This window comes from Janthinobacterium sp. C22 (assembly GCF_057919405.1).
Genome location: NZ_CP193659.1, coordinates 1491906 through 1549576 on the forward strand (window position 1 = coordinate 1491906; position 57671 = coordinate 1549576).

The following is a 57671-nucleotide window of genomic DNA, read 5'->3' on the forward strand; positions in this document are numbered from 1 at the left end:
GCCGAGCGCCTGGGCTGCACGGTCATCCCCATGTCCGGCGGCCAGACGGAAAAGCAGGTGCAGCTGATCCAGGATTTCAAGCCGTCCATCATCATGGTCACGCCGTCGTACATGCTCAACATCATCGAGGAATTCACGCGCCAGGGCCTGGACCCGGCCGAATCGTCGCTGAAGGTGGGCATCTTCGGCGCCGAGCCGTGGACGGACGCCATGCGTTCGGAAATCGAGGCGCGCGCGGGTATCGACGCCGTCGACATCTACGGTCTGTCCGAAGTGATGGGCCCTGGCGTGGCGTCCGAATGCATCGAGAGCAAGGACGGCCCCGTTATCTGGGAAGACCATTTTTATCCGGAGATCATCGATCCGGAAACGGGCGAAGTGCTGCCGGACGGCGAAGAGGGCGAGCTGGTCTTTACCTCCTTGTCGAAAGAGGCGCTGCCCATCATCCGCTACCGCACGCGCGACCTGACCCGCTTGCTGCCGCCGACCTCGCGGGCGATGCGCCGCATCGGCAAGATCACGGGCCGCTCGGACGACATGCTGATCATCCGCGGCGTGAACGTCTTCCCCACGCAGATCGAAGAATTGATTTTGAAAATGCCGAAGCTGGCGCCGCAATACCAGCTGGTGGTCACGCGCGACGGCCACCTCGACAAGCTCGAAGTCATCGCCGAGCTGCGCATCGACCTGACGGCCACCATCTCGGCCAGCGAAACGGACGCCCTGGCGCGCGAGCTGGAACACCGCATCAAGACGCACGTGGGCGTGAGCACGCGCGTGCGCCTGGTGGCCGCCGCCGGCATCGAACGCACGCTGACGGGCAAGGCCCGCCGCGTGGTCGACCAGCGCCCGAAGATTTTCTCCTGATAGCCCGAACAAGGAAACAAACATGAACGAAGCCTTTATCTGTGACGCCGTGCGCACCCCTTTGGCCGTTATGGCGGCGCGCTGTCCAGCGTGCGCGCCGACGACCTGGGCGCGCTGCCGATCGCCGCGCTGATCGCCCGCAACCCGTCCGTCGACTGGTCCGCCATCGACGACGTGTTCTATGGCTGCGCCAACCAGGCGGGCGAAGACAACCGCAACGTGGGCCGCATGGCCGCGCTGCTGGCCGGCTTGCCGGCGGCAGTCCCGGCCAATACCATCAACCGCCTGTGCGGCTCCAGCCTGGACGCCGTCGGCATGGCTGCCCGCTCGATCAAGGCGGGCGAGGCGGAACTGATCATCGCCGGCGGCGTGGAAAGCATGACGCGCGCACCGTTCGTGATGGGCAAGGCCGACAGCGCCTTTTCGCGCGCGGCGAAAATCGAGGATACGACCCTGGGCTGGCGCTTCGTCAACGGCAAGATGAAGGCGCAGTACGGCATCGACACCATGCCGGAAACGGCGGAAAACGTGGCCGTGGAATTTGGCGTCAGCCGCGCCGACCAGGACGCGCTGGCCTTGCGCAGCCAGCAGCGCTGGGCCGCCGCCAACGCGGCCGGCGTGTTCGAGCGCGAAATCGTGCCCGTCGCCGTGCCGCAAAAGAAGGGCGAGCCGAAGATGGTGACGATGGATGAGCATCCGCGTCCGGACACCTCGCTGGAAATGCTGGCGAAACTGAAAGGCGTGGTGAAAGCGGACGGCACGGTCACGGCCGGCAATGCCTCGGGCTTGAACGATGGCGCCTGCGCGATTTTGCTGGCGTCCGCCGCCGCCGTGGATAAATACAAGCTGACGCCGCGCGCAAAAGTGCTGGGCATGGCCACGGCCGGCCTGGCGCCGCGCATCATGGGCTTTGGCCCCTCGCCGGCGTCGCGCAAGGTGCTGGCGCAGACGGGATTGAGCATCGAACAGATGGATGTCATCGAACTCAATGAAGCGTTTGCGGCGCAGGCGCTGGCCGTCACGCGCGACCTGGGCCTGGCCGACGATGCGGCCCACGTGAACCCGAATGGCGGGGCGATTGCCATCGGCCATCCGCTGGGGGCATCGGGCGCGCGCCTGGTGATGGCCGCGCTGAACCAGCTGGAACGCACGGGCGGGCGCTATGCGCTGTGCACCATGTGCATCGGCGTGGGGCAGGGTATTGCCGTGGTGATTGAACGCGTATAAAAAAGTAGAAAAACAAAAAAGGCGCAGGCTTGCAAAAAAGCGCCAATATTAATTGACCGTAGTGCCAACCTGGTGGAGACCACAATGATTGCCAATATCTTCAAGAAAACCCTGATCGCCGGCGTGCTGGCCATGACTGCCGCGGGTGCGTACGCGGCCGACAACATCAAGATCGGTTCCGTGCTGTCCGTTACGGGACCGGCCGCCTTCCTGGGCGATCCTGAACTGAAAACCCTGCAGCTGTATATCGAGAAAATCAATGCGGCAGGCGGCGTGCTGGGACGCAAGCTGGAACTGGTGCACTACGACGATGGCAGCGACGCGGCCAAGGCCAACGGTTTTACCAAGCGCCTGATCGAGTCGGACAAGGTCGACGTGCTGATCGGCGGCACCACCACCGGCGCGACGATGGCGATGGCGCCGCTGGTGGAGCGCGCCGGCATGCCGTTCATTTCGCTGGCGGGCGCCGTGGTGATCATCGATCCGGTCAAGAAGTGGGTCTTCAAGACGCCGCATACGGACCGCATGGCGGCCGAGAAGGTGTTCGAGGACATGAAGAAGCGCGGCATCAGCAAGGTGGGCCTGCTGTCGGAAACGAGCGGCTTCGGCGCCTCGGGCCGCAAGGAATCGCAGATCGTCGCCTCGAAATACGGCATCACGCTGGTGGCCGACGAAACCTACGGCCCGAAAGATACGGACATCACGGCGCAGCTCACGCGCATCAAGAACACGGCCGGGGTGCAAGCCGTATTCGTCTTTGGCCTGGGCCAGGGCCCGGCCGTGGTGACCAAGAACTACGGCCAGCTGGGCATGGCCGCGCTGCCGTTGTACCAGTCGCATGGCGTGGCGTCGGACGAATACCTGAAGCTGTCGGGCAAGGCTGCCGAAGGCGTGCGTCTGCCAACGCCGGCCCTCCTGATCGGCGCCATGCTGCCCGACAGCGACGCGCAGAAGGCCATCGTCGTCGGCTACGACAAGACGTATAAAGAGCGCTACAAGATCGATCCATCGACCTTTGGCGGCTATGCGCTCGATGCCCTGAACCTGTCGGTGGACGCCATCAAGCGCGCCGGCGGCACGGACCGCGAAAAAGTGCGCACGGCGCTGGAACAGACGAAGGGTTTTGTCGGCACCACCGGCGTGTTCAACATGTCGGCCAAGGACCACATGGGCCTGGACCTGTCGGCTTTCCGCATGGTGCAAGTGAAGAACGGCGAATGGCAATTGTCGAAGTAATGTTCGAAATAAAGTAAGCCAGAAGTACCTGCGCGTGGCCGCCCTCGAAGGCGGCCCGCGCACAGCCGAACATAATGGAGACACCATGGAAGTCGCTCAATTTCTACAATTTCTGTATTCCGGGATGACGGTCGGTTCCGCCTACGCGCTGGCGGCGCTGGGCTTTACCATCATCTACAACACCAGCGGCGTGATCAATTTCGCCCAGGGCGAATTCATCATGCTGGGCGGGATGCTGGCCGCCGTGATGTCGGCCGCCGGCGTGCCGCTGCCGCTGGCCATCATCCTGGCCGTCATCGCCACCGGCATCGTTGGCCTGCTGATGGAAAAAACCGTGATCGAGCCGGCGCAGAACGCGCAGGTCATCACCCTCTTGATCATCACCATCGGCGCCTCGCTGGTGCTGCGCGGCCTCGTGCAAATCTGGCTGGGCAAGGATACGCACTCGCTGCCGGCCTTTTCCGGCGACGCGCCGATCGAATTTCTGGGCGCCAGCCTGCTGCCGCAAAGCCTGTGGGTGCTGGGCGTGACCGTCGTCATCGTGCTGGTGCTGGGCTGGTTCTTCGGCCGCACGCTGATGGGCAAGGCCATGCTGGCTACCTCGCACAACAAGCTGGCCGCGCAACTGGTGGGCATCAACACGCGCAAGGTGCTGCTGTTCTCGTTCGGCCTGTCAGCCCTGCTGGGCGCGGCGGGCGGCATCCTCGTCGCACCGATCACGTATACCTCGTATGACGCGGGCATCATGCTGGGCCTGAAAGGCTTTGTCGCCGCCGTATTGGGTGGCCTGGGCGGCGGCGCGGGCGCGATTGCCGGCGGCCTGATCCTCGGCATCGCCGAAGCCATGACGGCCGGCTATATCTCGTCGGCCTACAAGGACGCGGTGCCGTTCGTGCTGATCTTATTGATCCTGTTCTTCCTGCCGCAAGGCTTGTTTGGCGCTAAAAATTCGGAGCGTGTATGAAGAATTTCCTCACCCGCTCGCGCCATGGCGGCCTGCTCTTGCTGGCGCTGGTGCTGGCCATCCTGCCGCTGTTCCTCAGCAATGCGTTCTACTATGACGTGGCGATCCGCATCGCGCTGAACGCCATCGTCGTCATCGGCCTGAACCTCTTGATGGGCTATACGGGCCAGATCAGTCTCGGCCACGCGGGTTTCTACGGCCTGGGCGCGTATGCCTCGGCCGTGCTGACCACGCACTACGGCTGGCCGCCGCTGGCCGCCTTGGCCGCCGGCGCCGTCGCCACGGGTCTGCTGGCGCTGCTGCTGGCGCGTCCCGTGTTGAAACTCAAGGGCCATACCCTGGCCATGGCGACCCTGGGACTGGGCATCATCATTTCCATCGTCATCAACAACGAGACGCAATGGACGGGCGGCCCGGACGGCATCGGCGTGTCCGCCTTCACCTTGGGCGGCCTGGAAATCGCCGGTGAAAAATCGTGGTACCTGGTGTGCGCCGTGCTGCTGTTGCTGGTGACGTGGCTGGCCCTGAACCTGATCGATTCGCCCGTCGGCCGCGCGCTGCAGGCCATCCACGGTTCGGAAGTGGCGGCCCGCGTGGTCGGCGTCGATACGACACGCTTCAAGGTGCGCGTGTTCGTGCTGTCGGCGGTGATTGCCAGCATCGCGGGCAGCATCAGCGCCCATTACATCGGTTTCATCACGCCCAACCTGGCCGGTTTCTTCCACTCGATCGAGCTGGTGACGATGGTGGTGGTGGGCGGCATGGCCTCGATCTTCGGTTCCATCATCGGCGCGGCGCTGCTGACGATCCTGCCGCAATTGCTGTCCAGTTTTGAAGGCTGGGAAACGGTGGTGTTCGGCGTGATCCTGATGGCCACCATGATCTTCATGCCCAAGGGCCTGGTGCCCAGCCTGGCCAGCCGTTCGCGCAAGCGTTCTGCTACGCCGAAAGCACCGCCTCAATCTGCACGGGAGGTGTGAGATGCTGACGATTAACAACCTGAGCAAGAGTTTCGGCGGCGTGCACGCGGTGCAGGACGTAAGCTTTACGGTCAAGGAGGGCAATATCCACTCCGTGATCGGGCCGAACGGCGCCGGCAAGACGACCCTGTTCAACCTGATCACCGGTGTCTACACGCCGACCAAGGGCGAGATCCTGCTCAATGGCGAGAACGTGGCCGCCATGTCGCCCGATGCATTGGCGCGGCGCGGCATGAGCCGCACCTTCCAGAACCTGCAGGTGTGCATGAACATGACGGCCATCGACAATGTGATGGTGGGCGCGCACCTGCGCCTGAACCAGAACCTGTTCGCTTCCATGCTGCGTTTGCCGTCCGTGCGCCGCGCCGATGCGGCCTGCCGCGACGAGGCGGCGGGCCTGATGGAATTCGTCGGCGTGGGCCGGCATATCGGTGACGAGGCGGGGCAGATGTCGTATGGCGCCTTGAAGCGCCTGGAAATCGCCCGCGCGCTGGCGGCCAAGCCGAAGGTGCTGCTGCTCGATGAACCGGCGGCGGGCCTGAACCACACGGAGACGGGCGAGATCGAAGCCCTGATCCGCAAGGTGGCGCAATCGGGCGTGACGGTGGTGCTGGTCGAGCATGACATGAAACTGGTGATGAATTTGTCGGACCATATCCTGGTGCTCGACTATGGCAAGAAGCTGGCCGAAGGGACCGCCGCCGAAGTGCGCGCCAATCCCGACGTGGTGGCGGCATACCTGGGAGTGGCGGCATGATGAAGATGGAAAAACCTCAGACACCGCTGGTGCTCGATATCGCCGGCCTGACCAGCCATTACGGCCGCATCCAGGCCCTGCACGGCATCGACCTGCAGGTGCGCCAGGGCCAGCTGGTGGCGCTGGTGGGCGCGAACGGCGCCGGCAAGACGACCCTGTTGCGGGCGATTTCCGGCGTGCAGCCGATCAGCGCCGGCAGCATCGCCTTCGCCGGCCAGGACGTCAGCCGCATGAGCGCCGACAAGCGTGTGCGCGCCGGCATTTGCCAGGTGCCGGAAGGGCGGCAAGTGTTCGGCCCCATGACGGTGGAAGACAATCTGCGTCTGGGCGCCTTCACACGCCCCGCACAGGACGTGGCGGGCGACATGGAGCGCATGTACGGCCTGTTCCCGATCCTGAAGGAAAAGCGCCTGCTGCTGGCCGGCACGCTCTCCGGCGGACAGCAGCAGATGCTGGCCATGGCGCGCGCGCTGATGGGCCGCCCGCAACTGCTGCTGCTCGATGAACCGAGCATGGGCCTGGCGCCGCTCCTGATCGCGGAAATCTTCCGTATCGTGGCCGAGCTGCGCGACCAGGGCATCACCATCTTCCTCGTCGAGCAGAACGCGCACGCCGCCCTGTCGATCGCCGACGTGGGCTATGTGATCGAGACGGGCGCGATTACCCTGTCCGGTCCCGGGCCTGAATTACTGCACAACGAGCAGGTACAAAGCGCGTACCTGGGTATGTGAAGACGTAGGTCGGATTAGCGGGGGCGCCGAGCCGCTTGCGCGTAATCCGACATCAGCCGCTACGGCTGGCAATAATGTTTTGGAGAGCAACATGGTCAAAGTCTACGAAATCAACGGCGTTACCCCCGTCGTCCACCCCAGCGCCTATGTGCACCCGTCGGCCGTGCTGATCGGCGACGTGATCGTCGGCCCGCGCTGCTATATCGGCCCGCTGGCCTCGATCCGCGGCGACTTCGGCCGATTGATCCTGGAAGAGGGGGCGAACCTGCAGGACACCTGCGTCATGCACGGTTTTCCCGGTTGCGACACGGTGGTCGAAGTCGACGGCCATGTCGGCCATGGCGCCGTGCTGCATGGCTGCCGCATCGGCCGCAACGCGCTCGTCGGCATGAATGCCGTGGTGATGGACAACGCCGTCATCGGCGAGGAATCCATCGTTGCCGCCATGAGTTTCGTCAAGGCGGGCATGCTCGTCGCGCCGCGCAGCATGGTGGTGGGCACGCCCGCCAGGGTGACCCGCGCGCTGACCGACGATGAAATCCAATGGAAAAGCTCGGGCACGGGCCAGTACCACGAACTGGCCGTGCGCTCGATGCAGACGATGCGCGAGGTGGAAGCCCTGACGCAAGTCGAGGCGAACCGCCAGCGCCTCAATTTCGAATCGGCCTTGCCGCTGCACTTGCACAAGAACGCTGCTGCGCAATAAACAGTATGGGCGTAGGTCGGATCAGCGGGGCAGCGTCCCGCGTCATCCGACACCACCACCAACGTCACCAACACCCTCGTTTTACGGAGAAACCACATGGCTCACATATCCACCCTGCAAAGCCTGATCGCCGGCCGCTGGCTGGGCGACAGCGCCGCCGTGCCCCTGCACAGCGCCTTGAACAACCGCGTCATCTATCATACGCATGCGGAAAAAATCGATTTCGACGAAGCCGTCACGTATGCGCGCAGGACGGGCGTGCCGGGCCTGATGGCGCTGGACTTCCAGCAGCGCGCCGCGCGCCTGAAGGCGCTGGCCCTGTACCTCGTCGAGCGCAAGGAAGAACTGTATGCGATCTCGCACCTGTCGGGCGCCACGCGCGCCGACAGCTGGGTCGACATCGAAGGCGGCACGGGCACCCTGTTCGCCTACGCCAGCATGGGCAGCCACGAGCTGCCGTCGTCGAACGTGCTGCACGAAGGCCCTGCCATCGCGCTCGGTAAAAAAGGCGGCTTCGCCGGCACGCACATCCTGGTGCCGCGCGGCGGCCTGGCCGTGCACATCAACGCCTTCAACTTCCCCATCTGGGGTCTGCTGGAAAAATTTGCGCCAAGCTTCCTGGCGGCCATGCCCTGCATCGCCAAGCCGGCCACGGCGACGAGCTATCTGACGCAGGCCGTCGTGCGCATGATGCATGAATCGGGTCTGCTGCCGGCCGGCAGCCTGCAACTGGTGATCGGCTCCACGGGCGACTTGCTGGACCGCCTGAATGGCCAGGATTTCGTCACGTTTACAGGGTCGGCCGCCACGGCCGCCAAGCTGCGCACGAATTCCAACCTGATCGCCCAGTCCGTGCCCTTCAACGGCGAAGCCGATTCGCTCAATTGCGCCATCCTGGCGCCGGACGTCACGCCCGACGACGTGGAGTTCGACCTGTTCGTCAAGGAGGTCGTGCGCGAAATGACGGGCAAGTCGGGCCAGAAGTGCACGGCGATCCGCCGCATCATCGTGCCCGAGCACCTGATGGACGCCGTCGGCACGCGCCTGCGCGAGCGCCTGGCCAAGGTGGTGGTGGGCGACCCGTCCATCGAAGGCGTGCGCATGGGCGCGCTGGCGTCGAAAGAGCAGCAGAACGACGTGGCTGAACGTGTCGCCACCCTGTCGCAGGGTAACGAGGTGGTATTCGGCGCGGCCGACGGTTTTAATCCGCTCGGTGATGGCGCGCAGGACGGCAGCTTCTTCTCGCCGACCTTGCTGATGTGCCGCGACGCCTTCGGCAACGACGCTGTGCATGACGTGGAAGCGTTTGGCCCCGTCAGCACCATGATGGGCTACAAGGACATCGACGAAGCGCTGGCCCTGGCCGCGCGCGGCAAGGGCAGCCTGGTGAGCACCCTGGTGACGCGCGATCCGAAGATCGCCGCGCGCGTGGTGCCGCAAGTGGCGGCCACGCATGGCCGCGTGCACGTGCTCGAGCGCGTGGCCTCCGTCGATTCGACTGGCCACGGCTCGCCCTTGCCGCAACTGAAGCACGGCGGCCCTGGCCGCGCGGGCGGCGGCGAGGAACTGGGCGGCGTGCGCGCCGTGCGCCATTACCTGCAACGCGCGGCCGTGCAAGGCTCGCCGACCATGCTGGCGGCGATCACCGGCGAATACGTGCGCGGCGCGGACGTCAATGAAAGCCCGATCCACCCGTTCCGCAAGCATTTCGAGGACTTGAAGACGGGCGACTCGCTGCTGACGCATCGCCGCACGGTCAGCGAAGCGGATATCGTCGCCTTCGGCGGCATCTCGGGCGACTTCTTCTACATGCACTTCGATGAAATCGCCGCGAAGGAATCGCAGTTCGGCAAGCGCATCGCCCACGGCTACTTCGTGCTGTCGGCCGCCGCCGGCCTGTTCGTCTCGCCCGGCATCGGTCCCGTGCTGGCCAACTACGGCCTGGACAACCTGCGCTTCGTCGCTCCCGTCGCCATCGGCGACACCATCCGCGCGCGCCTGACGTGCAAGCGCAAGGTCGACCGTAACCGCAAGGACGTCTTTGGCGTGGGCCAGGGCGTGGTCGCATGGGACGTGCAGGTGACCAACCAGAACGAGGAACTGGTGGCCAGCTACGACATCCTGACCCTGGTCTCCAAGCGCGAGTAAGTCCGAGAGTAAGCGTCTCCGGCAGGACTGGTGTGAATGGCGCCGCCCGCGATCTTCGCGCGGGTGGCGCTTTTTTTATGCGGGTTCTTTTCGTCTTGAATTATCCATAAGTGTATGAAAAATATAGGCTAAGTGTGGTTTTGCACGGCGTGCTATTTAGATAAACCCCTCTAGAACGCGTGCTTTTTTCATGAAAATGGGCGAATTGGCTCATTGCCTCAAGAAAACTTTCCAACGTAAAACCTTTTCTATGTAGCATGGTTTTACTCACTGGTCACGCCGCCAAGGACGCCCAAGGCGATGGCGGCGCGAAAAAATGGACCCGGCCTGTTACGGCCGGTGAACCATCGATCGGGAGTCCCATTCCACGTTCACCGCTACGGGTATTTAATTACTATGAATAAACACGTCCTGATTTTCCTGCTGGCCATGCCCCTGGCCATCAGCCATGCTTATGCCGAAGAGGCCGTTGGCCCCGCCGTCAAGATCAGCGGTTACGGCACGGCCGCCCTGACCATGGCCGATACCGACAAGGCGCAGTTCGCGCGCCCGAACCAGGCTGCCGGCGCCGGCCGCACCGCCCGCACGGGCGTCGATTCCAACCTGGGACTGCAGGCCAATGTCACCGTCACCCCGTGGCTGTCGGCCACCGTGCAGGGCCTGGCGCGCAAGGATGGCGAAGATGATGTCGGCGCCGAACTGGCGTGGGCCTTTGCCAAGGCCAAGGTGTCGGACAGCTTCAGCGTGCGCGTCGGCCGCATGGGCCTGCCCGTCTTCATGATTTCCGATTACCGCAACGTCGGCTATGCCAACACCATGCTGCGCCCGCCGGGCGAAATGTATTCGCAGGTACCCCTGAACAGCATCGACGGCATCGACGGCACCTACCAGTTCAGCGCGGGCGACACCAGCATCACCACGCAGCTGGCGCTGGGCCGCACCAAGGCCACCCTGGCCACGGGTCCCGCTTCGACCGTGCAGGTGGAAGGCAAGTCCATCGTCGCCCTGAACGTGGTGGCTGAACATGGCCCCGTCACCGTGCGCTTCGGCCGTGCCGAGACCAAGCTGACGATCAACGATTCGCCGAGCCTGAACACGCTGATGGGCAGCTTGCGCGCGGCCGGCAGCGGTTACAGGATCGCCCAGCTGGGCGCCCTGGCCGATGCGCTGGAAGTCAAGGACAAGAAGGCGTCGTTCACCTCCGTGGGCCTGGGCCTGGACTGGAACAACGTGCTGCTGCAGTCCGAATATGCGAAGCGCAAGACGGACAGCTATGTCAGCGACAGCACCTCGTGGTACGTGATGGGCGGCTACCGCATCGGCGCCTTCCTGCCCTACTACAGCCACGCCAGCCTGAAGGCCGATGGCCGCGTGAACAACACCGTGCCCGCATCCTGCCCTGCCGGCTATCCGGCCGCCTGCACGCCGACCCTGCGCGCGCTGTCGGCCGGCGTCGAGACCCTGGCCACCATGCGCAACCAGCTCGAACAATCGACGGACAGCATCGGCGTGCGCTGGGACTTCCACCGTTCGGCCGCCTTGAAGGTGCAGATCGACCGCATCAAGCCGAAGAATGGCCCGGGCCTGTTCGTGCAAGCCAAGCCGGGCTTCCATGGTCCCGTCACGGTGGCTGCCGCCGCCATCGATTTCGTTTTCTGAGGAGCGCCGCATGAAACCATTGATCTTGAATGTGGCCGCCTTGCTGGCGCTGTCGACCGCCGTTCCCGCCATGGCCGAAGTGGTCGTGGTGGTCAATGCCAAGAGCGCCGCCGGCGCCATGACGAATGAACAGGTGGCGCAGTTTTTCCTCGGTAAATCGACGGCCATGACGCCGATCGACCAGCCGGAAAGCGCCCCCGTGCGCGCCGAGTTCTACAAGAAGGTGACGGACAAGGAGCCGTCGCAGGCGAAGGCCCTGTGGTCCAAGCTGGTCTTCACGGGCAAGGCCACCCTGCCGAAGGAAGTGGCCAATAGCGCCGACGTGAAGAAGGCCGTGGCGGCCGATCCGAAAGCCATCGGCTATATCGAAAAGAGCGCCGTCGACGCCAGCGTCAAAGTGGTGCTGACGGCGCCATAAAGCCGGCCCGGGCCGCGCGCCATGCGGCGGCCCGGTACACATACCATCAGGAGACAGCAATGAGCATCAAACGCAAGATATGGGCACTGCCTGTCGTCTCGGCCGTGATTTTCGGGCTGGGACTGGCCGTCAGCGCCTACCTGTCCACGGCCACGCTCAATTCCATCCACGCCACGGAAAGCGCCGACTATCCCGTGCTCGACCTGGCCAAGTCGCTGACCCTGGACATGGCCGCCGTCGGCGACGCCCTGCGCGATGCCGTCAGCGAAGGCGACAAGGAGCGCATCGGGCAAGTCGGCGGCCAGGCCGTCAAGCTGCGCGAAAAACTGGCCGCCTTTGCGGCGATTCCCGGCCAGCGCGAGCAGGGCCAGCGCCTGACCAGGGAATTCGATGCCTACTATGCGCCGGCCCTGAGCGCGGCGCGCATCATGCTGGAAATGGAAGAGGGCGACCCGCAGGCGACCGTGGCGCGCATGCAGGGCGCGCTGGCGGTGCTCAATGCCGACCTGGCAAAGACCAATGAGCAGGCGCAAGCGCAGTTCAGGCAGGGCATCGAGCGCAGCGCGGCCAACGTGCGTAATGCGCTCAATACCAGCATCGCCGTGGCGCTGGCCGTCATCGTCTGCCTGGTGGCCGTCTCGCATTTCGTCGTGCGCGCCATCTGGCAGCAGCTGGGCGGTGAACCCGAGTACGCGCGCCAGATCGCGCGCGCCGTGGCCGATGGCGACCTCTCGATGCATATCGTGATCGAGGCGGGCGACCAGGCCAGCCTGCTGGCGGCGCTGAAGGAGATGCGTGGCCGGCTGGCCGGCATGGTGTCCGGTATCAAGGCGTCGGCCGAAACCATCCAGGTGGCCAGCGCGGAAATCGCCCAGGGCAATGCGGATCTGGCCGCGCGCACGGAATCGCAGGCGGGCAGCCTGGATCAGACGGCGCGCAGCATGGACAGCCTGACTTCCACCGTGCGCGACAACGCCGCCAACGCGGGCCAGGCGCACGAACTGGTGGTGTCGGCATCGTCGGTGGCCGTGAAGGGCGGGCAGGTGGTCAGCCAGGTGGTGACCACCATGGGCGAGATCAACGATGCATCGAAGCGCATCGTCGACATCATCGGCGTCATTGACGGCATCGCCTTTCAGACGAACATCCTTGCCTTGAACGCGGCCGTGGAGGCGGCGCGCGCCGGCGAACAGGGGCGCGGCTTTGCCGTGGTGGCGTCCGAAGTGCGCAACCTGGCGCAGCGCAGCGCGGCAGCGGCGCGCGAGATCAAGCAACTGATCGGCGATTCGGTGGCCAGGGTGAATGTCGGCTCGAAGCTGGTCGACGAGGCGGGGCTGACCATGGGCCAGATCGTCGATTCCGTGAAAAAGGTGGCCGACATCATGGCCGAGATCAGCGCCGCGAGCCAGGCGCAAAGCGCCGGCATCGGCGACATCGGCGTGGCCATCGGCAGCATGGACCAGATGACGCAGCAGAACTCCGCGCTGGTGGAAGAAGCGTCGGCGGCGGCCGAATCGCTGCAGGAACAGGCCGTGCAGCTGGGTACGGCGCTGGCCGTGTTCAAGCTGGCGCAGGGGGCGTGTCGGATTACGCGCTGCACGCTAATCCGACCTACCTGGCGTTGCGGTGATGTCGGATGACGCGCCATGCGCCTCGGCGGCCCCGCGAATCCGACCTGCCAGGTATTGGCGTATGCGTAGGTTGGATTAGCGCAGCGTAATCCAACACAGGAGTACCGGCTTACGCGCGCAGGCCGAACGGATCGTCGATGCTGTGCGCCGGTTGCGTGAACCAGCGCGGACCGTTTTCCGTCATGTAGAAATGGTCTTCGTGGCGGATGCCGAATTCGCCGGGGATGCAGATCATCGGCTCGTTCGAGAAGCACATGCCCACGTCGAGCGGCGTCGTGTCGCTGCCCACCAGGTAAGGCCACTCGTGGATATCGAGGCCGATGCCGTGGCCCGTGCGGTGCGGCAGTCCGGGCAGTTTGTAGCCGGGGCCGTAGCCGTCCGCTTCCAGCGAGACGCGGGCGGCGCGGTCCACATCGCCGCAGGGTACGCCCAGCCGGGCGGCCGCGAATGCGGCGGCCTGCGCGGCCTTTTCGCTGTTCCATACGCTGCGCTGGCGTTCGCTGATCTGTCCGAAAACATAGGTGCGCGTGATGTCGGAGATGTAGTTCATCACCTGGCAGCCCGTGTCGATCAGCACCGTGTCGCCCGCCTTCAGGGTCTGCACGTAGTTGACGCCATGCGGGTAGGCCGTCGCTTCGCCGAACAGGACGATGCAGAAGTACGAGCGGGGTGCGCCTACCTTGCGGTGCGCGCGCTGGATGAATTCTTCCACTTCCACCGTCGTGATGCCTTCGTACAGCATGCCGGCCGTGGCCACGTGCACGGCCAGGGTCATGTCCATCACGCGCTGCATCAGGGCGATTTCCGCCTGTGATTTTCTGCTGCGGCAGTACGCCGTCACGGTGCGCGCGTTTTCCAGCGCGTAGCCGGGGGCCAGCGGCCGGATGCCGTCATAGATGAAGAAGGCGGCGCTTTCGCAGATGCCCACGCGCGGCGGTTGATGCGCGTCCTGGGCGATTCCCATGCGCGCCAGCACGTCGACGAACAGCTGGTACGGGCTTTCATGCTCTTCCCAGCAATTGACACGGCCTGCGACGAGCATGAAGCCTTGCAGGGTGCTTTCCTCGAAGGCGGGGGCGATGTATTCGATGTCGCCGCTGGCCGGCAGGATGGCGCCCACCATGCGTTCGCTGGCATACCATTTGGTGCCCGTGAAATAGGTGAGGTTGGCGCCCGCGTTCAGGTAGATCGCGGCGATGCCTTGCTCGCGCATGAACGCTTGCGCCTTGGCGATGCGCTGCGCATGTTCGTTCTTGCCGATGGCGGCCATGCCGCCCGTCATGTCCGACAGCGACGCCAATGCCTGTTCGATGGAAGTGCCACCTATGCTCATGCCTGCTCCTTTGCTCGATGCTGAATATGGAATGCGGGCATGATATCAGTTCGCGCCTTTCGGCTTGAGGCCGGGCGCGCCGCCGGCCGCATCGGGCGTAGCCAGCACCAGGTCGTGCGGATACGTGAAGTGCCAGTCCGCGTAGCGCTGCTTGCGGCGCAGGCTGGCGTCTTCGTCGAGGAAGTTGTCCTGCTTGATGGGCAGCTGCGGCGACAGCGAATGGATGCCGACGATGCGTCCCTCCTGCCGCAGCACGCCCCATTCCGCCTTGCCCGTGACGGGATCCGCATACAGGCGGCGCAAATGCCGCCGGGCGTTGGCGAAGCGCGGGTCGCGCAGCAGTTCCTGCAGGGTCAAGGGATAGCGGGGCCGCCCGTCGGCCGGCGTGCTGTCGTAGTAGCGGCCCAGCGCGTTGCGGAATTCATGGCCGATGAACAGCAGCTCGCGTTCCTTGTCGCGCCGCGCGGCCGTGGCATGCAATTCGCCGGCCAGCACCAGGCCCACACCCATGAAGGCCACCAGCATCAGGGTCCAGATGTAGGCGAAACCCGCCGCCCGCCGCCGCACGCTCCTAGAGCTGTTCAAAGGGGATGCCCTCGCGCGTCTTGCCCTTGGCGCCGCTGCGCACGTCGGCCACGCCGCCGATCTCGCCATTCGGCGAAGGGATCAATTGCCAGGTGGCGGCCGACTCCGTGACGGGGTCCAGCGGCACGCTGCGGAAGTAATGGTGGGTCACCAGGTCGGCCAGCGCGGCCGGGTATTCTCCCTTGTCGGCATAGTATTTATCGAGGCCGCTCCTGAGCACCTGCAGGTTTTCCTTCAGGGCGACTTCCTTCGATTTTTCCACCGAGCCGAAATAGCGGGGGATGGCGATCGTCAGCAGCAGCGAGATGATCGCCAGCACCACCAGCAGTTCGACCAGGGTGAAGCCGCGGCGGATGGTCGTGGTCTGCATGGCGGTCACCATTGGTTGAGCGGCACGCCGTTCAGGCCCGCCTTGGTCGAGCGCGAGGCGACGTCGAACACGTCTTCGCCTTCGCTGGGATTGTCGGGCGGCGAGGCATACGCGCGCTTGCTCCAGCTGTCGGCCGCGCTGCCGGCTTCCCTGGGCTGGAACGGGTCGCGCGGCAGGCGGCGCAGGAAATAGATGTTCTGCTTCGACGGACTGCGCTGGTCGGGCACGCCCTCGACCAGTTCCTCGAGTTTCTTCGGATAGCCCGATGCGCCCAGCGACAGCTTGATGCGGCCATTGTCCGACGCCCGCTTGTAGGCGTCGATTGCCTCGCGCATCTCGATCAGGGCGCTGCGCAATTCCTGCTCCTTGGCCCGTTGCAAGGCCACCTGCGCCATCGGCACGGCCACCGTGGCCAGGGTCGCCATGATGGCCAGGGTGATCATCAGTTCGATGAAGGTAAAGCCTTTATGCTTCACTGGCCACCTTTGCTTGTCTTGTCGGCGGCGGGTGCCTCGTCGCCGCCCGTCATGGGCGAGCCGGCGCGCGCAGGGGCTTGCTCGGGCGCGGCGATGGCCTCCGGCGTGCCGCCCACGCTGGCGCGGCCGCCCACGGACGCCTCGGTGCCGGAATTGAATTCGGCCGTCATCAGGTCGGGGCGGCGGATGCTGCGCAGCAGGCGCGGCGTGATCGACAGCACGATCTCGCTGCGCATGGCGTCGTCCTTCTGGCTGCCGAACAGGCGGTTCAGCACGGGCAGTTCGCCCACGCCGGGCACCTTGTTGGCCGTGCCCCGGTCCTCGTCGCTGATCAGGCCCGCCAGCACCTGCGTCTCGCCATCTTTCAAACGCAGCACGGTCGAGGCGCTGCGCGTGCCGATCTGGTAAGCCTGCGTGCCCGTCTTGCTGATCACCTCCTTGACGACGTTCGACACTTCCAGGTTGATCTTGATGGCCACCTCGTCGTCCAGGTAGACGTTCGGTTCCACGTCGAGTTTCAGGCCCACGTCGATGTAGTTGACGCTGTCGGAACTGACGCCGTTATTCGTCGTGACGGTAATGACGGGCACGCGGTCGCCGATGAGGATCTTCGCCTTTTCCTTGTTGCGCACGCGGATGCGCGGGTTGGCCAGGATATTGCTGTCGCTATCCGTCTTGTTGGCGTTGAGGGTGACGCCGCCGATGCCCAGGTTGATATTCTCGCCATTGATGCGGTGCAGGTCCGCCACCTTCAGGCCGCCCAGGCCTCCCGTGCTGCCCGCGACACCGGCCAGGGTCAGGCTGGCCTGGTCGGGCCAGCGCACGCCCAGTTCCATCAGGCGCGTGCGCTTGACTTCCAGCACCTCGACTTCCAGCATCACTTCCGGGTCGGCCAGGTCCTGCACGTTGATGATGCGCTCGGCCATGCGCACCATTTCCGGCGTATCGCGCAGCATGATGATGCCCAGGCGCTCGTCGGTGACGACGTCCTTGGCCTTGAGCAGGGTCTTGATGGAAAACGCCACCGTCTTGACGTCCGCATTGGCGAGGAAAAAGTGCGTACCACCAGCTGCTGGTAATCCTTCACCTTTTGCGGCGTGTTCGGGTAGATCGTGATCGACTTGTCGCTGGTGACGCTTTGCTCCAGCTGGTTCGCGCCCAGCAGCATGGCAATCGCCTCTTCGATGCTGGTGTCGCGCACGGAGATGGTGGCGCGCAGGGCCGGATCGACCTCCTTGTCGAAGACGAAGTTCAGGCCCGACACCTTGCTGATGAAGTCGAACACGGAGCGCAGGGGCGCGTCGCGAAATTCCAGCGTCACGGGTTTGCGGTAGGCGGCCGCCAGTTTGCCGCCGGCCGGACGGCTTTTGGCCTGCTCGTCGCCGATACGGCCCTTCAGGGCCAGCGCCTCACGCTGCGCGGGCCGTTCCTGCAGCACCTGGCGCAAGGCTTCCTGCGCCTGCGCGACATTCGCTTCGCCGCCGCGCTGGTAGCTGGCCTGCGCCTCCTGCACCAGCTTGCGGTGCCGTTCATCCTGTGCCACGCCGGCCAGGCCTCGCTGCGCCACGTCGTTGCTGGCGTCCAGCGCCAGCGCCTGCTGGTACAGCGCTTGCGCTTCGGGCAGCTTGCCTTGCTGGCGCAGCGCCTCGGCGCGGCCATTCAGGCTGTTCAGCGCGCGCATCCTGCCGTTGGTGACGGCGATGCGGTACTTGGCATTGGTCGGTTCGGCCTGCGCCGCCTGTTCCAGCAGGGCCAGGCCCTGTTCCGTGCGGCCGGCGCCCAGCATGGCCTGGCCGTCGGTATAGGCCTGGTTGCCGGCGCAGGCGGCCAGCAGGGACAGCATCGGCAGCAGGGTGATGCCAGTACGTGGTGTGCGTCGTTTCAATTGAGGTCCCCTACGGCGAGTGTCTGTTTCAGGTTGAGCGGCAGATAGGTAAATTGCAGGGCGCCCTGCACCACGCCGTCGAAGCGGTAGCGCTCCTCAAGCGTGTCGCCAGGGCGCGCCACCACGTTGCGTTCGCCCGCCTGGAGAAAATAGGCGGCCTTGCCTTCGTCGACGAAACGGCCGAGGAACTGGAAGGGCAAAGGCGGCGGCGCGTTCGCGTCGACGGCGGCGACAGTGCGCGCGGCCTGCGCCGCCTGCTGGTCGAGCATGATCTTTTTCGGCGTCTCCGGCTGCCAGCTTTGCTTGGCGAACAGGGCGGCCGCTTCCTCGTCGTCGAGGCCCCGGCGCGGTTCGATGGCCAGCGCGCGATTGGCCGGCGCAGCGGCCGTGGCTGCGGCCAGGGGCGCTGCCGCCACCCGCTCCACCTGGCGCGGCGTGGCCGTGGCCGGCCCCACGATGCTGCCTTCATCCTCCGGGGCGAAGAGGGCGGCCAGCAAGGTGGCCACGGCGGCGCCTCCCAGTACGGCTTTTTCATGGGCGCGCCTCCGCCTTCTTGACCAGCAGGATGAACTGGATGCGCGCATCGATCTCGCCCGTCTCGATCTGCTCGCGCTTGAACAGCACGGAGTCGAGCGTCAGCGTGGGCAGCGCCTGCAGGGCGTCGACGATAAAGGCTTGCAGCTGCGCGTATTCGGCTTTTACCGGCAAGGTGATCTGGTAGCGCAAAAAGGCTGTGTTGCCGTCCTCCTGCGGCTTGTAGTCGGCCTTGGCCAGGGTGACGCCGCTCTTCTGCGCCACTTCGAGCAAGGTCTTCAGCTGCTCGGGAATGCTGTCATGCGCGGGCAGGTAGGCGTGAAAGGCGGCCAGGCTGTCCGCGTCGGCATCGAGCGTGACGGGCGCCGGCGGCAGCGCCGCCTGTTTCGCCATCACGGCCAGCTGCGCGCGCAATGGCTGCTGGCGTCCGGCCAGCGCCTCGCCCTGCTGCACGGCGACGGCGGCCAGCACCAGGCAGGCCGCGCCGATGGCGCTGGGCCAGCCCAGGGCACGCCACAGACGCGCCGTTTCCCACGCCAGGCGCGGAGGAAGGCGCAGTTGCAGGTGCGGCCGGGCCACGGGCGTGCCGGCTTTTGACACGGGTTTTATTGCCGCCATTGCGCCTCCAGCTGAAAACGGTAAGGGTGTGCGGGCGCGTTCGCATTCGCGTTACTGTTCATCTCGTGCTTGAGCAGATACACGGAACTGAACATGGGCTGCTGGTTCAGGAAGGCCAGATAGTTGAGCATGTCCTGCGGCGTTTCCGCCTCGGCGGCGATTTTCAGCACGCTGGCGCCATCCTGTCCCTGCTGCGCGTTCAGGTCCAGTCCCAGGAGGGCCACGCGCACGTCGCGCGGCGCCTGCACCGTCCTGACCAGGCGCGTGACGGGCAGGTTGAGCTGGCGCACGGCGGCGGCCACCTGTTTCAGTTCGAGGTCGCGTTCGCGCTGCTGGCTCGCCGAGAGGGGCGCGCGCACGGGACGCGCCGGCTGCAGCTGCGCCAGCTGCGCTTCCAGGCGCCGCGTTTCCTGCGCCTGCACCAGCCAGTACCCGGCGGCCGGCAGCAGCAGCAAGCCGCCCGCCAGGCAGAGGGCCAGACGCCAGCCCTGGAACGTCCGCGCGGCGCCGGGCGGCAGGAATTCCAGGCGGCTCAGGCCCATGCGGCCTCCCGCATCAGGTGGGCGGCGCCGGCCACGGCGATGGGCACGAAGCGTTCCGGCACGTTCGCTTGCGGCACGCCGCTCAAGTCGATCAGGGCCACCTGTTCGATGGCGTCGAGCTGCGGTGCGCGCAAGTTCCAGCGCCGCCACGCCCGGTCCAGTTCGTCGCCCCAGGCGGCGGCGCAGGACTGGCTGTGCAGGGCCGTGATGCGCCCGCCGCCGCCTGTCGCCAGCAGCAGCCGTCCCGCTTCCACCAGGGCGAAGGCGGCAGGTTTGCTACCGGCAGGTGTGCTACCGGCAGGTTTGCCGCCGGCGATGCTGCGCCAGGCCGGTCCGGCGATCGGTTCGATGGACAGGCAGCGCCGGCCATGCGCGGCCGCCGCGTCCTGCACGCCTTGCAGCAGGGCCGCATCGATGCCGCAGGCCAGGCGCGGCATGCCGTACGGGGCATCGTCGGCGGCCAGGCGCCAGGTCCGCGCGCCTTCGCCATACACGGCGCCGAACTGGCTGTGCAGGAAGCGCTGCGCGCTGCTCCGGTCGAGCAGGGCGCCGCTCCACGGCACCATCAGCATGGCGCACCAGCGGCTGGCCAGGCTGACGGCCAGCGGCAGTTTTTTCATTGTGCTGTTCGAGCCAGCCGCGCAGGGCGGCCAGCGCCACTTCCCAGCTGGCGTCGGGATTCGCAATCGGCAGGTGGAAGGCGGTGTCGGGCAAGGGACGGCCGGCGCGGCGCAGCACGCCGTGCAGCCCGTGCGGGGCCAGGTGCAGGCACACGGTGGCGCGGGTGACACGTTCAATAAGTGACACGATTGAGCTCCGCTAAAGTAGTTTCGCCGCGCCGCACCAGGTCCAGGCCCGCCTCGCGCGCCAGGCGGAAACCGTTGCGCGCCGCCTCTTCCTTCATCTGGCTCAGGGCGCGCGCGTGCAGATCATTTCGCGCATCGTATCGCTGAGCATCAGTACCTCGGCGACGGCCTTGCGGCCCTTGTAGCCGGTGCCGCGGCAGTGGCCGCAGCCCTTGCCGGCCATGAATTGCCAGTCCTGCACCTGATGCAGGGCCAGCCCGCTGTCGCGCAGCTGCTGCGCGTCGGCCAGCACCTCGGCGCTGGCGTCGACGGCGCAATGGGCGCAATTGAGGCGCAGCAGGCGCTGCGCCACGATGCCGTTCAGGGCGGCCGCAAAGCTGTAGGCATCGACGCCCATGTGCAGGAAGCGGCCGACCACGTCGAACACGTTGTTCGCGTGCACGGTGGTAAACACCAGGTGGCCCGTGAGCGCGGCCTGCACCGCGATCTGCGCCGTTTCATCGTCGCGGATTTCGCCGATCATGATCTTGTCGGGATCGTGGCGCAGGATGGAGCGCAGGCCGCGCGCGAACGTCAGTCCCTTTTTTCGTTGACGGGAATCTGCAGCACGCGCGGCAGCCGGTATTCGACGGGGTCCTCGATGGTGACGATCTTGTCGCGCCCCGTGTTGATTTCCGTGATGGCCGCGTACAGGGTGGTGGTCTTGCCCGAGCCCGTGGGCCCCGTCACCAGCAGCATGCCGTGCGGCTTGGCGGCCAGGCGGCGGATCTGTTCGATGGCATCCTCGTTCAGACCCAGGCTTTCCAGGCGCAGCGCCTGCGCCGCCTCCGTCAGCGCGCGCCGGTCGAGCAGGCGCAGTACGGCATCCTCGCCAAAGATATTGGGCATGATGGAAACGCGGAAGTCGATCTCCGCCCCCTTTACGCGCACCTTGAAGCGGCCATCCTGCGGGATGCGGCGCTCGGCGATGTCGAGATCGGCCATCACCTTGATGCGCGAGATGATCTGTTCGGCCATCGCCAGTCCCTGCACCTGGCCCGCCTGCACCAGCACGCCGTCGACGCGGTATTTGATGACCAGGCTGGCCACGTCGCATTCGAGGTGGATGTCGCTGGCCTGGAATTTCAGGGCATCGTAGATGGTGGAGTTCACCAGTTTGACGACCGGGCTGCTGTCTTCGCTGATGCGGATGAGCGAGATGTCCTCGATGCTCTGGTCGAGGCCCGGCACATCATCGCCATGCTGCATCTCCTGCATCGCCTGCTGCACGCTTTCCTGCTGCTGCAGGTAGGCGGCCAGGTCGTCCGGATGCGCCAGCGCCACCGTGAAGGGCGTGGACAGGGCGAAGTCGGCCCATTGCAGCAGGTCCTCGCTGAAGGGATTGCCGATGACCAGCACGGGCGGCGCGTCCGGAACGCCAGGTTGCAGCAGCACGCAGTCGCGCTGGGCGCAATCGGTGTAGGGCAGCAGGGCAAAGGCGGGCAGGGCGGCCTGCAGTTCAGCCATCGTCCAGGCCGGATAGCGGAACAGGGCGGCCAGCTGGCGCAGGAAGACCTCGGGCGGCAGGGCCGCCGTTTCCTGCAGCACGGCCATCTGCGGGCGGCCCTGTTCCAGCGCGCTGGCGTGGGCGCGGCGCAGCATGGCCGCATCGAGCACGGCTCGTTCTTCGTCGCGCGCGTTCATGGCAGCACCTTCACGATAAGGTTCAAGACAAGCTCCCCGCCAGTTCAAAGATCGGCATGTACATCAGCACCACCACGCCGCCGATCACCACGCCGATGATGGTCATCAGGAGCGGCTCGAGCAGGCGCGAAGCCCAGTCCACCCAGCGCGCGAATTCCTCGTCGTGGAATTTGGCCGAGCGTTCCAGCATGTCGCCCAGGCGGCCCGTGTTTTCTCCCACCTTCAGCAGAGATTGCGCCACCGGCGTGGCCATGCCGGCCTGTTCCAGCGCGGTGGAAAACGGCATGCCTTCCTGCACCGCGCGGCGCGCCTGCGCCAGCTGCTCCTGCTGCGCCGGCAGCAGCATGGGCGCGACCATGGCCAGCGCCTTGTGCAGCGGGATGCCGGCATGCAGCAGCAGGCTCAATGCCCGGTAGAAGCGGGCCAGGCGAAATTCGGCCGCCTTGTGCGCCAGCACGGGCAGGCGCAAGAGGCGCAGCACCAGCGCCATGCGCATGGCGCGGTTGGCGACGCCGAAGACCACGGCGCCGACGGTCGCGGCCAGCGCGCCGGCGCACAGCAGCGGATGGGCGGCCAGGGTCTGGCCAAAGCCCAGCAGCATCTGCGACATCCAGGGAATTTCGCGGCCCGAGCTTTCGTAGACGACGCTGAATTTGGGCACTACGTAGCCGAGCAGGAACAGGGTCACCAGGCCGCCGACGACGAGCAGCATGCACGGGTAGATGGCGGCGGAAATGAGTTTTTTGCGGATGGCGTCGAACTGCAGCTGGTAGGCGACGAAGCGGGCCAGCGCCTCGGGCAGGTTGCCCGAGCGTTCGGCCGCGTGCACGGTGGCGATGTAAATGTCGGGGAATATATCGGGGAAATCGGCCAGGGTGTCGGAAAAGCTTAGGCCCTGCTGCAGGGTGAGCACGATGGCGGCCAGGGTGGCCCTGGCGCCCGGGCGCGTTTCCTTGTTGTGCAGGGTGGCCATGGCCTCGCCCAGGTTCAGGCCCGCTTCGAGCAGGGCCAGCAGCTCCTGGCTGAATTGCAGCAGGGGCAGGCCCTGTTTGCCGGGGCGCAGCGCGGCGCCCGCATCCTGCGCAGCGCCGGCATCGACGGCCAGCACGCGCCAGCCGCCGCGCACGGCCGCGCGGATCGCCTCGGCCTCGCTGGCGGCGTCGATGGCCAGCGCCTGGCTGCCAGCCGGGCCCTGCACCTGGAGGTGGAACTGCATGGCCGGCTCAGGCGAGCATGGCGGCAGGCGTAAAAATGGACAGGCTGGAATGGGGGAAAGCGCGTGCGGACAAGGTCGAAGTAGGCATCGGTCAGGAACCATCCAAAAAAAGTTCAATTCGTCGCGGGTACCGGCAGCAGGCAAGAGGCAATCACTGCCTCAGGGTAGACTGGAATTGCCAGGAAATCAATCGTGCCGTGCGGTGGATGCGGGCGACTGGCGGCAAACCGGCCTGCCGCCCGCATGTTCAGCCGCTTACTGGGTAACCAGGCTGACCTTGTCGATCACGAACGAGGTTTGCAGCGACGCATCCTCGGTCGCGGCAAACGACAGTTGCACGGTCTGGCCCTTGTAGGCGATCAGGTCGAACGTGCGGATCTGGTAGCCGGCCGCCTTGTTCACGTTCGAGTACGAGGCCAGGGTGCCCAGCACCGTGCCGGCGCTGTTCTTCACGGTGACGACCAGCTTGTCGTACACGGTATTGCCCGTTTCTGCCGTGTCGATATGCAGCGCGAAGGTCAGGCTGGCGGACGTGGCGGTGGCCGGAATGGCCACGCTTTGCGTCAGCGATTCGCTGGCCGTGACGCCATTGCCGCCCAGCCAGGCGTACTTCGTGCCTTCGTACGCTGCTTGCCCCGTAAACGTGCCGATGGCGCCCGTGGTGCCGCTCCAGCCCGTGGCGCCGGCTTCGAAGCCGCCGTTCGTCACGCGTTCGGTGGCGCTGCTGGTGCCCACCGTCAGCGTGGCGTTGTTCGACGTGGCCGTCACGGCGGGCGACGAGGAATCCGTCACCGTGGCCTTGAAGACGGCGCCGCTGTCGGCCGCCACGGCCGTGAAGCTGTAGGCCGGCGACGTGGCGCCGCTGATCACGGCGCCGTTGCGGTACCACTTGTAGGTGTACGGCGCCGTGCCGCCGCCCGCGCCCACGGCGAACGAGGCGGTGGCGCCCGGTGCGACGGTGATGCTGGCCGGCTGGCTGGTGATGGTCACCGCGCCGCCCGTCGTCGATTCATCGACGTCGGTACCCACGTTGATGGCCGCATATGCGCGCTTGACGGCGATCGATTCCGCGCTGCCCACGCCATACAGTTCCTCGGCTGCCTGCAGCACCTTGTTGCGCGCGTCGGCATAGTTGGTCGACGAGGTGAACTTGGTGGTGGCGGCCTTGAACCAGATGCGGTAGGCCTTGTCGCTGCCGATACCGGTCATGGCCAGCGGGCTTTTGTTCAGGTAGGAGCTGTAGTAGTCGCTGCTGGACGTGGAATTCGAGCCTTGCGACAGGAAGTAGAACATGCGGTTGTTCGGGCCGCTGCTGTAGTGGACGTCGAGGTTCTTGATGGTGCTGCTCCACGCATTCGGGCTGCTGCCATCCTTGCTCGGCTTGTACAGCCAGCGCAGCGGCTGGCCGTTCTTGGCGATCTCCTTGCCCGTCATCCAATCGTTGCCCGTGTTGGGAATCGTGGTGCCCGTGCCGCCGGCGCGCGCATACGCTTCCACCATCTCGCCGGCGATGTCCGAGCTCGATTCGTTCAAGCCGCCCGACTCCTGCGAGTAGATCAGGCCCGAGGTGGCGTCCGTGATGCCGTGGCCCATCTCATGGCCGATCACGTCGATGGAGCCGAGGTTGTTGAACGAGCTGCCGCCGTCGCCGATGTACATGCATTTGCAGTTGCCGTCGTAGTAGGCGTTGTCGTAGGCCGTGTTGACGTGGGCGGCGATGTGGGTGGCCGTGTTGTTGCCGTCCAGGCTGGACCAGCCCAGCACGTTCTTGTGCGTGTCGTAGGTGTTCATCAGGCCCCACATCGCATTGACGGCCGCCGTCTGGCCGTTGGCGTTGGTGGTGCTGCCGCCGTTGATGTATTGCTGGCCGTCGCCCCAGGTATTGCTGGTGTTGCTGTACACGCTGCCCGAGGTGGTGCCGTGGTTGGCATTCGTGATGGCCATGCCGCCGAAGCTGCCGCCCGTGCCGCGGCTGGGGTCCTTCATGGTGTAGGTGCTGCCCGTGAGCGTGGTGTTGAGCGGCACCTGGCCGTTGTACTGGCTGTTGCCGATGCCGGCGACGGTTTTCAGGGCTTTCCATTGACGCAGGATGCGGCCATCCTTGGCGCTGACGACGGTGTCGTAGTAGACGGGCTTGCTGCCGCTGATCATGCGCGTCTGCACCAGATAGGCCAGCTCGTAGTGATCGACCACGTCCTGCACGTCGAGGGCGTTCAGCGCGGCTTCCGACTTGTTCTCGGCGCCGGCCACGCGCACGGTTTTCATGACGGGGTAGATCAGCAGCTGCGCATGCGGCGGCACATGGTCGACGGCCTGCACACCGATGCTTTTCACGGCGGCGGCGATGGCAGCGGCGGCGCTGACGGCCGGCGTGGTGTCGATATCGGTGGTGGCGCTGCGGGTGACGGCATTGACGCCGCCGCTGCCGAGGCCCGACGCGCGGTCCGACACGGATTCGCTGACGATGTCGCCGGCGCTGTTGCTGACCACTACCGTCTCGGAACCGAAGACGGGCAAGCCCTTGTAGGTGTGCTGTACGCGGCTCACGCGGGTGCCGCTGACGCCCGGATGCTGGGCGCCGACGGCAAAGCCATGCTCGGTATTCAGGCCGCGGCTGCGCGCCTGCGCGGCCAGCTTGTTGACCAGGCTGGCGGTCTCTTGTGGAGAAGCCAGGGCGACCGGCGCAGCCATCAGGGTCTGTGGCAGCGGCGTGGCGGCGTCGGCCGTGGTGGCCATCAGCGGCAAGGCGGCGATGGATGCGGCAACTATTGTCAAACGTAAATTCATTTCTGCTCCATGGTATCGGTTAAGGAAATGGTGAATGAGCTGGCCGCGATGCCTGATGGCCACCCCGGCGCGCCTGGCGGCGGGCGGATAGCCTGCCGTTTTGTGGTGGCATGACGCCGGGTAGGGGGACACTAAACTTGTCGATATCGCCATGTCAAAAAATTCAAGAAATGGGTCACTACGCGAATTTTTGTTAAGAATTGAACATTTATCGGCGTCGTATCGTTGGAAAGTTTGATCTACCACAAGCTGCAACTTTTGTTTTGGACTACTTCCCCTATTGACGCGCTCTGTTGGAAAAACACTGTTGCCTTTTCTAAATATTGCGATCTACACTAGCTCTTCGCGTTGCCCCCAGCGGAGCATGCGAAAACAAAAAAGCGCACGCGGCAATGACCGCGTCCAGATACAGCGCATCGGGAAAAAATCGGGAGTTTCACATGACGTCAGTTCTGTTTTTTGCTATTGGTTTCAGCCATTTCCCCTCTGGAGCGGCACTCATGCTGCATCCGCCTTCCTAGCCGCCGCTAGCCGGCTCTTCCCCCGCGAGGGGGTCTTTTCAGCGAGTCCGACCGCGCCACCCGGCGCGGCCGCTGGCGCAGTGCATCTTTTTTCAGGAAGGGTTGCCGGCTCCTGGTGCGTGCACCGGAATCACCGGCCCGAAGAACTATGCTTTCGATAGCGACCAAAGTGGAACAGATCGTGATGGAATCGGCCTTTCTCAGCGAGGGATTGGGCCGGGGCTTGCTCAACCTGTCGGAACTGGCGCGCCAGCTGCAGCCGCAATTGCAGACCGACCTATGGAAACCGGTGGGGCAGGCCGCCGTGGTGATGGCGCTGCGCCGTCTGGCCGAGCGTATGCCGCAGCAGAAAAGCGGCGAGATCGTGCTGGCGCACCGCGCGGGTGAACTGTCCACGCGCAGCGAATTGATGGTATTTACCTACCGCTATTCCGACCAGACGTATGCCTGCCAGCGTCAGTTGCTGGCGCTGGCAGCACCCCAGCGGGGCACGTTCATCACCATTACGCGCGGCGTCAACGAGGTGATGGTGATCTGCAGCCGTTCGCTGCACGCGCTGGTGGAAGAGGTGTTCGGCGAAGAGCAGGAACTGGCGCGCCTGGAGCGGGTGACGGCCGTGACCCTGCACCTGGCCGCCGAAACCTGCTATACGCCGGGCGTGTATCACGCCATCCTCAAGCGCCTGGCCTGGGAGCGCATCAACCTGATCAACATCATCTGCACGTATACGGAGCTGACCTTGCTGCTGGAAGCGTCGCAGACGGGCGCGGCCTTTTCCGTATTGTCGAAAATCGTGGCGCAATGAAAAAGGCTCTGTCCCTGCTAAGTAGGGGAAGTCCGGGAATTTTCCTGTATCCCTGCTGTCTGACTGTACATCGCAGACAAACGGGAGCCTTCCATGCAGACCGGCCAATGGAAAACCCTCATCGCCCAGTTCGCCGCACTGAACCGTCGCCAGCGCCTGGCGGGTATCGCTCTGCTGCGAGGAAGCGCACCGCGGGACGCTGCCGCGGTACTCGTCGAAAACGTGGCCCGGCAGCGCTTGCACTGTCCTGCCTGCAAGAGCAATCATGCTCACCGGCATGGCCATGCGCACGGACTGCAGCGCTACCGTTGCGTGCCGTGCGGCCGCACCTTCAATGCGCTCACCGGCACGCCGCTGGCGCGCTTGCGCCATAAATCACTGTGGCTCGATTACGCCGATTGCCTGCTGGCATCCGATTCCGTGCGCAAGGCGGCGTTACAGCTGGGCGTGCACCGCAATACCACCTTTCGCTGGCGCCACCGGTTTTTATCGTTGGCAAAAACGGACCGGCCGCATTGCCTGCATGGCATCGCTGAAGCGGACGAACTGTATGTGCTCGAATCGGAAAAGGGATCGCGGCATCTGACCCGTCCGGCGCGCCGCCGGGGCGGTCATGCCAGCCAACGTGGCATTTCCGATGAGCAGGTCTGCATCCTGGTGGCGCGCGACCGCACGGGGCAGACACTCGATTTCGTCACGGGAAAAGGAGCGCTGACGCAGGCGCAGGTGCGCCATTATTTGTTGCCCATGATCGACAAGGATATCCTGTTGCTCACCGATGGCCATGCCGCCTACCGGGCTTTTGCAAAGGAGGCGGGGATCAGCCACGAGGCCGTCAATTTGCGCGCAGGCATCCGGGTGCAGGGCGCCGTGCATGTGCAGCACGTCAATGCCTATCACAGCCGCCTGCGGGAATGGCTACGCCCCTTTCACGGGGTGGCGACGCGCTACCTGCCGAATTACCTGGGCTGGCGCTGGATACTCGACGCCGGGCGTATCCGTTCGCCGGAAACATTATTGAAGGCAACACTCGGAGCATTCCCACATCTGACGGTGACATAGCCATGAAAAAACGCCCCGCTGCATCGCTGCAGCGGGGCGCTTGCCGGCAAGCGCCGGTTCTATTTTTCCAGCTGCGTACGCACGCGGGCGATCGCGGCGCGTACCTGGCGTGGCGCGGTGCCGCCCACGTGGTCGCGCGCGGCAACGGAACCTTCCAGGGTCAGCACCTCGAAGACGTCTTCACCGGTCAGCGGCGAGAAGGCGCGCAGCTGTTCCAAAGACAGGTCGGCCAGGTCGCAGCCGGCGTCGACGCAGGCGCGCACGGCCAGGGCCACCGCTTCATGGGCGTCGCGGAATGGCAAGCCTTTCTTGACCAGGTAGTCGGCCAGGTCGGTCGCCGTCGCGTAGCCTTGCAGGGCGGCCGCACGCATCGCTTCCGGTTTTACCGTGATGCCGCCGGCCATGTCGGCGAAGATGCGCAAGGTGTCGATGACGGTATCGACCGTATCGAACAGCGGTTCCTTGTCTTCCTGGTTGTCCTTGTTGTAGGCCAGCGGCTGGCCTTTCATCAGGGTCAAGAGGCCGATCAGGTGGCCGTAGACGCGGCCCGTCTTGCCACGCGCCAGTTCCGGCACGTCCGGGTTCTTCTTTTGCGGCATGATCGACGAGCCGGTGCAGAAGCGGTCGGCGATGTCGATGAAGCCGATGCGTGGGCTCATCCAGATCACCAGTTCTTCGGCCATGCGCGACACGTGCATCATCAGCACGGCGGAGGCGGCGCAAAATTCGATGGCGAAGTCGCGGTCCGAGACGGCGTCGAGCGAGTTGTGGCAGACGTCGTCGAAGCCCAGCGTCTTGGCCACGCGCAGGCGGTCGATGGGGAAGGTGGTGCCGGCCAGGGCGGCGGCGCCCAGCGGCAGGCGGTTGACGCGCTTGCGGCAGTCGGCCATGCGCTCGGCGTCGCGGCCGAACATTTCGACGTACGCCAGCATGTGGTGGCCGAAGGTGATCGGCTGGGCCACCTGCATGTGGGTAAAGCCCGGCATGATGGTGTCGGCATGCTGCTCGGCCAGGTCCGTCAGCGCGCTGCGCAACGTCGCCAGCAGGGCGGTGATGTCGTCGATGGCGGAACGCACGTACAGGCGGATGTCGGTGGCCACCTGGTCGTTGCGCGAACGGCCCGTGTGCAGGCGCTTGCCCGCATCGCCGACCAGTTCGGTCAGGCGTTTTTCGATATTCAGGTGGACATCTTCCAGGTCCAGCAGCCATTCGAACTGGCCGGCGGCGATTTCCTGCGAGATTTGCGCCATGCCGCGCTGGATTTCCGCGTAGTCGGCCGGGCTGATGATGGCTTGCGCATGCAGCATTTCCGCATGGGCCAGCGAACCTTCGATGTCGAACAGCGCCAGGCGCTTGTCAAAAAATACAGAAGCTGTGTAGCGCTTGACGAGGTCCGAGACCGGTTCGGAAAACCGGGCCGACCAGGCTTCGCCCTTTTTGGAGAATTGATCAGTCATGAAAGAAGTCCTTTAGTGTACGGCGATTATAAACAAGGTTGGCCGGCGGTAGGGCTTTTAGGGGCTTGCGGGGCGCTGAAATGGCCGGGAATGGGGCTGGCATGCCTCAAATGCCACGGCGACGGCCTGTTGCGCGTTCCATCCGCGCTTTTTGTATTCTGTCCCGCGAATCGTGCGTTTGGTCGCAATCCGATGGCGGTTCAGGGGGATCGGCCTACAGTTCAATCATCGCAACACTCAACCAGCCACCCAAAGGACACCATCATGAACATCGCCAAAAACATGGAAGCCATCTTCGTTGCCATCATCGCCGTCGCCGCCGCCACCAGCCTGGCCACCGCCGCCGTGCCGAAGTTCCGCGCCGCGCCCGCCCCCATCGCCGCCAGCGCCGATCACACCACCATGCACACCGTATACGTCAGCGCCAAGCGCTTGAGCGCCGAAGAAAAAGCCGCCCTGTAAGCGTGGCGATGGCATTGCAGGCAGTACAAGAAGCATCGGCAGCAAACAGCAACACCGCATCACGGACAGGCAGAACGGGCGGCGCCCCCGGTTCTATCCAGCCCTGGTGACAGCCGCAGCAAAAAGGCCGATGATCGTGTTTTTCAACGATAGCAGGGCCAGCGCGATGTCACATTTGATGATCAGCACCGACAAGGCGGAACTCGACGTTCCAGCCATCCACCATTTTCTCAGCACGCAATCGACATGGGCCATCGGCATCCCGCTGGCTACCGTACAGCGCGCGATCGACCATTCGCTCTGCTTTGGCGGCACGCTGGACGGCCGTCAGGTGGCGTTCGCCCGCGTGGTCACCGACTACGCCACGTTTGCCTATCTGGTCGACGTGTATGTGCTGGAAGAATACCGCGGCCGTGGCTACAGCCAGCGCCTGATGGCGGCCGTGACGGCGCATCCCGGCTTGCAGGGCTTGCGCCGTTTCATGCTGGCCACCAGCACGGCGCATGATTTGTATGCGCGCCACGGCTTTACGGCGCCGCTCAGGCCGGAGACGCTGATGGAGCGGCATGTGCCGGATATCTACCAGCGTTGATTGCCTGAGCCGCCAGGCTGGCGCTCACTGCCAGTGCATCAGGCAGGGCGGAATCAAGAGCAGCAGCGCCAGCACCAGGTAGATCAGCTGCAGCGGGATCATCCACTTGGCCCAGGTAATCCAGGGCACGCGCGCCAGTGCCAGCACGCCGACGGTGATGCCGGACGTGGGGATCATCGGCGTGGTGAATTCGCCGAACTGGAAGGCCAGGATGGCCGTCTGCCGCGTCACGCCGACCAGGTCGGCCAGCGGCGCCATGATGGGCATGGTCAGCGCCGCCTGGCCGCTGCCCGAGTGGATGAAGAAGTTGATCACCGACTGCATGAAGAACATCTTTTGCGCGGCGAAGACGGGGCTCGACGAGGCCACCAGGGGCGTCAATGCATGCAGTATGGTGTCGATGATCTGCGCGTCGCGCGCCAGGATCATGGTGCCGCGCGCCAGCGCGATGACCAGCGCCACGCTGACCATGTCGCGCGCGCCCTGCACGAAGGATGCGACCAGGCTGTCCATGTCGAGCCGGCCGACCAGGCCGACGATGATGGCCATCACCAGGAACAGGGCGGCGATTTCATCGATGAACCAGTCGTACCTGACGACGCCGACGACCATCGTCAGCAAGGTCGCCATGAAGATCCACAGCACGGCGCGGTGCGTGCGCGTCATGCCGGCAAAGCTGTCCAGGTCCATCGAATGCTCGCTGCGCTTTTCGATGTCGAGCAGGTAGGTCGGGCTTTTTCCGGATGGCGCTTGATGCGCGCCGCGTACCACATCAAAAACACGATGCTGACGGCAGTGGCGATGGCCCACACGATCAGGCGGTAGCCGATGCCGGAAAAGATCGGCACGCCGGCGATGCCCTGCGCGATGCCGACGTTGAACGGATTCAAAAAGGCGGCGGAAAAACCCACCTGCGAGCCGATGAAGGGTATCGACACGCCCGTGATGGTGTCGTAGCCCAGGGCCAGGGCCAGCGGCACGAAGATCAGGATGAAGGGAATCGCTTCCTCGTTCATGCCGAAGGTGGCGCCGCCCAGCGAAAACATGGTGAAGAAGACGGGGATGATGGCGGCGCGCACGAAGCGCGAACTGGTGTGCGCCTTGGCGATGGCCTTGATCAGCGAGTCGAAGGCTTCCGTTCTTTGCAGCACGGCGAAGGCGCCGCCGACGATCAGCACGAAGCCGATGATCAGGCTGGCGTCGACGAAGCCCTTGATGGGCGCCATCATCAGCGCGGCCAGTCCCTGCGGCTTGTTGGCTACGTAATGAAACGTGCCGGGGATGATCAGCTGCTTGCCGTTGACCAGCTGGGTGTCGAATTTCCCGCCCGGCACCAGCCAGGTTGCCAGGGCGATCATGGCCAGGATACCGCACAGCAGGACGAAGGTATTGGGGAGCTTGAATGTTCTCATGGCGCTTTTTTGTGACACTTATTGGCTCAGCAGGCTGCCGCCGCGGAAGGCGACGGCACCGGCGACCTTGCCGACGTTCATGCCGCGCAGGACGTGGCGGTGGGCGCTGCGCGCAAAAGACACCGGCGACCGTGCAGCGCAAGGTCGTCGTCTCGCCGCCGACGGGGTCGATCAGGTCGGCCACGGCATCGCCGGCGGCCAATACGTCGCCCATTTCGCGCAGGTAGACCAGCACGCCGTGATGCGGCGCGAGGATGGGTTCCACGCCGGCCAGCGGCGTCGGCGTGCATTGCGGCGCGGGCAGGTCGTCGCCGGCGCCGGCGATGTCCAGCACGCCCTCGATGGCGAGAAAGCGCAGCAGGGCGGCGGCGTCGCGTTCGGCCAGGGCGTAGCTCACCTCCACCTCGCCGCGCAATTCGACGGTGGTCGACAGGCAGGCGGCGGGAATCGGATAGCGGCCGCCGAAGTGCGCGTCGAGATCCCACCACAAGCGGCTGCAGGCTTCGTCGAACGGCTCTTCGCCGGCTGCCAGTTCCAGCAGCACGGCGCGCGCACCCAATAGCGCGGACAGCGGCGCGATCTGCGCCGCCAGCGGCGTGCCCGTATAAATGTGCAGGGCCGCTTCGTTATCGCAATGCAGGTCGAGCACGATGTCGGCGTCGATGGCCATGCCCAGCAGGGTTTTCTTCAGCGTCTCCGCATCCGTGCCCGGCCGCCAGGCGGCGACGGCGGCGCGCGCATGCTCGCGTATCAGCGCCACGTTGGCTGGCGCATCCTGCCCCAGCTGGCCATCGAGCGTGGTTTTCAGTTCATCGGCCACGTGGCGGTAGGCGCGGTTGAAGTTGATGCCGGTGGTCAGGTCGAAACGGCCGAACGGCGCGCCATGGATGGCTTGCGCCAGGCCGATCGGGTTGGCGGCCGGCACCAGGATGATTTCGCCGTGCACCTTGCCGGCTGCCTCCAGCGCCAGCAGTTCGCGGCGCAAAAATTGCGACACCAGCATGCCCGGCACCTCGTCCGCGTGCAGCGCCGCCTGGATGTACACCTTCTTGGCGCTGCGGCTGGTGGCGGCCGCGCTGCCGAAGTGGAAGCTGCTCAATTGGCATGACATGCTGGCGTGCGCGGTGGAGATGGAATGCTGTTGTACTTGCATGGTGGGCGCCCCGAAAAGGTGCATGGTTGATGGATTCCGGTCGATTATGTAGCAATATTTTCACGAAGTAAATCAATGAAAATCCTTTTACAAATATTTGTTGAGTTTTCTTTTTGATATGCGTACAGTAAGTTCCAGCGACCCGTTTTCGCCTCCCTGTCCATCATTCGCCACACACAAGAACACAGGCCGCCAGCGATATGAGAGCATCCGCCAGTCCTGCCAGAAGCAGCGCCCCCACGCCACCTGCCACCACGCTGGCGCCGCCCGACGCCGCGTTCGCGCAATCGCCGCTGGGGCAGGCGCTGATGCACGTGCTGGCCGCCGGCTCGGCCTCGCAGCGGCAGATCGCCGACTACCTGCTGCGCAACCAGATGCGCGTGACGGCGCTGGGCATCGAGGAACTGGCCGACAGCTGCCAGGTGTCGACGGCCACCATCAGCCGCTTCGCGCGCGACATCGGCCAGAAGAATTATTCGGCCATGCGCGGCGCCATGGCCGAAACCCTGCAATCGCTGCTGCAGCCGGTCGACAAACTGCGCCGCACGATAGAACGGCGCGCGCGCGCCACCTCGCCGATCACGGAAAGCCTGGAGTATGCGGCCGCGAACATCGCCGCCACGTCCGATGCCCTGTCGCCGCCCGCCATGCTGGCCGTGGTGCGCCGCCTGACGCGCGCCAAGGTGGTGTACGTGATGGGTTTTGGCCTGTCGGCCAACCTGGCGGGCATGCTGGTGCAGCATCTGCAGCCGTTTTGCCGGCACGTGGTGGAAGTGGTGGGCATCGGCGGCTCGGAAGTGGCGGCCGGCCATCTGGTCAACCTGACGGCGCAGGACGTCCTGGTGGTGATCTCGTTTCCCCGCTACACGCTCGACTGCATCGGCCTGGCCAGTTTCGCGCGCGACCGCGGCGCCTGCATCGTGGCGCTCACCGACTCGCCCGCGTCACCCCTGGCCGAACTGGCCGACCATGCGCTGTATGCGCAAAGCACGCATCCCGTTTTACCCAGCAGCGCCAGCACGGCGCTGGCGATGATCGAAGCGCTGGCCGTGGCGCTGATGGTATCGAACAGGAAGAACGTTGAAAAAGCGGCCCGCTTGAGCGAAGTCATCTCCGCCTATCTGTATGGCGGCGAACATGGCGTGCATGGCGCGCGGAAAACAGCTTCAAGGCAACGCAAGGCAGTCCCAAAATCATTATAAAAATCAGGCATCAACATCCGGGGAGAATGACAATGCAGATGAAAAGACAGGACGGCGGCGCCGTGCCGCGCGAATCGGTGCTGGCGCAAGGCGTGCGGCTGGCGCTGGGGGCCCTGAGCGTGTCGGCGGCGCTGGGCATGCTGGCCGGCGGCGCGCAGGCGCAGGAGCAGGGGCCGGACGTGGAGCCGGCGCCGAAAAATGCAGCGCGTGGAAATCACGGGGTCGGCCATCAAGCGGCTGGAGTCGGAGACGGCGCTGCCCGTGCAGATCATCACGCGTGCCGAGATCGACAAGGCGGGCGTGACGACGGCGGCCGAGCTGATGGCGCGCGTGTCGGCCAACGTGGGCGGCCTGACGGACGGCGTCAGCATCAACGTGGGCGGCGACCAGCGCGGCTTCAACAGCGCCAACCTGCGCGGCGTGGGCACCTCGTCGACCCTGGTGCTGCTCAATGGCCGGCGCATGGCCAACTTTGCCTCGCCCGGCGACGATGCGGGCGTGGACCTCAATAACATTCCCGCCGCCGCCCTGCAGCGCGTGGAAGTGCTGCTCGACGGCGCCTCGGCCCTGTACGGCACGGACGCCATCGGCGGCGTGATCAATTTCATTACGCGCAAGGATTACCAGGGCGTGGAGCTGAACGCCTACGGCAGCCGCACCGACGAAGGCGGCGCGGGCAAGCGCACGGCCAGCATCACGGCCGGCACGGGCGACCTGGCGGCCGATGGCTACAATATCTTTGCCGTGGCCGACCTGCAAAAAACCGACCGTCTGAGCACCTCGCAGCGCAAGTTCATTCCGCACCTGCAGGTGCCGGAACGCCTCGGCCATTTGCTGTCCAGTTACACCAGTCCGGCAAATATCCGCCTCTCCAGCGACCAGCGCGACTACCTGCAGGAGCAGGGCTTCCTGCTCAATGGCCAGCCGATCACGAATCGCCTGATTAATCTGTCGATTCCAGGCTGCAGCGGACCGGCCAATGTGTACCTGCCGGCTGGCACGGGCGGCGTCGATGCGTGTACCTATAACTACATGGGCGACACCGAGCTGTATCCGAAAACGGACAAGCAGAACCTGCTCACGCGCGGCGTGCTGAAACTGAATAACGATCACCAGTTGTATGCGGAGGTGGCGTTGAGCCGTTCGCGCAGCTATTACGTGGGATCGACAGCGCGGCCGGATGGCGAAATCGACGCCAGCATGGTGCCGCAGCTGAACGCTGCCGGGTTGACCGGCACGCTGGCCCTGCGCATCCGCCTGAACGAAGCGGGCATGCGCACCAGCGAATTGACCAGCGAAAGCCAGCGTTACGTGGTGGGCGCCACCGGCACCGTGGGCGGCTGGGACTACGACGTGGGCTTGAATCACAGTGTCAATGTGGTCAGGGACAAGGACACGCACGGCTACCTCCTGGCCGACCAGCTACAAAAGGGCATCACGGATGGCACCATCAATCCCTTCGGCCCCTCCAGTGCGGCGGGTAAGGCGTTGCTCGAGAGCATCCAGGTCAACGACGAAGTGCGGCACGCGCGCGGCGTCATGGAGGCGCTCGATTTCAAGGTGTCGCGTGCCTTGATGTCCATGGGCGGCGGCGACATGGCGTTGGCGGTGGGCGGCGAAATGCGGCGCGAGCGCACGGATTTCCGGCCATCTGCATTGCTAATGAGCGGTAACATCACCAACGATGACGCGCCCGAAGGCGGCGTGGCCACCAGCGACAGCCGCAATGTGCAGGCCATCTACAGCGAATTGCTGCTGCCGTTTAGCAAGCAATGGCAGGCGCAGCTGTCCGGCCGTTATGACCATTACCAGCAAGTGGGCGGCGCCCTCAGTCCGAAGGTCGGCCTGACCTACCTGCCCAGCAAGCAGGTGCTGCTGCGCGCCTCGGCCGGCAAGGGCTTTCGCGCGCCGTCGATGTCGGACCTGCATCGGCCCACCGTCTATAGCCAGACGGCGACCCTGCCCGATCCCGTGTACTGCGAAGCCGAGAACAACGACTACTCCGTCTGCGCCGACAACTGGCGTACGCGCCGCTACAGCAACGACAAGCTGAAACCGGAGCGCAGCCGCCAGTTCACGGCCGGCGTGGTGCTCGAACCCAGCCAGCACTGGACCATCAGTGCCGACTACTGGAACATCCGGCGCACGGACCTGATCAGCGAGATCGGCGACGACATCATCCTGTCCAATCTGTCCAAGTACGGCAACCTCGTGCACCGCGACGAAGACAATGAAATCCGCTACATCGAGCTGCGCAAGGAAAACCGCGGCGCGCAAAAAGCCTCGGGCATCGATATCACGGCCGACCTGCACGGCGTGAAAACGGCGTGGGGGCGCTTTGGCGGCCACCTGAGCGGCACCTATGTGCTCGATTCGAAGATCCAGACCAGCCCCGGGGATGTCTTCATCAGCAATCTGAACAAGTTTGTCACGGACGGCGTGGTGCAGCGCTGGCGCCACACGATCACCCTCGACTGGGACAATGGCCCGTATTCGGCCAGCCTGTCGAACACGTATTCGAGCGGCTACGATGACCAGAATTCGGCCATCAACACGGACGACGGCAGCGTGGTCAAGCCGAACCGCGTGAAGGCGTACACGCTGTGGGACATGTCGGGCGCGTATGCGGTCAGCCAGCAGTTCAAGCTGCGCGCCGGCATACAGAATCTGTTCAATACCAGTCCGCCGTACTCGAACCAGGCCTATTTTTTCCTGTCCGGCTATGACCCCAGCTACGCGGACCCGCGCGGCCGGCGCTTCTATGCCAGCGCCAATTACAGCTTCAAATAAGGCAAAAAAAGCAGGAGATGCCGCAATACCGCTGTCACACGCAGCGGGTAGTATCGCAGTTGGTTGCAAGCAGCAATTTTGGCAGCAAGGGCGCGTGCCCGTATCACAAGCGCGCGCCCCTTTCCTTGTATTCGAAAGGCACCATGAAATCATTCTCAAGCCGGTATCACACCTTTTGCGCCGCGCTGCTGTTCGCGCTGGCATTGTGCAGCTTCCAAGCCGTGGCCGCGCCCGGCGGCAGCGCCATCGGCAGCGCGCCGCAGGGCACCCTCGTCATCATCGGCGGCGGCCTGCGCGCCGACAATGCCGAAGTGTGGCAGCGCATCGTCAAGTTGTCGGGCGGTCCAGGCGCGCGCATCGCCGTGCTGGCCTCGGCCGCGATGAACCCGGAAAAATCCGGTGAAAGCATCATCAGGAAGCTCAATCAATATGGCGCGGACGCCTTTTTTGTGCCGCTGGCCGTCAAGCTGGCCAATCGCGACTACCGCAAGGCGGCCGAAGATCCGGCCATCGTCACGCAGATCAAGTCGGCCACCGGCATCTATTTCGCCGGCGGCGACCAGGGGCGCATCACGCAAGCCTTGCTGCGTCCGGACGGCAGCCGCACGGCCGCGCTGGAAGCCATCTGGTCGGTCTACCGCAACGGCGGCGTGATCGCCGGCTCCAGCGCCGGCGCGGCCATCATGAGCACCACCATGTTCTACGATGCCAAACCCGTGCTCGACATGCTGAAAATGGGCGTCACGGATGGCCGCGAGATCGCGCCGGGCCTGGGCTTCATCGGCAGCGACGTCTTCGTCGACCAGCATCTGCTGGTGCGCGGCCGTTTCGCGCGCATGATTCCCGTGATGCTGAAAAAGGCTATCACCTGGGACTGGGCATCGATGAAAACAGCGCCATGGTGGTCGACGCCATGCGCGACGTGGAAGTGATCGGCTACAGCGGCGCCCTGCTGATCGACCTGTCGGGCGCCATCAGCGACCGCGGCGTGAAAAATTTCAATATCAGCAACGCGGCCATCAGCTACCTGGACCGGGGCGACAAATTCAACCTCGTCACGCGCGTGTTTACGCCCTCGCCCGACAAGGCCGACAACAAGCTCGATCCGAACCAGCCCGACATGCGCGAGCCCGTGTTTACCAACGATATCCTCGGCAACAACGCCGTGCTCGACCTGATGGGCAACCTGATCGACAACGCGCAGCAGGAAGCCATCGGCATCGCCTTCGGCAATCCGCGCGACCCGTACCCGGACCTGGGCTTCGAGTTCCGCTTCAGTAAAACGGTCAACAGCGTCGGCTACAGCTCGACCGAGGCGGAGGCGTATTCGGTGCTGAAACTGCGCCTCGACATCCGCCCGATCCAGCTGCGCCAGCCGCTGTACCGCTACAAGTAGGCGGCGCGCTACCGCCGCCAGCGCGGCCACGCGGCGATCGTCAAGGCCCGCAGCAGCCACTCGACGGGGCCGTACGCGTGGCCGCGCAGCCACCAGCTGCTCAACGGCAGCTGCAGGCTGAAGATGATGACGGCCAGCGCCAGGGCGCCCAGCGGCGAGACGCTGCCCATCAAGCGCGCGCCATACGCGAGGAACAGCCAGGCGCAGACGGTTGACTGCAGCAGGTAGTTCGACAGGGCCATACGGCCCGTGTCGGCCAGCAGCGCAAACAGCGTGCCGTCGCGCAGGCGCTCGAACAGGGCCAGCGCCAATGCCAGGTAGGCGCCGGCCAGCAGCGGCGCGCTCGCCAGGCCCACGGCCAGTCCCGCCACCTGCCATGCCTGGCTGTCGCCATACACGGAGGTCCACGCATACAAGGCGGCACCGGGCAATCCCGCCAGCGCGCCGGCCCGCAGCAGGCGGCGGCGCAGCGGCAGATAGTCGGCCGCGTGCAGCAGCATCTCGCGCTTGCCGGCGGCCAGGCCGCACAGGAACATGGCCAGCGCGCACGGCGCCTGCACCAGCAGCAGGACGATCCAGATGTCGCTCAGTTCGCGCAGGTGCTGCACGATGACTGTTGCCGGCGTGGCATGGTAGGCGGCCAGCGCCGTTGCCGCCTTTTGCGCCATCGCCACGGCGTTGTCCGCCGCGTCGCCCGCCGGCTGCAGGCTTTGCAGCCAGGCCATGCCTGCCCAGAACGCGGCGCAGACGGCGACGAGGATCAAGGCCAGGAACAGCGCCTGGCGTTCGCCGCAGCGGTGCAGCGCCAGCAGCGCGATGCCCAGCACGGCGTAGGTGGTGAGTATGTCGCCATGAAACAGGATCACGGCATGCAGGGCGCCGATCAGCCACAGGCCCGCCTGCCGGCGCAGCATGCGCGGCACGAATGGCGCACCGGCGCGCGCGGCCGCCTGCATCTGCAAGGTGAAGCTGTAGCCGAACAGGAAGGAAAACAGCAGGTAGAACTTGGTCTCGAACAGCAGCGCGACGAGAAAATGCGTGGCGCGGTCGACGCCGCCGTGAAAGGCGGGATCGGTCAAGCCCAGGCCGAACCAGGGCGTGGCGAAGGCGCCGATATTGACGGCCAGGATGCCGAACAGGGCGCAGCCGCGCAGGGCGTCGACGTCGGCGATGCGCGCGGGCGGGGTTGGCATGGCGGCGCTCATGCCAGGGCCGGGCGCAGGAAGCGCGCCAGCAGCAGGTGCAGGCTGGCGCGCTGCGCCAGCGGCGCGTAATCGGGATCGACGGCGACCCGGTTGAAGATGCCGTCGATCAGCGCGGCGATCCAGCCGGCCGTTTGCGCGGCGTCCAGCGCGGCGTCGATCTGGCCCTGTGCGGCCGCCTCTGCCAGCAAGGTTTGCAGGCCGCCGCGCAGGCTGGCGTCGTTGCGCGCCACCCTGGCCGCGATGTCCGTGTCGCGCATCGCCTCGGCGGCAATGTCCAGCGCCAGCCCCGCAAAGTCCCCGTCGGCCGCCAGCGCCAGCACCAGGTCCATGAAATCGAGCAGGGCGCCGTACGCATCGGCGCTGCCTTGCACGCCGGCGAAATAGGCGGCCGTCTCGCTGCCTTCCTGGTCGACGATGGCGGCGATGATGGCTTGCTTGGTGGGGAAATAGTGAAACAGGTTGCCGGGACTCATGCCCGCTTGCGCGCAGATGGCGGCGGTGCTGGTCTGGTGAAAGCCCTTGCGCGCGAAGCAGTGGCGCGCGGCGGCGAGGATGGCGTCGCGGCGCGCCGCGTGTTTGCCCGGATCGATGGTGCGCATGGTGGTTGGCTCTCCTTTTATTTAATCGATTAGTCAGTCTAATATAAGGCGATTGCGTGGCGCGGTCAAGCTGGGTGCTTTGCAGTGCCGATTCCTGTCGCTACAATGTGCCGCACCGGATTTTTCCATGCCCGCCGCTGGCGCCGCTGTTTATTCGGAAAACCGCTTCTTTTACCCGTTTTTCTACCGTGTTAGGAATGAGATGCAGCAGACCCCGATCCGATCCCTTCTGTGCGCGCTGGCGCTGGCCGCCGGCATGGTTCCCGCCGCGCAGGCCGATAATGCCCCGCTGCCGGCCACCATGCGCCTCGACTACCAGCACAGCGGCAATGCGCTGGGCGAGCATTATGCGGTCGAGCGCGTGCTGGTCGAGCCCTTGCCATGGCCGGGCAACCTGGCGCGCCCCATCGACGACAGCAACCGCGGCAACAATATGCTGGAAGTGGTCGACATCAAGTCGGGCAAGGTGCTGTACTCGCGCGGCTTTTCCACCATCTTCGGCGAGTGGGCCAGCACCGACGAAGCGAAAACCACGACGCGCGCCTTCCAGGAATCCGTGCGCTTCCCGCAGCCCGAGCATCCCGTGCGCGTGCGCATCCTCAAGCGCGACGAACGCGGCCTGTTTTCCGTTGTGTGGAGCACCGATGTCGATCCTGCCGCGCAGGACGTGATCCGCAAGCAGCCGCCGGCGCCCGTCAAGCCGATCCCGATCCGTGTCGAAGGGCCCTCGTCCGGCAAGGTCGACCTGCTGATCATGGGTGACGGCTACACGGCGGCCGAAATGGGCAAGTTCGAGGCGACGGCGCGCAAATTGGCCGAGCACCTGTTTACGGTCTCGCCATTTCGCGAGCGGGCCAATGACTTCAACGTGTGGGCCATGGCCGCGCCGACGCAGGAATCGGGCGTGTCGCGTCCATCGACGGGCGTGCATCACGCCTCGCCGCTGGGCACGCGCTACGACATCTTCGGCAGCGAGCGCTATGTGCTGACGACGGACAACCGCGCGCTGCGCGACCTGGCGCAGTACGCGCCGTACGAATTCATCGAAATCCTCGTCAATAACGACACCTACGGCGGCGGCGGCATCTTCGGCCAGTTCAGCACGGCGGCGGCGAACAACGACTGGGCCAATTACCTGTTCGTGCATGAATTCGGCCACCATTTCGCCGGCCTGGCCGACGAGTACTACACCTCGCCCGTGGCCTACCAGTCGAACGGCGAGCGGCAGGAACCGTGGGAGCCGAACGCCACGGCGCTGCGCGATCCGGCCAAGCTGAAATGGAAGAGCCACGTCAAGGCGGGCACGCCGCTGCCGACGCCCTGGCCGAAGGAAGCGTACGACAACCATGCGCGCGAATACCAGAAGCAGCGCGCGGCCCTGCGCGCGGCCAACCGCCCGGAAAGCGAGATGAGCGGCTTGTTCAAGGCCGACCTGGCGTACACGCAGCAACTGTTCTCGAAGGCGCCGCAGCGCCATGCGGTGGGCGCCTTCGAAGGCGCGAACTACGAGTCGTCCGGCTACTACCGGCCCGAGATGCAATGCATCATGTTCGACCGCAGCGAGACCTTCTGCTCCGTCTGCCAGGATGGCATCAGCACCATCATCGACCTGTATTCGCGTGGCGCCCCGGCGCCGCGCCAATAATGCCGTTCATGTCGTTTTCGTAAGCATGGCGGGCCATGTTGCATCGCAATAACATGGCCCCCTGTCCTATCCTTCCCATTGCCGGCCTTGTGCCATCGTCCGGCGCTGCTTGTTTTCCAGACAATCGGCATTGGCGCCGGCATGCTCCCTTTTCTTCCCGTCAGCCCGGTAGTATTATCAAATACGTATGCCCGCACGCTTGCCTGAAAATTATTTCATTTAAATAATATTGAGGTAAAATTTGATTTACATCAATGTTGCATTGCCGCAATCGCACTTATAGTTGACCTAGCTCAAAATGATAAGCATGCGGACCGGACTCATCGCGAATCACGTATCTAAATGCTGTAGAGTAATTTTCGCCCTGTACCAGTTCCCCGAGAATGCACTGGTGCCGGCCTCGAATTTCAGTGACGGAAGCCGATTCATGAAGATGCAGACCCCCGCGCCTGACGCGTGCAATACCCTCCATCCCCACACACCGATTGCCTTGCCGTATGCGCGCGCCGGCGGCGTGACCCTGGCCATGAGCGCGGCCGCCATGCGCGCCGGCGCGGCGCGCTGCGTGCATGCGGCCACGCCGTGGCCCGCCTTGCGTCCCGTCCAGGCATGACGGCCGATTCGCGCCCGCACTTGCCTTTGCAGGGCAAGCGGGGCCTGGTGGTGGGCATCGCCAACGCGCAAAGCATCGCCTGGGGCTGCGCCAGCGCGCTGCGCGCGGCCGGTGCCGAACTGGCCGTGACTTGGCTCAATGACAAGGCCCGTTCACATGTGGAGCCGCTGGCGCAGCAAGTGCAGGCGGCCATCATGGCGCCGCTCGACGTGGCCGTGCCGGGTCAACTGGAGGCGCTGTTTGCGCAGATCGAACGGCAGTGGGGCGCCATCGATTTTGTCGTCCACTCGATCGCGTATGCGCCGAAACACGACTTGCATGGCCGCGTGACGGACAGTTCTGCCGACGGTTTCGCGCAGGCGATGGACATTTCGTGCCATTCCTTCATGCGCATGGCGAAGCTGGCCGAACCCCTGATGCCGCACGGCGGCAGCTTGACCACCATGAGTTATTTAGGCGCCGAGGAAGTCATCGCCGACTATGGCCTGATGGGACCCGTAAAGGCGGCGCTGGAAGCGTCGGTGCGCTACCTGGCCGCCGAACTGGGGCCGCAAGGCATCCGCGTGAACGCCATCTCGCCGGGCCCACTGGAGACGCGGGCCGCCTCCGGCATCGCCCATTTCGACCGCCTGATGGCCGACGCCATCGAACGCTCGCCCATGCGCCGCCTGGCCACCATCGAGGACGTGGGCGCGCTGTGCGCCTTCCTCGCCGGCGACGGCGCGCGCGCCATCACGGGCGGCACCCTGTACGTCGATGGCGGCTACAACATTCTGAATTGACTGGAAGAAGATGACCATGGCTGTTTCTACTTTGCCCAACCGCGCCGGGATGGCCGCGCTGGCCACCGCGCTGGCCCTGGCCGGCTGCGCCTCGCTGGCGCCGCCTTACGCGCCGCCGCCGCTGCCCGTGGCGGCGCAGTATCCGGAAACTGACGCTGCCGGCGCAAGCGCGCCCGACGTCGCCTGGCAAGCCTACTTTGCCGATCCGCGCCTGCAGGCGCTCATTGCGCAGGCGCTGGCCGGCAACCGCGACATCCGCATCGCCGCCCTGCGCGTGGAAGAGGCGCGCGCCGCGTATGGCATCCAGCGCGCCGAACAATTTCCCACCATCGCGCTGGGCGCCTCCGGCAGCCGCGCGCGCGTGCCGGCTGACCTGAGCCCGACGGGGCGCGCCATGACGAGCGCGCAGTACCAGGCGGGCTTGAACGTGAGCGCCTGGGAACTCGATTTCTGGGGCCGGGTGCGCAGCCTGAAGGACAGCGCGCTGCAAACCCTGCTGGCCAGCGACGAGGCGCGCCGCGCCGTCGGCGTGGCCCTGGTGGCGCAGGTGGCCAATGGCTACCTGGGCTTGCGCGAACTCGACGAACGGGTGGAACTGGCGCGCGCCACGGTCGACAGCCGCGCCGAATCGCTGCGCATCTTCACGCGCCGCTTCGAGGTGGGATCGATTTCCAAGCTGGACCTGACGCAGGTGGAAACCCTGCTCAGCCAGGCCCTGTCGCTGTCGGCCCAGCTGGAGCAGGCGCGCGCCGTGCAGGCGCATGCGCTGGCCCAGCTGGTGGGCGGCCCCGTCGACCTGGCGCCGGTGGCTGGCGAGGTGCGCCGCTTCGACGACGCCAGCGTGCTGCAGCCGCTGCATGCGGGCCTGCCCTCGGCCTTGCTCACGCAACGTCCCGACCTGATGGCGGCCGAGCACCAGCTGCGCGCCGCGCAGGCCAATATCGGCGCCGCGCGCGCCGCCTTCTTCCCCACCATTTCGCTGACGGCGGGCTATGGCACGGCCAGCGCGGAATTGAGCGGCCTGTTCGACTCGGGCAGCGGGGCCTGGAATTTCGCGCCGCGCCTGGTGCTGCCGGTCTTTGACGCGGGACGCCTGCGCGCCAATAGGGACCTGGCCGAGGTGCGCCGCGACGTGGCCGTGGCCAATTATGAAAAGAGCGTGCAGGGCGCCTTCCGCGAAGTGGCCGACGCGCTGTCGAACCGGCGCTGGCTGGCGCTGCAGGTCGACATCGGCAAGACCACCTTGGCCGCGCAAAGCGAACGCGCGCGCCTGGCCAAGCTGCGCTACGACAATGGCGCAGCGCCCTACCTGGAAGTGCTCGATGCGCAGCGCGACCTGCTGACGGTCGAGCAGCAGCTGGTGCAGACGCGCCGCGCGCTGCTGTCCAGCCAGGTCAGCCTGTATGCGGCCCTGGGCGGCGGCGCACCCGCACCCGCCGCCGCTTCCCCCACTAATTTGATCGCCCCGACACCATGAATGCTCAACTGAAGAAAAACTCATCCCCGCCGCGCTGGTCGTGGCCGTTCTCGTGCTGGGCTACGTGGCCTGGCAAAAAATGCGCTCCACGGGCCCTGGCGAAGGTTTTGTCAGCGGCAATGGCCGCATCGAGGCGACGGAAGTCGACGTCGCGACCAAGCTGGCCGGCCGGGTCAAGGAGATCCTCGTGCGCGAGGGCGACTTCGTCAAGGCGGGCCAGCCGCTGGCCACCATGCAGGTCGACTCGCTGACGGCCCAGCGCGACGAGGCGCGCGCGCGCCAGCAGCAGGCCTCCGATGCCGTGGTCGGCGCGCAGGCGCAGGTGGCCGTGCGCGAGAGCGACAAGGCGGCCGCGCTGGCCATGGTGGCGCAGCGCGAAAGCGAACTCGATGCGGCCAGGCGCCGCCTGGCCCGTTCCGAAACCCTGTCGAAGGAAGGCGCTTCCTCGGTGCAGGAACTCGACGACGACCGCGCCCGCGTGCGCAGCGTGGCCGCCGCCCTGAATGCGGCCAAGGCGCAGGTGACGGCGGCGCAGGCGGCCATCGATGCGGCAAAAGCGCAGGTGGTCGGTTCGCGTTCGGCCGTCGTCGCCGCCGAGGCGACCACGGCGCGCATCGATTCCGACCTGGCCGATGGCCAGCTGACGGCGCCGCGCGACGGCCGCGTGCAATACCTGGTGGCGCAGCAGGGCGAAGTGCTGGCCGGCGGCGGCAAGGTGCTCAACCTGGTCGACCTGTCGGACGTCTACATGACCTTCTTCCTGCCCGAGACGGCGGCCGGCAAGGTGGCGATGGGCGGCGAAGTGCGCCTCATCCTCGATGCGGCGCCCAATTACGTGATTCCCGCGACGATTTCGTTTGTCGCCGCCAGCGCGCAGTTCACGCCGAAGACGGTGGAAACGGCCAGTGAGCGCCAGAAGCTGATGTTCCGCGTGAAGGCGCAGATCAGCCGCGAGCTGCTGCAAAAGCATCTGGCCCTGGTCAAGGTGGGTTTGCCCGGCGTGGCCTGGGTGCGCCTCGATGCGAAGCAGCCATGGCCCGCTGAACTGACGGCCAAGGTTCCGCAGTGAGCATGGACGTGACTTCCTTTGTCGTCAGCATCCAGGGCGTCAGCCAGCATTACGGCAAGACGGTGGCGCTCGACGGTATCGACCTCGACGTGCCGGCCGGCCGCATGGTGGGACTGATCGGTCCCGACGGCGTGGGCAAATCGAGCCTGCTGTCGCTGGTGGCCGGCGCGCGCGCCGTGCAGCAGGGCAGCGTGATGGCGCTGGGCGGCGACATGCGCGATGCGCGCCACCGCGACGACGTCTGCCCGCGCATCGCCTACATGCCGCAAGGCCTGGGCAAGAATCTGTATCCGACCCTGTCGGTCGAGGAAAACCTGCAGTTTTTCGCGCGCCTGTTCGGCCACGACGCGGCCGAGCGCCGCCGCCGCATCGACCAGCTGACCCGCAGCACGGGCTTGCAACCCTTCCTCGCGCGCCCGGCGGGCAAGCTGTCGGGCGGCATGAAGCAGAAGCTGGGCCTGTGCTGCGCCCTGATCCACGATCCCGACCTGCTCATTCTCGATGAGCCGACCACCGGCGTCGATCCCCTGGCGCGGGCCCAGTTCTGGGACCTGATCGCCGGCATCCGCGTGCAGCGCCCGCAAATGAGCGTGATGGTGGCCACCGCCTACATGGACGAGGCGCAGCGCTTCGACTGGTTAGTGGCCATGGATGACGGCAAGGTGCTCGATACGGGCACGCCGGCCGAGCTGCTGGCGCGCACACAGAGCGACAACCTGGAAGCGGCCTTCATCAAGCTGCTGCCCGAAGCCAAGCGCGCCGGCCACCAGCCCGTGGTGATCACGCCGCTGGACCCTGCCAGCGCGCAGGACGTCGCCATCGAGGCCAAAGACCTGACCATGCGCTTCGGCGATTTCACGGCCGTCGACCATGTGAATTTCCGCATCGGCCGCGGCGAGATCTTCGGTTTTCTCGGCTCGAACGGCTGCGGCAAGTCGACCACCATGAAGATGCTCACGGGTCTGCTGCCGGCCACGGAAGGCAAGGCCTGGCTGTTCGGCAAGGAGGTCGATTCCAACGACATCGATACGCGCCGCAGGGTCGGCTACATGTCGCAGGCATTCTCTCTGTACAGCGAACTGACGGTGCGCCAGAACCTGGTGCTGCACGCGCGCCTGTTCCACGTGCCGGAGGGCGAGATTCCGGCCAGGATCGACGAAATGGCGCAGCGCTTCGACCTGCGCGCCGTGATGGACGACTTGCCCGACAGCCTGCCGCTGGGCATACGCCAGCGCCTGTCGCTGGCCGTGGCCATGGTGCACAAGCCGGAAATGCTGATCCTCGACGAACCGACGTCCGGCGTCGACCCCATCGCGCGCGACAATTTCTGGCGCCTGATGATCGAGCTGGCGCGGCGCGACCGCGTCACCATCTTCATTTCCACCCACTTCATGAACGAGGCCGAGCGCTGCGACCGCATCTCGCTGATGCACGCGGGTAAAGTGCTGGTCAGCGATGCGCCGGCCGAACTGGTGCGCAAGAAGGGCGCGCCATCGCTGGAAGCGGCCTTCATCGCCTACCTGGAAGAGGCGGGCGGCGGCACGGCGCCGGCGGCGCAGGAAAGCGAAGCCGAAGCGCCCGTGCAGAAGGCTGAAGCGGCCGCACCGCAGCACCGGCGCAGCCGTTTCAGCCTGGGCCGCATGCTCAGCTACATGTGGCGCGAGGCGCTGGAATTGCGCCGCGACCCCGTGCGTCTGACCCTGGCGCTGGGCGGCTCCGTGCTGCTGCTGTTCGTCATCGGCTTCGGCATCAGCCTCGACGTCGAAGACTTGAGCTATGCGGTGCTCGACCACGACCAGACGACCCTGAGCCAGAATTACACGAACAACCTGGCCGGCTCGCGCTACTTCGTCGAGCGCCCGCCGCTGCGCGACTATGCCGATATCGACAAGCGCATGCGCAGCGGCGAACTGTCGCTGGCCATCGAGATCCCGCCCGGCTTCGCGCGCGACGTGCAGCGCGGCGCGCCGGCGCAGGTGGGCGCGTGGATCGACGGCGCCATGCCGATGCGCGCCGAAACCGTGCAGGGCTATGTGCAGGGCATGCACCAGCTGTGGCTGGCCGACCAGGCCTTGCACCGCTACGGCATCACGATGAGCAATCCAGTCGCCATCCAGACGCGCTACCGCTACAACCCGGACGTGAAAAGCCTGCCCGCCATGGTGCCGGCCGTGATTCCCCTGCTGCTGCTGATGCTGCCGGCCATGCTGGCGGCGCTGTCCGTGGTGCGCGAAAAGGAACTCGGTTCCATCATCAACCTGTACGTGACGCCCGTCACGCGCCTGGAATTCTTGCTCGGCAAGCAGGTGCCCTACGTCGTGCTGGCCATGTTCAACTTCGTCCTCATGGCCCTGCTGGCGGTCACGGCCTTCGGCGTGCCGATCAAGGGCAGCCTGTCGACCCTGATCGGCGCCACCTTCATCTTCAATATCTGCGCCACGGGCATCGGCCTGTTCGCCTCGACCTTTACGCGCAGCCAGATCGCGGCCCTGTTCGTGACCATGATCGGCACCATGATCCCGGCCATCCAGTTTTCCGGCCTGCTCAATCCCGTTTCGTCGATGGAAGGCGTGGGCAAGGCCGTCGGCCTGATGTACCCGGCCACGCACATGCTCAACATCAGCCGGGGCGTGTTCAACAAGGCGCTGGGCTTTGGCGACCTGCACGCCTCGTTCTGGCCCCTGCTCGTCGCCATTCCCGTGATCCTCGGCGTGACGGTGGCGCTGCTGAAGAAACAGGAGAGCTGATATGCGCCACCTTGAAAACATCTACCGCCTGGGCGTGAAGGAAATCTGGAGCCTGATCCGCGACCCGATGATGCTGATCCTGATCCTCTACACGTTCACTTTGGCCATCTACGTGGCCGCCACGGCCAAGCCGGAAACCCTGCACATGGCCTCGATCGCCATCGTCGACGAGGATGGCTCGCCCCTGTCCGGGCGCATCGCCTCGGCCTTCTTCCCGCCCCAGTTCACGCCGCCGGCCATGATCAACCAGAGCCAGGTCGATGCGGGCCTGGACGCGGGCCGGTACACCTTCGTGCTGACGATCCCGCCCAAGCTGCAGGCCGACGTGCTGGGCGGGCGCCAGGCGGAACTGCAGCTGAACGTGGACGCCACGCGCATGAGCCAGGCCTTCAGCGGCAGCGGCTACATCCAGCAGATCGTCGCCGGTGAAATAGCCGAATTCGGCAAACGCTACCGGGGCGCGACCGTCTCGCCCGTGGAGCTGGTGATGCGCGCGCGCTTCAATCCCTCGCTGAGCCAGGCGTGGTTTGGCTCGCTGATGGAACTCATCAACCAGGTGACGATGCTGTCGATCATCCTCACGGGCGCGGCCCTGATACGCGAGCGCGAACACGGCACCATCGAGCACTTGCTGGTGATGCCCGTGACGCCGGCCGAGATCATGCTGGGCAAGGTCTGGTCGATGGGCCTGGTGGTGCTGCTGGCCGCCGCCCTGTCGCTGAACCTGGTGGTGCGCGGCATGCTGCACGTGCCGATCGAAGGCTCGATCGCGCTGTTCCTGTGCGGCGCGGCCCTGCACCTGTTTGCCACCACCTCGATGGGCATTTTCCTGGCCACCGTGGCGCGCAGCATGCCGCAGTTCGGCATGCTCTTGATTCTCGTGCTGCTGCCGCTGCAGATGCTCTCGGGGGCAGCACGCCGCGCGAAAGCATGCCCGAGCTGGTGCAGAACATCATGCTGATCGCCCCGACCACGCATTTCGTCGAATTGAGCCAGGCGATCCTGTACCGGGGCGCCGGCATCGACGTGGTGTGGAAACCGTTCCTGGCCCTGCTGGCCATCGGCACGGCCCTGTTTACCTTCGCGCTGGCGCGTTTTCGCAAGACCATCAGCCAGATGGCGTAGCCCCCGCGCCGGAATGGTCCGGCGTTTTTTGCATGAAAAGGATAGCCATGACAACCGAAGCTGCACCATTTTTCTCCACCGGCGGCTTGCCGTCCCTGGGCATGCTGGGCGATTATGCGCGCGACTCGTGGCAGCGCATCGTGCTGTACGCGGACGTGATGCGCCGGCGCGGCAACCAGTACCAGGAGCACCTGGCCGAGGAAGTGCCGAACGTGCTGGACTTCCCCGCCGAACTGGTGATGTCGGGCCTGGAGCTGGCGCGCCCCGTCAACTACGGCCTGGCGCGCATTTTGACGCCCGATGCGCCCGAACCTGAGCCATCGAAACGGCCGTTTGTCGTCGTCGACCCGCGCGCCGGCCACGGTCCCGGCATCGGCGGCTTCAAGGCGGAGAGCGAGATCGGCGTGGCTCTGCGCGCCGGCCATCCGTGCTACTTCATCGGTTTCCTGCCCGATCCCGTGCCGGGACAGACGGTGGAAGACGTGATGCATGCGGAGGCGGCCTTCCTGGAAAAAGTCATCGCCCTGCATCCGCTCAGCGAAGGCAAGCCCGTCGTCATCGGCAATTGCCAGGCGGGCTGGCAAATCCTCATGACGGCGGCCATGCGCCCGGAACTGTTCGGCCCCATCATCGTGGCCGGCGCGCCCGTGTCCTACTGGGCCGGCTGGCATGGCCGCAATCCGATGCGCTACGCGGGCGGCCTGATGGGCGGCAGCTGGGCCACGGCGCTGGCGGGCGACCTGGGCAACGGCCGCTTCGACGGCGCCAGCCTGGTGCAGAATTTCGAGAAGCTCAACCCGGCCAACACGCTGTGGAGCAAGCAGTACAACCTGTACGCGAACATCGATACGGAAGCGCCCCGTTACCTGGAATTTGAAAAATACTGGGGCGGCCACGTCTTCCTCAACGACGTCGAGATGCAGTACATCGTCGACAATCTGTTCATCGGCAACCGCCTGGCCACGGCCGAACTGATCACCTCCGACGGCGTGCGCCTGGACTTGCGCAATATCCGCTCCCCCATCGTCGTATTCTGCTCGAATGGCGACAACATCACGCCGCCGCCGCAGGCCCTGGGCTGGATCACGGACTTGTACCGCGACGACAAGGACGTGCTGATGCACGACCAGACCATCGTGTATGCCGTGCACGACAGCATCGGCCACCTGGGCATCTTCGTCTCGGCCAAGGTGGGGCACAAGGAACACCAGAAATTCGCCAGCAATATCGACCTGATCAACCTGCTGCCGGCCGGGATCTACGAAGCGAGGATCGTCGACAAGACGCCCGACACGCCGAACGCCGACCTGGCCAGCGGCGATTATGTGCTGCAGGTCGAGCACCGCGGCATCGAAGACGTGCGCGCCATCGTGCAGCCGAGCGTGGAAAACGACCGCAAGTTCGCCGCCGCCGCGCGCGTATCCGAGGTGAACCTGGCCCTGTACCGCACGTTCGCGCAGCCGTGGGTGCGCGCCATGGTCACGCCGCAAACCGCGCGCTTCCTGCAGCTTGCGCATCCGCTGCGCGTGTCGTACGAGCGCTGGACCGACCACAATCCGCTGGCCAGGCTGGTGGCCAGGGAGGCGGAAAAGGTGCGCGCCCACCGCCAGCCGGTATCGCCCGACAACCCGCTGCTGGCCATGCAGGAAGCCGTCTCCGGCGCCATCACGGCCGGCTTGAACGGCTGGCGCGACTGGCGCGACACTGTGCAGGAAACCACCTTCGACATGATCTATGGCTCGCCCCTGGTGCAGGCGCTGACGGGACAGGCCATCGGCGATACTGCGCCGCCGCGCCCCCATCCCGGCATCTCGCCCGAGCATTGCGAATACGTGCGCTGCGAAACGCGCAAGATGGACGAGGACATGCAGCGCGGCGGCCTGGTGGAAGCGGCCGTGCGCGCGCTGTTCTACATCTACCGCTTCCGCATGATCGCCGACGAGCGCAGGGTCAACCTGGCCCTCAAATTGATCAAGCCGCAATACCGGCAGGACGTCAGCATGGAGGAATTCCGCGGCATCGTGCGCCAGCAGGCGCGCCTGATGCTGCATGATTTCGATGCCGCCATCGCCGCCTTGCCGGCCTTGCTGTCGCGCGCCGATCCGGACGACATCGGCGCGCTGGCCGAGTGGCTGCAGCAGGTGCTGCAGGTGCCCGAGGCGCCGACGCCGGACGAGGAAGCGAGCCTGCAGCAGATGCTGGACGTCTTCGACCGCGCGGTCAAGCAGCAGGCGCAGGCGCAGACGAAGGCGCTGCCGCCGGACGCGCGCGCCTCCCATGCCGGATCCAAGGCCAAACCGGCCAAACACATTACCCCTGTATAGAAGACCACGATGACCACTACCCAAGACGATGATCTGAATATCGTACGTAACCGCACCTTCGACCAGATCGCCATCGGCGACACGGCCAGCATCACGCGCACCCTGAGCATGGACGATATCGCCCTGTTCGCGGTGATGTCGGGCGACGACAACCCGCAGCACCTCGATACGGAATTTGCCGCCGCCACCCGCTACCAGGGCGTGATCGCGCACGGCATGTGGGGTGCGGCACTCATTTCCGCCGTGCTGGGCACGCGCCTGCCCGGCGCCGGCACCGTCTACACGGGCCAGACCCTGCGCTTTTTGCAGCCCGTGCGCGTGGGCGATACCTTGGCCATCAGCGTCACCGTCACGGCCCTCGAGCCGCGCAGCCGCCACGTGACCCTGGCTTGCCGCTGCGTCAACCAGCACGGCGCCGTGGTGCTCGACGGCGAGGCGCAGGTGATCGCGCCGGCCGAGCAGATCGAGCGGGCGCGCGCCACCTTGCCCGAAGTGCGCCTGCATAACGGCGACGGCACGCGGCGCCTGCTGGAGCACGCGCGCACGCTGGGGCCGATCCGGGTCGCCGTGATCCACCCCTGCGATGCATTGAGCCTGTCGGGCGCGCTGGACGCGCATGCGGCCGGCCTGATCACGCCCGTGCTGGTGGCGCCGCGCGCGCGCCTGGAAGCGGTGGCGGCCGAAGCGGGCCTGAGCCTGGCCGGCATCGCCATCGAAGATGTCGAGCATAGCCATGCGGCCGCCGCGCGCGGCGCCGAACTGGCGGGAAAGGGCGAAGTGGAGGCGCTGATGAAGGGCAGCCTGCACACGGATGAACTGATGTCGGCCGTGCTGTCGGCCAGCGCCGGCCTGCGCACCAAGCGCCGCATCAGCCACTGCTTCCTGATGCAGACGCCCGCCTATCCGCGCCCCTTCATCATCACGGATGCCGCCATCAATATCGCGCCCAACCTGGCCATGAAGGCCGACATCGTGCGCAACGCCATCGACCTGGCGCACGTGATCGGCGTGGCCAGGCCGCGCGTGGCCATCCTGGCCGCCGTGGAAACGGTGAACGCGGACATGCCGGCGACTTTGGACGCTGCCGCCCTGTGCAAGATGGCCGACCGTGGCCAGATCACGGGGGCGATCCTCGACGGTCCGCTGGCCTTCGATAACGCCGTGTCGATCGCCGCCGCCACCGTCAAGGGCATCGTCTCGGAAGTGGCGGGCCGCGCCGATATTTTGCTGGTGCCCGACCTGGAAAGCGGCAATATGCTGGCCAAGCAGCTCGAATACATGGGCGACGCGGACAGCGCCGGCATCGTGCTGGGCGCGAAGATCCCCGTCATCCTCACCAGCCGCGCCGATTCGCGCGCCAGCCGCATCGCCTCGTGCGCCATCGCCGTGATGCTGGCCAACCATTACCGGAGCACGCCGCCATGAACGCGCCAATCACCCACGCCGACGGCACCCTGATCCTGGTGCTCAATTGCGGCTCGTCGAGCATCAAGTTCGCCCTGTTCGAGCAGGCGGACGGCGTGCTGCCGCAGCAGGCGCAATGGAGCGGCAAGGTCGAAGGCATCGGCCGCGAAAGCGCCACCTACCGCGCCGGCGGCCTGCCGGCGGTCGCCTTGCAGCTGGACCCGCAGCAGCCGCATCACGCGGCGCTCGAATACATCCGCGCGCAAGTGGTGGCGCAGCTGGATGGGCGTGCGCTGCGCGCCGTGGCGCACCGCGTGGTGCATGGCGGCAGCAAGTACTTCGCCCCCGTGCGCATCGATTTCGCCGTGCTGGCGGACCTGAAAAGCTATGTGCCGCTGGCGCCCCTGCACCAGCCGTTCGCGCTCGAGGCGATCGAGGTGCTGCTCACATCGCGGCCCGACATCGCCCAGGTGGCGTGCTTCGACACGGCCTTCCACCACACGGTGCCGCAGGTCGAGCAGATGCTGGCCCTGCCTTACGATGCGTGGGAGCGGGGCTTGCGCCGCTACGGCTTCCACGGTCTGTCGTATGAATACCAGTCGCTGGTGCTGGAACGGCGTTTTGGCGCTGTCGCGCACGGCAAGGTCATCGTCGCCCACCTGGGCAGCGGCGCCAGCCTGTGCGCCATGGACAATTTGCACAGCGTGGCCACCACCATGGGATTTTCCGCGCTCGACGGCCTGATGATGGGCACGCGCTGCGGTTCGCTCGATCCTGGCGCCGTGATCTACCTGATGGAAATCGAAAAGCTGTCGCTGGAAAAAGTGGCGCATGTGCTGTACCACGAGTCGGGCTTGCTGGGCGTGTCTGGCGTGTCGGCTGACCCGCCGGTCTTGCTGGCGCAGCAGGACCGGCAGGATGCGACGGGCGAACGCATCCGCGCCGCGCTGGCCTTATATATCCGCCGCATCGTGCGCGAGATCGGCGCCCTGACGGCCGTGCTGGGCGGGCTGGATATGCTGGTGTTTACGGCCGGTATCGGCGAGCACAGCGCCGAACTGCGCCAGCGCATCTGCGCCGAGCTCGGTTTCCTCGGCCCCGTGCTCGATGCGCAGGCGAATGCGCGCAACGCCAGCCGTATCTCCACCGACGCCAGCCGTATCGTGGTGGGCGTGGAGCCGGCCAACGAGGAGTGGGTGGCGGCGCGCCACGCGGCCCTGGCCGTGGGCGCATGAGGATCTGAAGCGTAGGGCCGCACTCGATGGGAAATTTGTCGATTTGCACATATTTCTCGTTGAGTGCGCTACCGCACTGTGTGGTTTGCCAGTTATCTTTACTATGAAGTCATGCCATTGCGCTACATCAAGAAACAGCGCGATGCCTGGCAAATTTTGAACATTTTGCCCGCCTTTAGTAAGAATAAAATTAAACCATATTGAAAGGTCTCATCATGAACAAATTACTCGCCGCCCTGATCGCTACCCTGTTTGCTACCGCCGCCTTCGCTCAAACGGCGCCGGCCACGGAAGCTGTCGTGAAAGCCCAGGCTTCCGCGCAAAAAGACGTCAACAAGGCTGCCGCTTCGGAAGCCAAGGTCGATGCCAAGGCTGACGCCAACGTCGCCAAGGCCGAGATGAAGGCTGACGAAAAGAAAGCCGACGCCCAGCACAAGGCCAACAAGACCAAAGCCAAGGCCCATGACAAGGTCGTCCACGCCGATGCAGAAGACAAGCTGAAAGCGGAAGCCAAGGCAGACAAGACCGATGCCAAGGCCGATGCGAAAGCCACCAAGGCTGCCGTGAAAGCGAACGCCAAGGTCGCCAAGGAAAAAGTGGAAGCGAACGCCGACAAAGCCCTCGCCGCCACCAAGACGGAAGAAGCCAAGGCCAAGGCCGACGCTGAAGTCAAGGCCGCCGCCGCCAAGTAATTCCCCGTTTGCGGGCCACGGCCCGCAAGCCAAAAAGACAGCTTCGGCTGTCTTTTTCGTCTGCCACTTTTTTCGGGCACCGCTTGCCAGTCTTGATCTGGCACAAATGCTGTTCTTTTCGCCGTGCCATAGTGAATTGGCAAACAGACGAAGGAGACATCATGAGCACCGCTAAAACGAAAAAATCACCGGCCACCGGTTCGGCGGAAGGCGCGCCGGCCATGCAGTCCATGCCGGTCGAGGGCGACGTGCATGCCGGTACTGATGCGGCTGGCGCCGACGCCATGCCGGGAGCGCGCCTGGGCATCTCGTACGCGGATCAGGCGGCGCTCGCGCAGGGCGCGGCCGCGGCGAACGGCGGCGACATGCCGGGCGGCGCCATGCAGCAGGCTTCGCAGGGCATGGCCGGCGCCAGTTGCATGCACGTGGGCGATGGCGGCGGCATGGGGGGCGACCGCGATGGCGGGGGCGGTGGAGGCGGCATGGGCGGCGACGGCGGCCAGGGCGGCGGCACGCCGCAGGTGCGCACCTGCGCCACGATGGACGTGCATCGCCGCCTGCTGACGGAGGACCCCTCCTATGCGAACATCCGCGCCGAGATTGAAAACCAGGCTGGCATGTACGAGGGCGCCGGCAGCAGCGCCGGACGTTCCGGCGTGACGCAGATACCGGTGGTCGTGCACGTGGTGTGGAATACGGCCGCGCAGAATATTTCGGATGCGCAGATCGCCAGCCAGATCGATGTGCTCAACCGTGACTTCCGCCGCGTCAATCCCGACGTGAACAGCACGCCGGCGCCGTTCCTGCCGCTGACGGCCGATGCGCGCGTGGAGTTCGCGCTGGCCACGATCGATCCGCATGGCGCGGCCACCAGCGGCATCGAGCGGCGCCAGACGACGGTGGCCTCGTTTGGCGCGGACGATGCCGTCAAATCGCAGGCGACGGGCGGCATGGATGCCTGGCCGGCCGACAGCTACCTGAATATCTGGGTGTGCCAGCTGGGCGGCGGCCTGCTCGGCTACGCGCAATTTCCCGGCGGCCCGGCCGCCACCGACGGCGTGGTGATCCTGCAATCGGCCTTCGGCACGACGGGCACGGCGGCGCCGCCGTTCCACCTGGGGCGCACGGCCACGCATGAAATCGGCCACTGGCTGAACCTGAACCATATCTGGGGCGACGACGGCACCGGCTGCTCGGGCACGGACAACGTGGCCGACACGCCGAACCAGGGCGGACCGAACACGGGCCAGCCTTCGTTCCCGCACATTTCCTGCAGCAACGGGCCGAATGGCGACATGTTCATGAACTACATGGATTACGTCGACGATCCCGCCATGTTCATGTTCACGGCGGGCCAGGTGGCGCGCATGCAGGCCTGTCTCGACGGTCCGCGCGCCAGCATCGGCACGGGAACGGGCGGCACGGGCGCCACGCCGCGCCAGAGCTCTTCCCCCGTCGTGGCCTGGGGCGCGAACCGCCTCGACGTCTTCGTGCTGGGCACCGACCGCGCGCTGTACCACAAGGCCTGGAACGGCACGGCCTGGGCGCCGTCCGTCACCGGCTATGAAGGGCAGGGCGGCATCTGTACCAGTGCGCCGCAGGTGGTGTCGTGGGGGCCGAACCGGCTCGACGTGTTCGTCACGGGCACCGACAGCGGCTTGTTCCACAAATGGTGGAACGGCACGGCCTGGGGCCCGTCCCTGACCGGTTACGAAGCGATGGGCGGCTTGTGCGTGGGCGACC

At 65.6% G+C, this 57671-nt stretch carries 45 protein-coding genes and 6 pseudogenes (2 of these 51 cut by a window edge); 32 read left to right on the forward strand and 19 right to left on the reverse strand.

What is annotated here, in order from left to right; translation table 11 throughout:
* The 12 genes and pseudogenes from paaK to ACRHIG_RS06940 all read left to right on the forward strand — a co-directional run.
* Window positions 1-867: the 3' portion of a phenylacetate--CoA ligase PaaK gene (paaK, locus tag ACRHIG_RS06885; protein WP_475416601.1), read on the forward strand. The gene continues 462 nt to the left of window position 1, outside the view; only the last 867 of its 1329 coding nucleotides appear in the window; its start codon lies beyond the left edge, outside the window; the stop codon is at window positions 865-867.
* 22 nt (window positions 868-889) lie between these two features.
* Window positions 890-2094, forward strand: a pseudogene (gene pcaF / locus ACRHIG_RS06890) (3-oxoadipyl-CoA thiolase).
* A gap of 84 nt (window positions 2095-2178) precedes the next feature.
* Window positions 2179-3330 (forward strand): ABC transporter substrate-binding protein, encoded by a 1152-nt coding sequence (locus tag ACRHIG_RS06895; RefSeq protein ID WP_475416551.1) that lies wholly within the window; start codon window positions 2179-2181, stop codon window positions 3328-3330.
* An 85-nt stretch (window positions 3331-3415) separates the two neighbouring features.
* Complete coding sequence (locus ACRHIG_RS06900) at window positions 3416-4294, forward strand: branched-chain amino acid ABC transporter permease (RefSeq protein WP_034780386.1); 879 nt, start codon at window positions 3416-3418, stop codon at window positions 4292-4294.
* Window positions 4291-5274, forward strand: a complete 984-nt coding sequence (locus tag ACRHIG_RS06905) for a branched-chain amino acid ABC transporter permease (RefSeq protein WP_489629740.1) — start codon at window positions 4291-4293, stop codon at window positions 5272-5274. Before ACRHIG_RS06900 ends, ACRHIG_RS06905 begins: the two co-directional genes overlap by 4 nt.
* A gap of 1 nt (window position 5275) precedes the next feature.
* Window positions 5276-6031, forward strand: a complete 756-nt coding sequence (locus ACRHIG_RS06910) for an ABC transporter ATP-binding protein (protein WP_070224251.1) — start codon at window positions 5276-5278, stop codon at window positions 6029-6031.
* Window positions 6031-6762, forward strand: coding sequence for an ABC transporter ATP-binding protein (locus ACRHIG_RS06915; protein WP_070291038.1), 732 nt, complete (start codon window positions 6031-6033; stop codon window positions 6760-6762). Before ACRHIG_RS06910 ends, ACRHIG_RS06915 begins: the two co-directional genes overlap by 1 nt.
* Window positions 6763-6853: 91 nt before the next feature.
* Window positions 6854-7468: a phenylacetic acid degradation protein PaaY gene (gene paaY, locus ACRHIG_RS06920; RefSeq protein ID WP_475416549.1), complete on the forward strand. Its 615-nt coding sequence runs from the start codon at window positions 6854-6856 to the stop codon at window positions 7466-7468.
* Window positions 7469-7564: 96 nt separating this feature from the next.
* Window positions 7565-9616 carry a phenylacetic acid degradation bifunctional protein PaaZ gene (gene paaZ / locus ACRHIG_RS06925; RefSeq protein ID WP_489629741.1) on the forward strand — a complete coding sequence of 684 codons (2052 nt, stop codon included), beginning with the start codon at window positions 7565-7567 and terminating at the stop codon, window positions 9614-9616.
* A 396-nt stretch (window positions 9617-10012) separates the two neighbouring features.
* Entirely contained in the window at window positions 10013-11275 is a 1263-nt protein-coding gene (locus tag ACRHIG_RS06930; RefSeq protein WP_489629742.1) for a hypothetical protein, read from the forward strand.
* Between the two features lie 10 nt (window positions 11276-11285).
* On the forward strand, window positions 11286-11693 hold the full coding sequence (locus ACRHIG_RS06935) for a type 2 periplasmic-binding domain-containing protein (protein WP_475416546.1): 408 nt from the start codon (window positions 11286-11288) through the stop codon (window positions 11691-11693).
* A 59-nt stretch (window positions 11694-11752) separates the two neighbouring features.
* The gene (locus ACRHIG_RS06940; RefSeq protein ID WP_489629743.1) at window positions 11753-13333 is read left to right on the forward strand and encodes a methyl-accepting chemotaxis protein; all 1581 of its coding nucleotides are present in this window, start codon (window positions 11753-11755) and stop codon (window positions 13331-13333) included.
* Window positions 13334-13433: 100 nt separating this feature from the next.
* On the opposite strand, the gene ACRHIG_RS06945 is transcribed toward ACRHIG_RS06940, so the two are convergent.
* The 13 genes and pseudogenes from ACRHIG_RS06945 to ACRHIG_RS07005 form a co-directional block, all read right to left on the reverse strand.
* Entirely contained in the window at window positions 13434-14657 is a 1224-nt protein-coding gene (locus ACRHIG_RS06945) for a M24 family metallopeptidase (protein WP_489629744.1), read from the reverse strand.
* Between the two features lie 45 nt (window positions 14658-14702).
* Entirely contained in the window at window positions 14703-15242 is a 540-nt protein-coding gene (locus ACRHIG_RS06950) for a type II secretion system protein (RefSeq protein ID WP_489629745.1), read from the reverse strand.
* Window positions 15229-15612, reverse strand: a complete 384-nt coding sequence (locus ACRHIG_RS06955) for a type IV pilin protein (protein ID WP_230538966.1) — start codon at window positions 15610-15612, stop codon at window positions 15229-15231. Before ACRHIG_RS06955 ends, ACRHIG_RS06950 begins: the two co-directional genes overlap by 14 nt.
* 5 nt (window positions 15613-15617) lie before the next feature.
* Window positions 15618-16088, reverse strand: a complete 471-nt coding sequence (locus tag ACRHIG_RS06960) for a type II secretion system protein (RefSeq protein ID WP_489629746.1) — start codon at window positions 16086-16088, stop codon at window positions 15618-15620.
* Entirely contained in the window at window positions 16085-17044 is a 960-nt protein-coding gene (locus ACRHIG_RS06965; RefSeq protein ID WP_489630759.1) for a type II secretion system protein GspD, read from the reverse strand. The genes ACRHIG_RS06960 and ACRHIG_RS06965 overlap by 4 nt, the downstream gene beginning before the upstream one ends.
* Window positions 16966-17973 (reverse strand): secretin and TonB N-terminal domain-containing protein, encoded by a 1008-nt coding sequence (locus tag ACRHIG_RS06970; protein ID WP_489629747.1) that lies wholly within the window; start codon window positions 17971-17973, stop codon window positions 16966-16968. The genes ACRHIG_RS06965 and ACRHIG_RS06970 overlap by 79 nt, the downstream gene beginning before the upstream one ends.
* Window positions 17970-18479, reverse strand: coding sequence for a hypothetical protein (locus ACRHIG_RS06975; RefSeq protein WP_489629748.1), 510 nt, complete (start codon window positions 18477-18479; stop codon window positions 17970-17972). Before ACRHIG_RS06975 ends, ACRHIG_RS06970 begins: the two co-directional genes overlap by 4 nt.
* Window positions 18480-18504: 25 nt before the next feature.
* On the reverse strand, window positions 18505-19125 hold the full coding sequence (locus ACRHIG_RS06980) for a hypothetical protein (RefSeq protein ID WP_489629749.1): 621 nt from the start codon (window positions 19123-19125) through the stop codon (window positions 18505-18507).
* Complete coding sequence (locus tag ACRHIG_RS06985; protein WP_475416537.1) at window positions 19113-19667, reverse strand: hypothetical protein; 555 nt, start codon at window positions 19665-19667, stop codon at window positions 19113-19115. Before ACRHIG_RS06985 ends, ACRHIG_RS06980 begins: the two co-directional genes overlap by 13 nt.
* Window positions 19658-20287, reverse strand: coding sequence for a hypothetical protein (locus tag ACRHIG_RS06990; RefSeq protein WP_489629750.1), 630 nt, complete (start codon window positions 20285-20287; stop codon window positions 19658-19660). The genes ACRHIG_RS06985 and ACRHIG_RS06990 overlap by 10 nt, the downstream gene beginning before the upstream one ends.
* Before the next feature lie 173 nt (window positions 20288-20460).
* Window positions 20461-22156: pseudogene (locus ACRHIG_RS06995) on the reverse strand (GspE/PulE family protein).
* A gap of 22 nt (window positions 22157-22178) precedes the next feature.
* On the reverse strand, window positions 22179-23372 hold the full coding sequence (locus ACRHIG_RS07000) for a type II secretion system F family protein (RefSeq protein ID WP_489629751.1): 1194 nt from the start codon (window positions 23370-23372) through the stop codon (window positions 22179-22181).
* Between the two features lie 255 nt (window positions 23373-23627).
* Window positions 23628-26159 (reverse strand): M4 family metallopeptidase, encoded by a 2532-nt coding sequence (locus ACRHIG_RS07005; protein WP_475416533.1) that lies wholly within the window; start codon window positions 26157-26159, stop codon window positions 23628-23630.
* A gap of 669 nt (window positions 26160-26828) precedes the next feature.
* Here ACRHIG_RS07005 and ACRHIG_RS07010 point away from each other — a divergent pair.
* Both ACRHIG_RS07010 and ACRHIG_RS07015 read left to right on the forward strand, forming a co-directional pair.
* On the forward strand, window positions 26829-27485 hold the full coding sequence (locus ACRHIG_RS07010) for a hypothetical protein (RefSeq protein WP_489629752.1): 657 nt from the start codon (window positions 26829-26831) through the stop codon (window positions 27483-27485).
* 93 nt (window positions 27486-27578) lie between these two features.
* The gene (locus ACRHIG_RS07015) at window positions 27579-28547 is read left to right on the forward strand and encodes an IS1595 family transposase (protein ID WP_489629753.1); all 969 of its coding nucleotides are present in this window, start codon (window positions 27579-27581) and stop codon (window positions 28545-28547) included.
* Window positions 28548-28606: 59 nt separating this feature from the next.
* Here ACRHIG_RS07015 and argH read toward each other — a convergent pair whose 3' ends face one another.
* Window positions 28607-30004, reverse strand: coding sequence for an argininosuccinate lyase (argH, locus tag ACRHIG_RS07020; protein ID WP_475416045.1), 1398 nt, complete (start codon window positions 30002-30004; stop codon window positions 28607-28609).
* A gap of 264 nt (window positions 30005-30268) precedes the next feature.
* Here argH and ACRHIG_RS07025 point away from each other — a divergent pair, with 264 nt between their 5' ends.
* Both ACRHIG_RS07025 and ACRHIG_RS07030 read left to right on the forward strand, forming a co-directional pair.
* Complete coding sequence (locus tag ACRHIG_RS07025) at window positions 30269-30466, forward strand: hypothetical protein (RefSeq protein WP_489629754.1); 198 nt, start codon at window positions 30269-30271, stop codon at window positions 30464-30466.
* 166 nt (window positions 30467-30632) lie between these two features.
* Window positions 30633-31058, forward strand: a complete 426-nt coding sequence (locus tag ACRHIG_RS07030) for a GNAT family N-acetyltransferase (RefSeq protein WP_489629755.1) — start codon at window positions 30633-30635, stop codon at window positions 31056-31058.
* 24 nt (window positions 31059-31082) lie between these two features.
* Here the strand turns inward: ACRHIG_RS07030 and ACRHIG_RS07035 are convergent, their stop codons facing one another.
* Window positions 31083-31748, reverse strand: coding sequence for a Na+/H+ antiporter NhaC family protein (locus ACRHIG_RS07035; RefSeq protein WP_489630760.1), 666 nt, complete (start codon window positions 31746-31748; stop codon window positions 31083-31085).
* Window positions 31721-32470: a hypothetical protein gene (locus tag ACRHIG_RS07040; protein ID WP_489629756.1), complete on the reverse strand. Its 750-nt coding sequence runs from the start codon at window positions 32468-32470 to the stop codon at window positions 31721-31723. The genes ACRHIG_RS07035 and ACRHIG_RS07040 overlap by 28 nt, the downstream gene beginning before the upstream one ends.
* Between ACRHIG_RS07040 and ACRHIG_RS07045 the strand changes: the two genes are divergently transcribed.
* Window positions 32457-33032, forward strand: coding sequence for a hypothetical protein (locus ACRHIG_RS07045; RefSeq protein WP_489629757.1), 576 nt, complete (start codon window positions 32457-32459; stop codon window positions 33030-33032). The genes ACRHIG_RS07040 and ACRHIG_RS07045 overlap by 14 nt on opposite strands.
* A gap of 306 nt (window positions 33033-33338) precedes the next feature.
* Here the strand turns inward: ACRHIG_RS07045 and ACRHIG_RS07050 are convergent.
* A pseudogene (locus ACRHIG_RS07050) lies at window positions 33339-33647 on the reverse strand (deacylase); the annotation flags it as partial.
* A 176-nt stretch (window positions 33648-33823) separates the two neighbouring features.
* Between ACRHIG_RS07050 and ACRHIG_RS07055 the strand changes: the two are divergent.
* The 3 genes and pseudogenes from ACRHIG_RS07055 (at window position 33824) to ACRHIG_RS07065 (ending at window position 39011) form a co-directional block, all read left to right on the forward strand.
* Entirely contained in the window at window positions 33824-34825 is a 1002-nt protein-coding gene (locus tag ACRHIG_RS07055) for a MurR/RpiR family transcriptional regulator (RefSeq protein ID WP_489629758.1), read from the forward strand.
* Between the two features lie 32 nt (window positions 34826-34857).
* A pseudogene (locus ACRHIG_RS07060) lies at window positions 34858-37615 on the forward strand (TonB-dependent receptor).
* A gap of 143 nt (window positions 37616-37758) precedes the next feature.
* Window positions 37759-39011 (forward strand): annotated as a pseudogene (locus tag ACRHIG_RS07065) (cyanophycinase).
* An 8-nt stretch (window positions 39012-39019) separates the two neighbouring features.
* On the opposite strand, the gene ACRHIG_RS07070 reads toward ACRHIG_RS07065, so the two are convergent.
* Together ACRHIG_RS07070 and ACRHIG_RS07075 are read right to left on the reverse strand one after the other, a co-directional pair.
* Window positions 39020-40204 (reverse strand): DUF418 domain-containing protein, encoded by a 1185-nt coding sequence (locus ACRHIG_RS07070; RefSeq protein WP_489629759.1) that lies wholly within the window; start codon window positions 40202-40204, stop codon window positions 39020-39022.
* Between the two features lie 8 nt (window positions 40205-40212).
* Entirely contained in the window at window positions 40213-40815 is a 603-nt protein-coding gene (locus ACRHIG_RS07075) for a TetR/AcrR family transcriptional regulator (protein WP_475416054.1), read from the reverse strand.
* Window positions 40816-41017: 202 nt separating this feature from the next.
* On the opposite strand from ACRHIG_RS07075, the gene ACRHIG_RS07080 reads away from it, so the two are divergent.
* The 12 genes and pseudogenes from ACRHIG_RS07080 to ACRHIG_RS07135 all read left to right on the forward strand — a co-directional run.
* Complete coding sequence (locus ACRHIG_RS07080) at window positions 41018-42460, forward strand: IgA Peptidase M64 (RefSeq protein WP_489629760.1); 1443 nt, start codon at window positions 41018-41020, stop codon at window positions 42458-42460.
* A gap of 427 nt (window positions 42461-42887) precedes the next feature.
* Window positions 42888-43073 (forward strand): hypothetical protein, encoded by a 186-nt coding sequence (locus ACRHIG_RS07085; protein WP_475416056.1) that lies wholly within the window; start codon window positions 42888-42890, stop codon window positions 43071-43073.
* A complete protein-coding gene (gene fabI / locus ACRHIG_RS07090) occupies window positions 43070-43855 on the forward strand; it encodes an enoyl-ACP reductase FabI (RefSeq protein WP_489629761.1) in 786 nt (261 codons plus the stop codon). The genes ACRHIG_RS07085 and fabI overlap by 4 nt, the downstream gene beginning before the upstream one ends.
* Before the next feature lie 10 nt (window positions 43856-43865).
* The gene (locus ACRHIG_RS07095) at window positions 43866-45332 is read left to right on the forward strand and encodes an efflux transporter outer membrane subunit (protein WP_489629762.1); all 1467 of its coding nucleotides are present in this window, start codon (window positions 43866-43868) and stop codon (window positions 45330-45332) included.
* A 34-nt stretch (window positions 45333-45366) separates the two neighbouring features.
* On the forward strand, window positions 45367-46401 hold the full coding sequence (locus ACRHIG_RS07100) for an HlyD family secretion protein (protein ID WP_489630761.1): 1035 nt from the start codon (window positions 45367-45369) through the stop codon (window positions 46399-46401).
* A 2-nt stretch (window positions 46402-46403) separates the two neighbouring features.
* A complete protein-coding gene (gene rbbA, locus ACRHIG_RS07105; RefSeq protein ID WP_489629763.1) occupies window positions 46404-49148 on the forward strand; it encodes a ribosome-associated ATPase/putative transporter RbbA in 2745 nt (914 codons plus the stop codon).
* A 1-nt stretch (window position 49149) separates the two neighbouring features.
* Window positions 49150-50273, forward strand: a pseudogene (locus tag ACRHIG_RS07110) (ABC transporter permease).
* A gap of 47 nt (window positions 50274-50320) precedes the next feature.
* Entirely contained in the window at window positions 50321-52597 is a 2277-nt protein-coding gene (locus ACRHIG_RS07115) for a DUF3141 domain-containing protein (RefSeq protein ID WP_489629764.1), read from the forward strand.
* 9 nt (window positions 52598-52606) lie between these two features.
* The gene (locus ACRHIG_RS07120) at window positions 52607-54022 is read left to right on the forward strand and encodes a bifunctional enoyl-CoA hydratase/phosphate acetyltransferase (RefSeq protein WP_475416062.1); all 1416 of its coding nucleotides are present in this window, start codon (window positions 52607-52609) and stop codon (window positions 54020-54022) included.
* Window positions 54019-55236 (forward strand): acetate/propionate family kinase, encoded by a 1218-nt coding sequence (locus tag ACRHIG_RS07125; protein ID WP_489629765.1) that lies wholly within the window; start codon window positions 54019-54021, stop codon window positions 55234-55236. Before ACRHIG_RS07120 ends, ACRHIG_RS07125 begins: the two co-directional genes overlap by 4 nt.
* Window positions 55237-55451: 215 nt before the next feature.
* On the forward strand, window positions 55452-55928 hold the full coding sequence (locus ACRHIG_RS07130; RefSeq protein WP_230538935.1) for a hypothetical protein: 477 nt from the start codon (window positions 55452-55454) through the stop codon (window positions 55926-55928).
* A 161-nt stretch (window positions 55929-56089) separates the two neighbouring features.
* Window positions 56090-57671: the 5' portion of a DUF8189 domain-containing protein gene (locus ACRHIG_RS07135; protein ID WP_489629766.1), read on the forward strand. It continues 737 nt past the right edge of the window; only the first 1582 of its 2319 coding nucleotides appear in the window; it begins with the start codon at window positions 56090-56092; its stop codon lies off the right edge, out of view.

What these genes read in the sequence shown, in the direction of transcription:
- fabI (WP_489629761.1), top strand. Translation starts at nt 43,070, where the DNA reads ATGACGGCCGATTCGCGCCCGCACTTGCCTTTGCAGGGCAAGCGGGGC.
- ACRHIG_RS07075 (WP_475416054.1), bottom strand. Translation starts at nt 40,815, where the DNA reads ATGCGCACCATCGATCCGGGCAAACACGCGGCGCGCCGCGACGCCATC.
- ACRHIG_RS07005 (WP_475416533.1), bottom strand. Translation starts at nt 26,159, where the DNA reads ATGAATTTACGTTTGACAATAGTTGCCGCATCCATCGCCGCCTTGCCG.
- argH (WP_475416045.1), bottom strand. Translation starts at nt 30,004, where the DNA reads ATGACTGATCAATTCTCCAAAAAGGGCGAAGCCTGGTCGGCCCGGTTT.
- ACRHIG_RS06900 (WP_034780386.1), top strand. Translation starts at nt 3,416, where the DNA reads ATGGAAGTCGCTCAATTTCTACAATTTCTGTATTCCGGGATGACGGTC.
- ACRHIG_RS06935 (WP_475416546.1), top strand. Translation starts at nt 11,286, where the DNA reads ATGAAACCATTGATCTTGAATGTGGCCGCCTTGCTGGCGCTGTCGACC.
- ACRHIG_RS07055 (WP_489629758.1), top strand. Translation starts at nt 33,824, where the DNA reads ATGAGAGCATCCGCCAGTCCTGCCAGAAGCAGCGCCCCCACGCCACCT.
- ACRHIG_RS06980 (WP_489629749.1), bottom strand. Translation starts at nt 19,125, where the DNA reads ATGGCGGCAATAAAACCCGTGTCAAAAGCCGGCACGCCCGTGGCCCGG.
- ACRHIG_RS06990 (WP_489629750.1), bottom strand. Translation starts at nt 20,287, where the DNA reads ATGAAAAAACTGCCGCTGGCCGTCAGCCTGGCCAGCCGCTGGTGCGCC.
- ACRHIG_RS06895 (WP_475416551.1), top strand. Translation starts at nt 2,179, where the DNA reads ATGATTGCCAATATCTTCAAGAAAACCCTGATCGCCGGCGTGCTGGCC.
- paaY (WP_475416549.1), top strand. Translation starts at nt 6,854, where the DNA reads ATGGTCAAAGTCTACGAAATCAACGGCGTTACCCCCGTCGTCCACCCC.
- paaZ (WP_489629741.1), top strand. Translation starts at nt 7,565, where the DNA reads ATGGCTCACATATCCACCCTGCAAAGCCTGATCGCCGGCCGCTGGCTG.
- ACRHIG_RS07015 (WP_489629753.1), top strand. Translation starts at nt 27,579, where the DNA reads ATGCAGACCGGCCAATGGAAAACCCTCATCGCCCAGTTCGCCGCACTG.
- ACRHIG_RS06940 (WP_489629743.1), top strand. Translation starts at nt 11,753, where the DNA reads ATGAGCATCAAACGCAAGATATGGGCACTGCCTGTCGTCTCGGCCGTG.
- ACRHIG_RS07080 (WP_489629760.1), top strand. Translation starts at nt 41,018, where the DNA reads ATGCAGCAGACCCCGATCCGATCCCTTCTGTGCGCGCTGGCGCTGGCC.
- ACRHIG_RS07040 (WP_489629756.1), bottom strand. Translation starts at nt 32,470, where the DNA reads ATGAGAACATTCAAGCTCCCCAATACCTTCGTCCTGCTGTGCGGTATC.
- ACRHIG_RS06955 (WP_230538966.1), bottom strand. Translation starts at nt 15,612, where the DNA reads ATGCAGACCACGACCATCCGCCGCGGCTTCACCCTGGTCGAACTGCTG.
- ACRHIG_RS07010 (WP_489629752.1), top strand. Translation starts at nt 26,829, where the DNA reads ATGCTTTCGATAGCGACCAAAGTGGAACAGATCGTGATGGAATCGGCC.
- ACRHIG_RS07035 (WP_489630760.1), bottom strand. Translation starts at nt 31,748, where the DNA reads ATGGACCTGGACAGCTTTGCCGGCATGACGCGCACGCACCGCGCCGTG.
- ACRHIG_RS07120 (WP_475416062.1), top strand. Translation starts at nt 52,607, where the DNA reads ATGACCACTACCCAAGACGATGATCTGAATATCGTACGTAACCGCACC.
- ACRHIG_RS07070 (WP_489629759.1), bottom strand. Translation starts at nt 40,204, where the DNA reads ATGCCAACCCCGCCCGCGCGCATCGCCGACGTCGACGCCCTGCGCGGC.
- ACRHIG_RS06930 (WP_489629742.1), top strand. Translation starts at nt 10,013, where the DNA reads ATGAATAAACACGTCCTGATTTTCCTGCTGGCCATGCCCCTGGCCATC.
- rbbA (WP_489629763.1), top strand. Translation starts at nt 46,404, where the DNA reads ATGGACGTGACTTCCTTTGTCGTCAGCATCCAGGGCGTCAGCCAGCAT.
- ACRHIG_RS06965 (WP_489630759.1), bottom strand. Translation starts at nt 17,044, where the DNA reads ATGCTGCGCGATACGCCGGAAATGGTGCGCATGGCCGAGCGCATCATC.
- ACRHIG_RS07000 (WP_489629751.1), bottom strand. Translation starts at nt 23,372, where the DNA reads ATGCAGTTCCACCTCCAGGTGCAGGGCCCGGCTGGCAGCCAGGCGCTG.
- ACRHIG_RS06945 (WP_489629744.1), bottom strand. Translation starts at nt 14,657, where the DNA reads ATGAGCATAGGTGGCACTTCCATCGAACAGGCATTGGCGTCGCTGTCG.
- ACRHIG_RS07130 (WP_230538935.1), top strand. Translation starts at nt 55,452, where the DNA reads ATGAACAAATTACTCGCCGCCCTGATCGCTACCCTGTTTGCTACCGCC.
- ACRHIG_RS07095 (WP_489629762.1), top strand. Translation starts at nt 43,866, where the DNA reads ATGACCATGGCTGTTTCTACTTTGCCCAACCGCGCCGGGATGGCCGCG.
- ACRHIG_RS07115 (WP_489629764.1), top strand. Translation starts at nt 50,321, where the DNA reads ATGACAACCGAAGCTGCACCATTTTTCTCCACCGGCGGCTTGCCGTCC.
- ACRHIG_RS06910 (WP_070224251.1), top strand. Translation starts at nt 5,276, where the DNA reads ATGCTGACGATTAACAACCTGAGCAAGAGTTTCGGCGGCGTGCACGCG.
- ACRHIG_RS07025 (WP_489629754.1), top strand. Translation starts at nt 30,269, where the DNA reads ATGAACATCGCCAAAAACATGGAAGCCATCTTCGTTGCCATCATCGCC.
- ACRHIG_RS07030 (WP_489629755.1), top strand. Translation starts at nt 30,633, where the DNA reads ATGTCACATTTGATGATCAGCACCGACAAGGCGGAACTCGACGTTCCA.
- ACRHIG_RS06985 (WP_475416537.1), bottom strand. Translation starts at nt 19,667, where the DNA reads ATGGGCCTGAGCCGCCTGGAATTCCTGCCGCCCGGCGCCGCGCGGACG.
- ACRHIG_RS06915 (WP_070291038.1), top strand. Translation starts at nt 6,031, where the DNA reads ATGAAGATGGAAAAACCTCAGACACCGCTGGTGCTCGATATCGCCGGC.
- ACRHIG_RS06905 (WP_489629740.1), top strand. Translation starts at nt 4,291, where the DNA reads ATGAAGAATTTCCTCACCCGCTCGCGCCATGGCGGCCTGCTCTTGCTG.
- ACRHIG_RS07085 (WP_475416056.1), top strand. Translation starts at nt 42,888, where the DNA reads ATGAAGATGCAGACCCCCGCGCCTGACGCGTGCAATACCCTCCATCCC.
- ACRHIG_RS07125 (WP_489629765.1), top strand. Translation starts at nt 54,019, where the DNA reads ATGAACGCGCCAATCACCCACGCCGACGGCACCCTGATCCTGGTGCTC.